56 protein-coding genes and 3 pseudogenes (2 of these 59 only partly in view) are annotated in these 57,671 nt (G+C 42.2%); 14 read left to right on the top strand and 45 right to left on the bottom strand.

The genetic code is table 11. The features are described from left to right. Window positions 1-365, top strand: the 3' portion of a protein-coding gene (locus tag AB4027_RS03490; RefSeq protein WP_091488942.1) for a LysR family transcriptional regulator. The gene continues 523 nt to the left of window position 1, outside the view; the window shows 365 of its 888 coding nt (coding positions 524-888); its start codon lies beyond the left edge, outside the window; the stop codon is at window positions 363-365. Window positions 366-404: 39 nt separating this feature from the next. On the opposite strand, the gene AB4027_RS03485 is transcribed toward AB4027_RS03490, so the two are convergent. Genes AB4027_RS03485 through AB4027_RS03460 form a run of 6 tightly spaced genes read right to left on the bottom strand, consistent with a single transcriptional unit; the run spans window position 405 to window position 7,204 of the window. Next, window positions 405-1,802, bottom strand: a complete 1,398-nt coding sequence (locus AB4027_RS03485; RefSeq protein WP_368645986.1) for a dihydrolipoamide acetyltransferase family protein — start codon at window positions 1,800-1,802, stop codon at window positions 405-407. Window positions 1,803-1,814: 12 nt separating this feature from the next. Then, window positions 1,815-2,801 (bottom strand): alpha-ketoacid dehydrogenase subunit beta, encoded by a 987-nt coding sequence (locus AB4027_RS03480; protein ID WP_368645985.1) that lies wholly within the window; start codon window positions 2,799-2,801, stop codon window positions 1,815-1,817. Between the two features lie 24 nt (window positions 2,802-2,825). Beyond that, the gene (locus tag AB4027_RS03475; protein WP_368645984.1) at window positions 2,826-3,815 is read right to left on the bottom strand and encodes a thiamine pyrophosphate-dependent dehydrogenase E1 component subunit alpha; all 990 of its coding nucleotides are present in this window, start codon (window positions 3,813-3,815) and stop codon (window positions 2,826-2,828) included. 20 nt (window positions 3,816-3,835) lie between these two features. Continuing rightward, the gene (gene lpdA / locus AB4027_RS03470) at window positions 3,836-5,251 is read right to left on the bottom strand and encodes a dihydrolipoyl dehydrogenase (RefSeq protein WP_368645983.1); all 1,416 of its coding nucleotides are present in this window, start codon (window positions 5,249-5,251) and stop codon (window positions 3,836-3,838) included. Window positions 5,252-5,271: 20 nt separating this feature from the next. Continuing rightward, window positions 5,272-6,351: a butyrate kinase gene (gene buk / locus AB4027_RS03465; RefSeq protein WP_368645982.1), complete on the bottom strand. Its 1,080-nt coding sequence runs from the start codon at window positions 6,349-6,351 to the stop codon at window positions 5,272-5,274. A 19-nt stretch (window positions 6,352-6,370) separates the two neighbouring features. Then, window positions 6,371-7,204: a phosphate acyltransferase gene (locus AB4027_RS03460; protein WP_368645981.1), complete on the bottom strand. Its 834-nt coding sequence runs from the start codon at window positions 7,202-7,204 to the stop codon at window positions 6,371-6,373. Window positions 7,205-7,712: 508 nt separating this feature from the next. On the opposite strand from AB4027_RS03460, the gene AB4027_RS03455 reads away from it, so the two are divergent. After that, window positions 7,713-8,156, top strand: coding sequence for an HTH domain-containing protein (locus AB4027_RS03455; protein ID WP_368644674.1), 444 nt, complete (start codon window positions 7,713-7,715; stop codon window positions 8,154-8,156). 17 nt (window positions 8,157-8,173) lie between these two features. Next, entirely contained in the window at window positions 8,174-9,094 is a 921-nt protein-coding gene (locus AB4027_RS03450) for an IS3 family transposase (protein WP_091482215.1), read from the top strand. On the opposite strand, the gene AB4027_RS03445 is transcribed toward AB4027_RS03450, so the two are convergent. The 3 genes from AB4027_RS03445 to AB4027_RS03435 form a co-directional block, all read right to left on the bottom strand. After that, the gene (locus tag AB4027_RS03445) at window positions 9,009-9,431 is read right to left on the bottom strand and encodes a hypothetical protein (protein WP_143059437.1); all 423 of its coding nucleotides are present in this window, start codon (window positions 9,429-9,431) and stop codon (window positions 9,009-9,011) included. The genes AB4027_RS03450 and AB4027_RS03445 overlap by 86 nt on opposite strands. Before the next feature lie 236 nt (window positions 9,432-9,667). Next, window positions 9,668-10,849 (bottom strand): SDR family oxidoreductase, encoded by a 1,182-nt coding sequence (locus AB4027_RS03440; RefSeq protein WP_368645980.1) that lies wholly within the window; start codon window positions 10,847-10,849, stop codon window positions 9,668-9,670. A 208-nt stretch (window positions 10,850-11,057) separates the two neighbouring features. After that, window positions 11,058-12,041 (bottom strand): ring-cleaving dioxygenase, encoded by a 984-nt coding sequence (locus AB4027_RS03435; protein WP_368645979.1) that lies wholly within the window; start codon window positions 12,039-12,041, stop codon window positions 11,058-11,060. Between the two features lie 269 nt (window positions 12,042-12,310). Between AB4027_RS03435 and AB4027_RS03430 the strand changes: the two genes are divergently transcribed. Then, on the top strand, window positions 12,311-12,844 hold the full coding sequence (locus AB4027_RS03430; protein WP_368645978.1) for a hypothetical protein: 534 nt from the start codon (window positions 12,311-12,313) through the stop codon (window positions 12,842-12,844). Window positions 12,845-12,994: 150 nt separating this feature from the next. On the opposite strand, the gene AB4027_RS03425 is transcribed toward AB4027_RS03430, so the two are convergent. Together AB4027_RS03425 and AB4027_RS03420 are read right to left on the bottom strand one after the other, a co-directional pair. After that, window positions 12,995-13,798, bottom strand: a complete 804-nt coding sequence (locus tag AB4027_RS03425; RefSeq protein ID WP_368645977.1) for an MBL fold metallo-hydrolase — start codon at window positions 13,796-13,798, stop codon at window positions 12,995-12,997. 286 nt (window positions 13,799-14,084) lie between these two features. Next, a complete protein-coding gene (locus AB4027_RS03420) occupies window positions 14,085-15,509 on the bottom strand; it encodes a sodium/glutamate symporter (protein ID WP_368645976.1) in 1,425 nt (474 codons plus the stop codon). 639 nt (window positions 15,510-16,148) lie between these two features. Here AB4027_RS03420 and AB4027_RS03415 point away from each other — a divergent pair. Further along, window positions 16,149-16,769, top strand: coding sequence for a TetR/AcrR family transcriptional regulator (locus AB4027_RS03415; RefSeq protein ID WP_368645975.1), 621 nt, complete (start codon window positions 16,149-16,151; stop codon window positions 16,767-16,769). A 45-nt stretch (window positions 16,770-16,814) separates the two neighbouring features. Here AB4027_RS03415 and AB4027_RS03410 read toward each other — a convergent pair. The 4 genes and pseudogenes from AB4027_RS03410 to AB4027_RS03395 all read right to left on the bottom strand — a co-directional run bounded on the left by AB4027_RS03410 (window position 16,815) and on the right by AB4027_RS03395 (window position 21,994). Beyond that, window positions 16,815-18,385 (bottom strand): annotated as a pseudogene (locus AB4027_RS03410) (IS3 family transposase). A gap of 105 nt (window positions 18,386-18,490) precedes the next feature. Next, window positions 18,491-19,177, bottom strand: coding sequence for an ABC transporter ATP-binding protein (locus AB4027_RS03405; RefSeq protein ID WP_091488967.1), 687 nt, complete (start codon window positions 19,175-19,177; stop codon window positions 18,491-18,493). Continuing rightward, on the bottom strand, window positions 19,177-20,301 hold the full coding sequence (locus tag AB4027_RS03400) for an ABC transporter permease (protein ID WP_091488969.1): 1,125 nt from the start codon (window positions 20,299-20,301) through the stop codon (window positions 19,177-19,179). The genes AB4027_RS03405 and AB4027_RS03400 overlap by 1 nt, the downstream gene beginning before the upstream one ends. A 457-nt stretch (window positions 20,302-20,758) precedes the next feature. After that, window positions 20,759-21,994, bottom strand: a complete 1,236-nt coding sequence (locus AB4027_RS03395; RefSeq protein ID WP_368645974.1) for a LysM peptidoglycan-binding domain-containing protein — start codon at window positions 21,992-21,994, stop codon at window positions 20,759-20,761. A gap of 434 nt (window positions 21,995-22,428) precedes the next feature. Between AB4027_RS03395 and AB4027_RS03390 the strand changes: the two genes are divergently transcribed. Then, the gene (locus AB4027_RS03390) at window positions 22,429-22,605 is read left to right on the top strand and encodes a hypothetical protein (protein WP_368645973.1); all 177 of its coding nucleotides are present in this window, start codon (window positions 22,429-22,431) and stop codon (window positions 22,603-22,605) included. Window positions 22,606-22,642: 37 nt separating this feature from the next. Here AB4027_RS03390 and AB4027_RS03385 read toward each other — a convergent pair whose 3' ends face one another. After that, window positions 22,643-22,777 carry a hypothetical protein gene (locus AB4027_RS03385; protein ID WP_368645972.1) on the bottom strand — a complete coding sequence of 45 codons (135 nt, stop codon included), beginning with the start codon at window positions 22,775-22,777 and terminating at the stop codon, window positions 22,643-22,645. Window positions 22,778-22,820: 43 nt separating this feature from the next. On the opposite strand from AB4027_RS03385, the gene AB4027_RS03380 reads away from it, so the two are divergent. Further along, on the top strand, window positions 22,821-23,549 hold the full coding sequence (locus AB4027_RS03380; protein WP_368645971.1) for a hypothetical protein: 729 nt from the start codon (window positions 22,821-22,823) through the stop codon (window positions 23,547-23,549). A gap of 86 nt (window positions 23,550-23,635) precedes the next feature. Here the strand turns inward: AB4027_RS03380 and pdxT are convergent, their stop codons facing one another. Further along, window positions 23,636-24,238 carry a pyridoxal 5'-phosphate synthase glutaminase subunit PdxT gene (pdxT, locus tag AB4027_RS03375; protein WP_368645970.1) on the bottom strand — a complete coding sequence of 201 codons (603 nt, stop codon included), beginning with the start codon at window positions 24,236-24,238 and terminating at the stop codon, window positions 23,636-23,638. After that, a complete protein-coding gene (gene pdxS, locus AB4027_RS03370; RefSeq protein WP_368645969.1) occupies window positions 24,232-25,122 on the bottom strand; it encodes a pyridoxal 5'-phosphate synthase lyase subunit PdxS in 891 nt (296 codons plus the stop codon). The genes pdxT and pdxS overlap by 7 nt, the downstream gene beginning before the upstream one ends. A 147-nt stretch (window positions 25,123-25,269) precedes the next feature. Between pdxS and AB4027_RS03365 the strand changes: the two genes are divergently transcribed. Together AB4027_RS03365 and AB4027_RS03360 are read left to right on the top strand one after the other, a co-directional pair. After that, on the top strand, window positions 25,270-26,685 hold the full coding sequence (locus AB4027_RS03365; RefSeq protein WP_368645968.1) for a PLP-dependent aminotransferase family protein: 1,416 nt from the start codon (window positions 25,270-25,272) through the stop codon (window positions 26,683-26,685). 142 nt (window positions 26,686-26,827) lie between these two features. Further along, on the top strand, window positions 26,828-27,742 hold the full coding sequence (locus tag AB4027_RS03360) for a nuclease-related domain-containing protein (RefSeq protein ID WP_368645967.1): 915 nt from the start codon (window positions 26,828-26,830) through the stop codon (window positions 27,740-27,742). Window positions 27,743-28,204: 462 nt separating this feature from the next. Here the strand turns inward: AB4027_RS03360 and AB4027_RS03355 are convergent, their stop codons facing one another. The 3 genes from AB4027_RS03355 to AB4027_RS03345 all read right to left on the bottom strand — a co-directional run bounded on the left by AB4027_RS03355 (window position 28,205) and on the right by AB4027_RS03345 (window position 30,594). Beyond that, window positions 28,205-28,858, bottom strand: a complete 654-nt coding sequence (locus AB4027_RS03355) for a YitT family protein (protein WP_368645966.1) — start codon at window positions 28,856-28,858, stop codon at window positions 28,205-28,207. A 217-nt stretch (window positions 28,859-29,075) separates the two neighbouring features. Then, on the bottom strand, window positions 29,076-29,876 hold the full coding sequence (locus tag AB4027_RS03350) for an SDR family NAD(P)-dependent oxidoreductase (protein ID WP_091486437.1): 801 nt from the start codon (window positions 29,874-29,876) through the stop codon (window positions 29,076-29,078). A 64-nt stretch (window positions 29,877-29,940) separates the two neighbouring features. Continuing rightward, window positions 29,941-30,594, bottom strand: a complete 654-nt coding sequence (locus tag AB4027_RS03345) for a YitT family protein (protein WP_091486439.1) — start codon at window positions 30,592-30,594, stop codon at window positions 29,941-29,943. 233 nt (window positions 30,595-30,827) lie between these two features. Here AB4027_RS03345 and AB4027_RS03340 point away from each other — a divergent pair, with 233 nt between their 5' ends. Both AB4027_RS03340 and yghU read left to right on the top strand, forming a co-directional pair. After that, entirely contained in the window at window positions 30,828-31,346 is a 519-nt protein-coding gene (locus tag AB4027_RS03340) for a GNAT family N-acetyltransferase (RefSeq protein WP_368645965.1), read from the top strand. 105 nt (window positions 31,347-31,451) lie between these two features. Beyond that, on the top strand, window positions 31,452-32,237 hold the full coding sequence (yghU, locus tag AB4027_RS03335; protein ID WP_368645964.1) for a glutathione-dependent disulfide-bond oxidoreductase: 786 nt from the start codon (window positions 31,452-31,454) through the stop codon (window positions 32,235-32,237). Between the two features lie 231 nt (window positions 32,238-32,468). On the opposite strand, the gene AB4027_RS03330 is transcribed toward yghU, so the two are convergent. Continuing rightward, window positions 32,469-33,380, bottom strand: coding sequence for an EamA family transporter (locus AB4027_RS03330; RefSeq protein ID WP_368645963.1), 912 nt, complete (start codon window positions 33,378-33,380; stop codon window positions 32,469-32,471). 236 nt (window positions 33,381-33,616) lie between these two features. On the opposite strand from AB4027_RS03330, the gene AB4027_RS03325 reads away from it, so the two are divergent. Continuing rightward, window positions 33,617-34,357: a gamma-glutamyl-gamma-aminobutyrate hydrolase family protein gene (locus AB4027_RS03325; RefSeq protein ID WP_368645962.1), complete on the top strand. Its 741-nt coding sequence runs from the start codon at window positions 33,617-33,619 to the stop codon at window positions 34,355-34,357. 90 nt (window positions 34,358-34,447) lie between these two features. After that, on the top strand, window positions 34,448-35,926 hold the full coding sequence (locus AB4027_RS03320; protein ID WP_368645961.1) for a hypothetical protein: 1,479 nt from the start codon (window positions 34,448-34,450) through the stop codon (window positions 35,924-35,926). 233 nt (window positions 35,927-36,159) lie between these two features. Here the strand turns inward: AB4027_RS03320 and AB4027_RS03315 are convergent, their stop codons facing one another. From AB4027_RS03315 to AB4027_RS03210, 22 genes and pseudogenes are all read right to left on the bottom strand, one after another. Continuing rightward, complete coding sequence (locus tag AB4027_RS03315; RefSeq protein WP_368646397.1) at window positions 36,160-36,402, bottom strand: type II toxin-antitoxin system RelE/ParE family toxin; 243 nt, start codon at window positions 36,400-36,402, stop codon at window positions 36,160-36,162. A gap of 58 nt (window positions 36,403-36,460) precedes the next feature. Further along, on the bottom strand, window positions 36,461-36,772 hold the full coding sequence (locus AB4027_RS03310) for a type II toxin-antitoxin system RelB/DinJ family antitoxin (RefSeq protein WP_368645960.1): 312 nt from the start codon (window positions 36,770-36,772) through the stop codon (window positions 36,461-36,463). Between the two features lie 107 nt (window positions 36,773-36,879). Beyond that, complete coding sequence (locus AB4027_RS03305) at window positions 36,880-37,104, bottom strand: AbrB family transcriptional regulator (RefSeq protein WP_368645959.1); 225 nt, start codon at window positions 37,102-37,104, stop codon at window positions 36,880-36,882. Window positions 37,105-37,228: 124 nt separating this feature from the next. Further along, window positions 37,229-37,429 (bottom strand): annotated as a pseudogene (locus tag AB4027_RS03300) (SufD family Fe-S cluster assembly protein); the annotation flags it as partial. Between the two features lie 17 nt (window positions 37,430-37,446). After that, window positions 37,447-38,916: a ribosomal protection-like ABC-F family protein gene (gene abc-f, locus AB4027_RS03295; protein ID WP_368645958.1), complete on the bottom strand. Its 1,470-nt coding sequence runs from the start codon at window positions 38,914-38,916 to the stop codon at window positions 37,447-37,449. A 925-nt stretch (window positions 38,917-39,841) separates the two neighbouring features. Then, window positions 39,842-40,189 (bottom strand): annotated as a pseudogene (locus tag AB4027_RS03290) (SufD family Fe-S cluster assembly protein); the annotation flags it as partial. A 131-nt stretch (window positions 40,190-40,320) separates the two neighbouring features. Continuing rightward, on the bottom strand, window positions 40,321-41,211 hold the full coding sequence (locus tag AB4027_RS03285) for a helix-turn-helix domain-containing protein (protein WP_368645957.1): 891 nt from the start codon (window positions 41,209-41,211) through the stop codon (window positions 40,321-40,323). A gap of 401 nt (window positions 41,212-41,612) precedes the next feature. Further along, complete coding sequence (locus tag AB4027_RS03280; protein ID WP_368645956.1) at window positions 41,613-42,023, bottom strand: hypothetical protein; 411 nt, start codon at window positions 42,021-42,023, stop codon at window positions 41,613-41,615. A 159-nt stretch (window positions 42,024-42,182) separates the two neighbouring features. Further along, a complete protein-coding gene (locus tag AB4027_RS03275; RefSeq protein ID WP_368645955.1) occupies window positions 42,183-42,596 on the bottom strand; it encodes a hypothetical protein in 414 nt (137 codons plus the stop codon). 20 nt (window positions 42,597-42,616) lie between these two features. Beyond that, the gene (locus tag AB4027_RS03270) at window positions 42,617-42,982 is read right to left on the bottom strand and encodes a hypothetical protein (RefSeq protein ID WP_368645954.1); all 366 of its coding nucleotides are present in this window, start codon (window positions 42,980-42,982) and stop codon (window positions 42,617-42,619) included. 11 nt (window positions 42,983-42,993) lie between these two features. Continuing rightward, on the bottom strand, window positions 42,994-43,356 hold the full coding sequence (locus AB4027_RS03265) for a hypothetical protein (protein WP_368645953.1): 363 nt from the start codon (window positions 43,354-43,356) through the stop codon (window positions 42,994-42,996). A gap of 903 nt (window positions 43,357-44,259) precedes the next feature. Continuing rightward, window positions 44,260-45,657 carry a Fe-S cluster assembly protein SufB gene (sufB, locus tag AB4027_RS03260; protein WP_368645952.1) on the bottom strand — a complete coding sequence of 466 codons (1,398 nt, stop codon included), beginning with the start codon at window positions 45,655-45,657 and terminating at the stop codon, window positions 44,260-44,262. A gap of 103 nt (window positions 45,658-45,760) precedes the next feature. Further along, window positions 45,761-46,231, bottom strand: coding sequence for a Fe-S cluster assembly sulfur transfer protein SufU (gene sufU, locus AB4027_RS03255; protein WP_368645951.1), 471 nt, complete (start codon window positions 46,229-46,231; stop codon window positions 45,761-45,763). Next, the gene (locus AB4027_RS03250) at window positions 46,218-47,456 is read right to left on the bottom strand and encodes a cysteine desulfurase (protein ID WP_368645950.1); all 1,239 of its coding nucleotides are present in this window, start codon (window positions 47,454-47,456) and stop codon (window positions 46,218-46,220) included. The genes sufU and AB4027_RS03250 overlap by 14 nt, the downstream gene beginning before the upstream one ends. After that, window positions 47,453-48,751: a Fe-S cluster assembly protein SufD gene (sufD, locus tag AB4027_RS03245; protein ID WP_368645949.1), complete on the bottom strand. Its 1,299-nt coding sequence runs from the start codon at window positions 48,749-48,751 to the stop codon at window positions 47,453-47,455. Before sufD ends, AB4027_RS03250 begins: the two co-directional genes overlap by 4 nt. An 18-nt stretch (window positions 48,752-48,769) precedes the next feature. Next, window positions 48,770-49,543, bottom strand: coding sequence for a Fe-S cluster assembly ATPase SufC (gene sufC, locus AB4027_RS03240; protein ID WP_368645948.1), 774 nt, complete (start codon window positions 49,541-49,543; stop codon window positions 48,770-48,772). Between the two features lie 226 nt (window positions 49,544-49,769). Beyond that, window positions 49,770-51,215 (bottom strand): phospholipase D family protein, encoded by a 1,446-nt coding sequence (locus AB4027_RS03235; protein WP_368645947.1) that lies wholly within the window; start codon window positions 51,213-51,215, stop codon window positions 49,770-49,772. A 149-nt stretch (window positions 51,216-51,364) separates the two neighbouring features. Further along, window positions 51,365-52,066 carry an SDR family NAD(P)-dependent oxidoreductase gene (locus AB4027_RS03230; RefSeq protein ID WP_368645946.1) on the bottom strand — a complete coding sequence of 234 codons (702 nt, stop codon included), beginning with the start codon at window positions 52,064-52,066 and terminating at the stop codon, window positions 51,365-51,367. 660 nt (window positions 52,067-52,726) lie between these two features. Continuing rightward, entirely contained in the window at window positions 52,727-53,107 is a 381-nt protein-coding gene (locus AB4027_RS03225; protein WP_368645945.1) for a glycine cleavage system protein H, read from the bottom strand. Between the two features lie 13 nt (window positions 53,108-53,120). After that, window positions 53,121-53,474, bottom strand: coding sequence for an arsenate reductase family protein (locus AB4027_RS03220; protein ID WP_368645944.1), 354 nt, complete (start codon window positions 53,472-53,474; stop codon window positions 53,121-53,123). Window positions 53,475-53,576: 102 nt separating this feature from the next. Then, window positions 53,577-54,623, bottom strand: a complete 1,047-nt coding sequence (locus tag AB4027_RS03215) for a YihY/virulence factor BrkB family protein (protein WP_368645943.1) — start codon at window positions 54,621-54,623, stop codon at window positions 53,577-53,579. Between the two features lie 146 nt (window positions 54,624-54,769). Continuing rightward, entirely contained in the window at window positions 54,770-55,000 is a 231-nt protein-coding gene (locus AB4027_RS03210; protein WP_091486505.1) for a DUF2969 family protein, read from the bottom strand. 163 nt (window positions 55,001-55,163) lie between these two features. On the opposite strand from AB4027_RS03210, the gene AB4027_RS03205 reads away from it, so the two are divergent. After that, window positions 55,164-56,060, top strand: a complete 897-nt coding sequence (locus AB4027_RS03205; protein WP_368645942.1) for a fumarylacetoacetate hydrolase family protein — start codon at window positions 55,164-55,166, stop codon at window positions 56,058-56,060. 64 nt (window positions 56,061-56,124) lie between these two features. On the opposite strand, the gene AB4027_RS03200 is transcribed toward AB4027_RS03205, so the two are convergent. After that, window positions 56,125-57,671, bottom strand: the 3' portion of a protein-coding gene (locus tag AB4027_RS03200; RefSeq protein WP_368645941.1) for a Na/Pi cotransporter family protein. The gene runs 172 nt beyond the window's last position; only the last 1,547 of its 1,719 coding nucleotides appear in the window; the start codon falls outside the window, past its right edge — the gene reads right to left on this strand; it ends in the stop codon at window positions 56,125-56,127.

Raw genomic sequence — 57,671 nt, 5'->3', positions numbered from 1 at the left:
AAAGTAATCCTCTCTCTTCAAAAAAAGAATTAAAGTTTGAAGACTTGAAGGAGCAGCGCTTCTCGACTTTGAATGAAAACTTCATGCTCGGTCAGATGCTTCTGGACCGGAGTCGTCACTTAGGCTTTGAACCGAATATCGTCATGCAGCACGATGACCTCCAGGTTCTGCTCTACAGTTTAAAATCCCTCGACTCTATCTGTCTGCTTCCGATTGAATACAAAGCGATCGGCGCTCTGGACGGGTTGAAATGGATCCCGCTTCAGGATAAAAATGACTATTATGCCATCGGCGTCGCCTTGAAGAAAAGCAAGGCACCGACCAAAGCCATCAATGATCTGATCGATGAGATCAAAAAGAATTGAATCTAACGGACTGTTTCGCTTTTCAAGTGAAACGGTTTTTTAGTATAAATCAGATTCATTTGTGAACCTCTGCAGATTCTCTTTCACGTCTTTCAGAAAGCGTCCGGCCTGGAGTCCGTCGATGATGCGGTGATCGATCGATAAGCACAGGTTGATCATGTCGGCTGCTTTAAATCCGCCGTCTTCTGTCGGCACGAAGCGTTTGGTGATGCTTTCGACCTGCAGGATGGCTGCCTGCGGATGATTGATGATGCCCATGGACTGGACGGATCCAAAGCTGCCGGTATTGTTCACGGTCATCGTTCCGCCCTGAATGTCCTGACTGCTCAGCTTGCCGTCACGTGCAAGTCCTGCCAGTCGGCTGATTTCTTTGGATAAGCCGCTGATCGAATAGTTGTCGGTATTGTGGATCACAGGAACAAATAAATGCTCATCTGTCGCCACAGCTACGGATATGTTGATGTCTTTATGATAGACGATGTTCCCGTTATCCCAGGACGCATTCATGATCGGATGTTTTTTGAGTGCCTGAACCACAGCTTTGACAAAGAACGGGAAGTAAGACAATGTCACGCCTTCCTGTTTCTTGAATTGTTCTTTGGTTTTATTACGCAGCTTGACGATATTCGAGACGTCTGCCTCCACCATCAGCCATGCATGCGGGATCTCAGTGGAACTCTGCACCATTTTCTTGGCGATAGCTTTACGGATACCGTCTGCCGACACCACTTCGTCTCCACTTGATGTATAAGAGACCGGTACTTTTTTAGACCTACCTTCTTTTTCCGCTGTGTCTTTCTGAGCCTGAATAGAGGCTTCCGGAACGTCTGCTTTTGTTTCCGGTTTTGCTTCTTTTTGACTGGATACATCAAAGTTCTGGACATCTTTTCGCGTGATGCGACCGTGTTTTCCGGATCCTTCTACCTGGTTCAAGTCGATGCCGCGTTCCTGAGCAATACGGACCACAGCCGGCGAGTAACGCGTGTTTTTATCAGTCGAAGGAACTGATCGTGAAACAGCACTCTCCTGCTTGCTTGCTTTCGCGTTTCTTTCCATCGGTCGCTTGTCGGCTTCTTTATCGATTTCTTCGTTGATATGTTCAGTCATTTCTTCTTTCTTTTCTGTGTCGGCAGGAGATTCCGCCCCCACAGGCTGTTCGGACTTGTCTATATTTGTGCTGTCATCTTCACCGGCTTCTTCCGTTTCTATTTTGACGATCGGTGTCCCGATCTCAACGTCAGTATCCAGTTCGATCAGAAATTCCTTGACGATGCCCGAATAATTCGAGGGTATTTCAGTCGTCACCTTGTCCGATACAGCTTCGGCGATGGGATCATATTTCTCGATCCTGTCCCCTTCAGAAACCAGCCACACCGCGATCGATGCTTCCGTGACGCTTTCTCCCAAGTGAGGCATTTCGATTATCTTTGTACTCATTCACTTTCCTCCTTAAAACTCTGCAAGATCACGCATGGCATCTAGAACGTTTTCTTCACTGATCAGGAATTCCCGTTCCAGCGGCAGTGCATACGGCATGCTTGGTGAATCCGGACCGGCCAGGCGTCTGATCGGAGAATCCAGATCGAACAGGGCTTCTTCTGCAATGATCGCGGAGATCTCGCTCATGACACTGCCTTCCAGATTATCTTCCGTGACCAGCAGCACTTTCCCTGTCTTTTTCGCTGCTTTAACTAAGGTTTCTTTGTCTAAAGGATAAATGGAACGGACATCCACGACTTCCGCTTCATAGCCTTCTTTGCTCAAGGTCTCTGCGGCTTTCAGTGCGTGGTTCAAAACCATGCCGTAGCCGATGACCGTGATGTCGTCCCCTTCTCTGACCACATTGGCCTTATCGATCGGCACGACGTAATCATCTTCCGGTACATCCTCTTTCAGCAGGCGATATAAGCGCTTGTGTTCATAAAACACGACGGGATCGTCACAGCGGATCGCTGCTTTGATCAAGCCTTTTGCATCGCGTGGCGAAGACGGGGTCACGATCCGGAGTCCCGGCTGACCAAACAAAACTTTTTCTGTCGACTGTGAGTGGTATAGTCCCCCGCGGACACCGCCGCCATAAGGAGCACGGAACGTGATCGGTGCAGTCCAGTCGCCCTGCGTACGGTAACGCATACGACTCGCTTCTGAAATCAGCTGGTTCACAGCCGGAAGCAGATAATCCGCAAACTGAAATTCGCCGATCGCCCGGTAACCGACTGTGCCAAGTCCAACGGCCAGTCCGCCAATCAGTCCCTCTGTCAGCGGCGTGTTGAAGCAGCGGTCGTCTCCGAATTTCTCAGCCAGTCCCTTGGTCACACCAAAGACGCCGCCCTTCACACCTCCGACATCTTCGCCGAAAATCACGACGTTTTCATCACGTGCCATTTCTTCTTCGATTCCTTTATGAATGGCTTCTAAGTAAGTCATCATTGCCATAGGCCTTACGCATCCTTTCTTCGTTTAATTATCTGCATAGACTTCTTTGAGTATGTCTTCAGCTTTTGGATCAGGCATGGCTTCTGCTTCATCCGTGGCTTGATTGATTTCTTTTTTCAGTTCTGCATCGATCTCTTTCATCTGTTCACGAGTCAGATAGTCTTCATCGATCAGCTGTTTCTCAAACAGGAGCAGACCGTCATTTTTCTTCAGGTTCTCAATATCCTCTTTTGTTCGGTAAACTGAATGATCATCGTCTGCGGAATGCGAGGTCAGACGCGTGACCATCATTTCGATCAGTGCCGGTCCAAATCCTTTGCGGGCGTCTTCAACCACTTTTTTGAAGGCGAGGTAGGATTCGACAAAGTCGTTCCCATTGATTTGGATACCAGTCATGCCGAATGCCGGTCCGCGGTCGGACAGTTTCTCACTGGCATACTGTTCGTCTCTTCCAACAGAGATCGCATAGCCATTGTTTTCGATCACGAAAATCAGCGGCAGTTTTTTCACACCGGCAAAGTTCATCGCTTCCTGTACTTCGCCCTGATTGGCCGAGCCTTCACCAGTGGTCGCTAAGGTCACATAGTCTTTCTTCCCTAACAGGGCACCGTAGGCTACGCCCGTTGCCAGTGTGTACTGGGTGCTGACCGTTGAGGAATGCGAGATGATATTGTGTTCTTTTGAACCGTAGTGGTTTGGCATCTGGCGTCCGTGAGAAGAAGGATCATCCTCTTTCCCCAGGGACCCCAGCATGATATCTTTAGGCGTCATGCCCCAGACCAGACAGGGTGCCATATCGCGGTAATAAGGCAGGAAATAGTCTTTCTCATGTTCGAAAGCCATCGCCATCGCCACTTGGCCGACTTCATGTCCCTGTCCTGAGATATTGAAAGACGTCTTGCCGATACGCGTCAGCTGCCAGAGACGTTCGTCCAGACGCCGCCCCATCAAAACGTGACGATAAGCCTGGATGATTTCTTCGTTGCTCAATCCTGATTCTTTCAGTTTTTTCATCACTGTTCACACTCACTTTCTTATTTATGAACCGCTAATTTATAGACATCCAGAGACGCTTCCATGATCCCTTCAGATAAGGTCGGGTGCGGATGGATCGCTTCGCCGATCTCCAAAGGTGTGGCATTCATGTAGATGGCTGTGCTGGCTTCTGAGATCAGATCTGTTGCATGCGGGCCAATGATGGACATCCCAATCAGATCATCCGTTTCTTCATCTCTCAGCACTTCCACAAAACCTTCAGAGTTGCCGTGAATAAGTGCTTTGCCGTTCCCGTTAAAATTAAAGGTCCCTACTTTGACTTTCCTGCCTTCCGGAAGTGTTTCTTTCGTATAGCCGACACTTGCGATTTCAGGTGTCGTATAGGTACAGCGCGGGACATTCAGATAGTTGATCGGTTCGCTTGTTTCCCTGATCATATGCTCGACGGCCAATTCGCCTTCTTTCATGGCGACATGAGCCAGCTGCAGTGTGTTGATGCAGTCGCCGATTGCATAGATATGACTTTCTGTCGTCTGATAGTGGTCATTCACCTGTATGCCTTTGGCGTCGTATTTGACTGAGGTGTTTTGAAGGCCGATGCCCTCCACGTTCGGTTTTCTGCCGATCGCGACCATCACCTTATCAAAGTCCATCGGTGCATCTTTTCCTTTAACAGACAGTTTGACTCTTCCGTCTGTTTTATCGACGCCTTCAACGAGCTGGCTGAGTTCCACCTTGATCCCTCGTTTTTCAAACTGTTTCTTGAGCGCTTTTGAAACGGTCTTGCTTTCGTTGACAATCAGCCGGTCGAGAGCTTCAAAAACCGTCACCTCGACACCCAGACCGTGCAGCAGCGATGCCCATTCCACACCGATTACGCCACCGCCGATAATAGCGATGGATTCCGGCAGTTCTTCCAGCTGCAGCATGCCGGTGGAAGACAAAATCGTTTCTTCATCCAGGGGCAGATGCGGCAAGGTTGCCGGACTGGAGCCGGTCGCAATGATCAGTTTTTTTGAAACATAGATTTCTTCTTCTTTGTCTTCATCATCAAAGGTCACAGCGACTGCACCGGACACCGGCGAAAAGATCGACGGACCTAATACAGCCCCTTTGCCGTGGACGACTTTGATCTTGTTTTTCTTCATCAGTCCCTGTACGCCATCGTGCAGCTGGTCTACGATAGCCTGCTTCCGTTCATTGACCTTGGTAAAGTTGACTTGAACCGCATCACTGACGTCTATGCCAAAATCTCCAGCTTCTTTCAGGGTACCCATGACTTCTGCACTTCTAAGTAACGCTTTCGTTGGGATGCAGCCGCGGTGTAGACAGGTCCCACCAAGCTTGTCCTGTTCAATGAGCACAACATCCATACCCGCTTTCGCCGCCTGGATCGCCGCAACATAACCGCCTGTCCCTCCGCCTAATATCAGGAGTTCTGTTTCTATCGCCATCTTTTCCCCTCGTTTCCTCTCTAATTTATCTCGCTGTATCGCTTCGGTTCTTCTTCCTTATTCAGTACACGCATGACACCTTCATGCAGGGCATCCATTTCCATCTCACCCGGCATGACTTCCACCGGTGCGATCCATTCCACACGCTCTTTTGTATGGCTGACAATGAACTCACTATAACTGCCGCCACCTGTCAGAATGATCACATCGACCTTGCCCTTTAAGACCGTCGCCATTTCGCCAATGGCTTTAGCAAGCTGATAGGTCATCGCACGAAGGATGAGTTCGGCTTCCTTATCACCCTTATTGATCATATCAAGAACGTTTCTTATATCGATTTCGTTTAAGTACGATTTCATCCCGCCGTTACCGGCAAGTAGTTTCTTCACCTGATCCAGATCGAGCTGTTGCTCAAGTATCATTTTCGCAAAGTCATAAAGTGGTAATCCACCAGTCCGTTCGGGTGTGAACGGGCCTTCCCCGTCCAGTCCATTGACGACATCGATCATCTTGCCGTTTTGATGGGCACCGATACTAGCTCCACCGCCTAAATGAGCGACTATGACATTGCTGGTCTCGTATACTTTACTTTTCTGCTGCAGTATTTTTCTAGCTACAGCCTTCTGATTCAAGGCATGGACCACGCTTCTCCGCTCGATTCCTTTAAGACCAGAAATACGAGCGATGTCATCCAGCTCATCGACTACCACCGGATCGACGATATAAGCCTTGACACCGGCCAGTTCGGCTATTTCTTTGGCCAGGATAGCCCCTAAGTTTGAGGCATGCGTATTGTACTTTTCTTCCCGCAGATCCTTGAGCATCTCTTCTTCTACGATATACGTTCCACCAGGGATCGGTTTCAAAAGACCTCCCCGCCCTGCAACAGCTGTTAGATCTTGAGGCAGGTAACCTTCCTTTTCCATAAAGCCTATAATTAGTTTTTTCCGGAATTCCTTCTGATCGATCACCCCTTTAAATTGAGCGAGTTTATCGGTTCTGTGACGGATCGTATTTGTAGCCAGTACATCCAATTTATTATATAAAGAGACTTTCGTCGATGTTGACCCCGGATTGATGACTAGTATCAGTTGTTTCATGAATGACCTCCTGCTTACTCTAGTGTTCTGTTATTTGCATCAAAGCAAATTTCAATGCATATAGTTTACTCTGGACTTCATCACTGCGCGACGTCAGAACGATCGGTACTTTAGTTCCCACGATCGTTCCGCCCATGACCGCTTCCCCAAACAGCAGGAAGGATTTATAGAGGACGTTTCCGACATCGATATTAGGGACAACTAGGATATCCGCGTCACCTTGTATCGGCCCTTTAAACTGTTTATGTTCCACTGCTGTTTTAGACAAGGACAAATCAAGAGACAACGGTCCGTAAATTGTGGCCTCTTTATGGTCTTTGAAACGTTCTGTCAGTTCTTTCGCCAGGACTGAAGACGGCATTTTAGGATTATAGTTTTCTGCCGCACTGATCAGGGAAACTTTCGGATGCGTCAGACCAATGGCTTTCCCTACGTTCAGAACATTCTCTATGATCAGTTCCAGCTGTTCTTCCGTTGGTGTGATATTCATCCCTGCGTCAGTCAAAAGGATCTGTCTGTCTAGTGCCGGCAGTTCCACTAAGGCCACATGCGACAGCAGTTCCTGCGTCTTCAAATCATGCTCTTTTTTCAGTACTTCTTTCAGTAAAATATGTGTCTGGATGCCGCCTTTCAGCAGGATATCAGCTTCTTTATTGACGACAGATTCAACAGTCTGTCGGACCATTTCTTCTTCGTTACTGCACTGTATGTATTCCCAAGTGTCTTCATGATCGATGTCGGGCTCTGTATCGAATATTTTAAATTTCACACTGTCTTTGAATTCGATCTGGCTGAGTCTGGCCAATTCCAGGATTTCTTCCCTGGATCCTCCAGCTACCGCTACTGTTGGCATAATTTCCACTCCCTATTTTTTGTAAGCGCTTAATCAAAGTTTACCTGATATTACTGATTTAGCAAATACAATATATAAATAGAGGTATAAATTTTATTTATATAGTAACGTCTAGAATTTTCAACCTCTAATCATCGCTCATTGAAGGTCGAATAAGTATAAGCCGGATAGATAGACTAATTTTATTGTTCAACTATCTATCAAATATTTTTATTATTCACTCGACATGTTTCTAAAATAAACTCATGGAACATCGGGTATCATTCTTCCTGTTATATCTTCTATCCACTCTGAAACTGAAAGCTTTAAGTGAAGCATCTTGTCGTTTACTGCTCTGATTTCAATGATCGGCAATCGATATTTGCTCATTAAAAAGAGACACTGCACACACCTTAAACTGGACCCTATAGAATAGACACGGATAAAAAACCCTTATTCGTTCTCTATTTTATAGGGTTCTTTATTGTATAATGAACCCAACTATATGAGTTCAAAGGAGAGCGTTGACATGGGAAGAAATTATTTTACAGAGGAAGAGCGAAGAGAACTTGAAGAAAATCCTTTTGTAGAGAAAGCATCAACTAAAGCAGTAACTTACTCAGAGGCATTCAAAGACCATTTCGCTAAAGAAAAAGCTCTCGGAAAAGGACCTACGCAAATTTTTAGAGACGCAGACTTTGATGTGATAGCGTTAAGGAAAGACCGTATAAAGACTTTTTCCAGACGAATTAAAAATATGAGCCATCGCCCAGAAGGATTTATGGATTTACGTAGTGAATCCAGTGGAAGACCCCGTACTAAAGAAAGAACTCAAGAAGAAGAAATCGCACACTTGAAACATAAAGTCGCCCTTCAAAAACAACAGATAGATGCCCTAAAAAAAACAAATTTTATCCATCGGAAGGCCAAGAGGGCTTCACACAAGAAAAATTCCAACTCATTAAAGACCTAACAAAACGAGATCATAATTTGTTAAATATATCATGGCTATGTGAGATTGCTTTAGTTTCACGTTCGGGGTATTACAACTGGTTGAAATCTGAAGAGAGTCGAAAGAAAAAAGAAGAACAAGATCAGCACGATTTTAATTTGATACTTGAAGCCTATACACATCGCGGCTATGATAAAGGATCCAGAGGGATCCATATGCGACTGTTACACATGGAGATACTCATGAACCGGAAGAAAATCCAGCGCTTAATGAGAAAGTTTGGACTGTTCTGCCCTATAAGAAAACCGAATCCGTATAAGCGCATGGCAAAAGTACGCCAGGAACATGCGTTAAAACCTAATCTCGTTAACAGAGAATTTAGAGCCTACGGTCCACGAACGATCCTCTTAACAGATATCACCTATCTCTTTTACGGGCGAGGAAGGAAAGCTTATTTATCTGCCGTGATTGATGCATTCACGAACCAGGTCTTAGCGTATCAATTAAGTGAATCCTTAAGTATTGATTTTGTTTTAGAGATGATTGAAGACCTTTTGATCAACCATGACATTTCAAAACAACAGAAAACCCTGATCCATTCCGACCAGGGCATTCACTATACAAGTATAAAATTTCAAAAATTACTCGCGGATAAAGAACTGCGTCAATCTATGTCACGAAGAGGAAACTGTTGGGATAACGCTCCCCAAGAATCCTTCTTTGGACACATGAAAGACGAAATAGCTTATCTTGGTGATGTTGAGGCGTTCTCAGACCTTCACCCCATTATTGATGACTATATGGATTATCATAATACAGAACGCTATCAGTGGAAACTGGCGAAATTATCTCCTAATCAATATTATGATTATTTTAAAACGGGTGTGTATCCCCTGAGTCATTTGGTGAAAACGCCTGATTTTCCTGAGATTCAAGTACCGATAGAATATCCTCATTAAAGCGATCAAAATATTTTTCCTCTAATTGTGTCCATTTTTCGGGTTTGAAAACAGCAGGATAATAAAAATCTAAATCCAGTTTTGCATGAACATAGAGGTCGTATTCCATTTCGATAGCTGGATATTTTAAAATCCATTTCAACCGATCAATCAAATAATCTTCGGAATACATTTGATCAGTCACCTGGCGAAAGGAGTGGAAGTACACCCTCTGTTCGCTTTCAGTCAATGTTTCAAAATAACGTAACATCCAGTTTGGATAAACGCGTTCTGTATGCATGTCTCTAAAGATTGAGAAACCAAGGGTTTCTAGGCTATTAAAATCCTTCTTATTCATTTTTTTGTTGGATAATCCCCACCCAAAATCTAAGTATTGATCCAGGCTTAAACGTATTATCGCTCCTCCTATGACGTTATCATAGAAGGAGCGATAATAAATTATAAGGGGTTTTTATCAAACTGTCCTTGACATGGGGTCCAGTTTACCTGTAAGTGCGCCAGTGTCTCTTGCTCTGTTCAGTTGCCTACATGCTTAGACAGACAACAGTTGCTGTTCTATACGTTTTTTTTCTATCAATGGCTTAAATGTCTGATTTTTCGTTTCATTTTTCCATACTTCCATGCTTTTTTAGGATGTTTGAACATCATCTTGGTCTTTTTCATACGATAAGCTTCTTTTATTTTCTGTGCTTTGCTTTTTTTATTTCCGGAAAACAGCAGGAAGGACAAGCTTGTTACTCCTATGATCGTAATCGGAATCAAGAAAATCAATGGATGTTTTTTAGCTTTGACAAGCAAACTGCCCCTGCGCGTCCAGCCAATGTTATTCCCGCCTCTTTCTTTCAACTGCTCCCCTTCTCCATATAATGAACTTTGAAGCGGAGATTCAGCATCCTTAGATTCATCATAGTTTGTATCATAAATCGACTTTTCCAGATAGCGGTCGGTAAAGCGTGGCATCAAAGCCCCCATTAAACTTATCATCTTCGACTGACCACCGACATACATGTCTCTGACTGGATGTTCAGCAGTATAGAGAATAGATTCCGCCACGCTTTCCGGCGGGTACATCATGCCATCGTGTGAAGGCGCCTTATCTATATAGCTGGCTGCATGTTCTGCATAAGGGGTATCTATGCGTGCTGGATGGATTTGAGTCACAACGACCGGCAGATGTTCTTTTTCCGCTTCCATTCTTAAAGCATCCGTGAAACTGTGTACAGCGAATTTGGATGATGAGTAAGTTCCCTGGATCGGGAAGGTGCGATTACCGAGTACACTTCCCATATTGATCAGTGCACCAGCTGTTTCTTTTTCTCTGAAATGATCGATCGCTGCCAGTGAACCGTATACGGTGCCCCAGTAATTGATTTCAAACAGTTCACGAGCATCGACGATCGGTACATCGGTCAGATGTCCGTATATAGCCACTGCTGCATTATTGACCCAGGTATCGAAGCCACCAAAAGTTTCCACCGCTTTTTCTGCCAGCTGTTTTACTTCTTCCTCTTTTGATACATCCATTTCAAGATAGACGACTTCGGTTTTTTCGCTCAGTTCGTCTGTCAGTGTTTCCAGTGCTGCTCTTTCCCTGCCTCCCAATACCAGTTTGGCTCCTTTATCAGCAGCCATGCGTGCAGTGACCAGCCCGATCCCACTTGTCGCTCCTGTGATGACAATGACCTGATCTTTCAGTTTCTTCAATTTCAACGATAGACTGTCTAAAGGTTTTCTGTCTGTTAATTCGTGCTGCATCGTTTTTGTCCTCCTTGTAGATTATGAATAAACTCTTTTTGAATTCCTTACACTCTTAATTTTAGAGTATCCCCATTGATTTCCTCAAATCATACGGCTTACACGACGGCCTGCACAATAAGTCACTCTTCCTTGTCTTTAAACTAAAAAATCCCCTGATACAGTAAGTTGTATCAGGGGATTTTTTGGTTTTCAGTTGCTCAAATTGTTACTCGTACTCTTTCTCAAAAGTCTTTGTACTTCTGACCGTATCGATGTGACGGACTTCATTTTCGATGATGTCACGCTGAGGTTCGAGAAATGGTGGCAGAGACAGTTTTTCACCCAGTGTTTCATACGGTTCATCTTCCATAAATCCTGGTCCTTCAGTCGCCAGTTCGACCAAGATGCCGGCAGTCACTCGGGCATAAAGGGAGCCGAAGTAAAAGCGGTTCACGTAACCTGAATTAGGCAGCTTGACAGCCTGGTATTTCTCCTTCCAGTTTTCAAGGTCTTCTTTATCCTCTACACGAAACGCCACATGGTGAACAGTCCCATATCCCTGTTGATGGCGTGGAAGCTCTGTGTTGTGTTCCACAACTACTTCTGCACCATTACCGCCTTGGCCCATTTCAAACAGATACAAATCACCTTCCGCAGCGATCTGCGTCATATCATAGACTTGTTCCAGAACGGCTTTGATATAATCCAGATCCTGGTAGCGTAAAAACATGCGTCCCAGTCCAGTGACCGCAAACTCCAACGGGATCGGACCGTCCAGCCAGGGCGTTCCTGATTCTATGCCTGTATTTTTTTCGTCAGAAATCAGCTGGTAGTTCTGATCATCAAAGTCGACAAAAGGCAGAACTTTCTTGCCGAACTGTTCCTGAATGCCTTCATGCTTCACTTCCAGACGGTCAAACCGTTTGACCCAGTAATCGAGCGCATCATCTGTAGGCACGCGGAAACTTGTCCGAGCGATTTCGTCATTCCCGTGGACACCTTTTTGTATACCTGGAAAATCAAAGAAAGTCATGTCCGTTCCCGCACTCCCTGTGTCGTCCGCAAAAAATAAGTGATAGGTTTGAATGTCGTCCTGATTGACAGTCTTTTTGACCAGACGTATGCCAAGAACATGAGTGAAAAAGTCATAGATTTTTTCAGCGCTGCTAGTAATGGCTGTCACGTGATGGATCCCTTTGAGTTGGTTCATGTATAGTGTCCTCCTGTAAACTTAGTTGTTATAGTATCATTTATATTTCGAATTCGAGATAATTATAACGCATACCCTATATCAAGTCAAATTAACGGCATGACAAGTGTTTCCTTATGTCTAAAGCGAGTATCCTTGTCTTTCGTACATACTTAAGACTTTTAAAAATGCATCAAAATAAATATTATTTTTCAGGGATAATTGCTATACTTGAAGTAATCAATATGAGTCTTACTGTTGCGGTAGGATTCAACACGGGAGGGTAAATGATGAAGTTAATGAAGGTTGCTCCATTTTTAGTTGGAACGGCGTTACTTCTTGTTGCCTGCGGCGAGCAGGACAACACGACCTCTGAACCGGCAGGATCCATTGCCGAACAGAAGGAAGCTATCTATGAATCGGCCCAGTCCGATTCTGAACATTATCTCAAGCTGGTGGAAAGATCTGAACCTGTCTGGGCAGGTATATCCTATGCTTCGCTTTCGGGTTCAGTCAGTTCGGACTACATCGCAGAAATCGAGGATACAGAATCTCTGCAGTTTATTGTGGATGAAATGATCGAAGGATCAGAAAGACAACCGGGTATAGTAGATGTCACCCCGCCCTACTACGATATGAAAATAGACTATGCAGATGGCTCAGAAGAAGTGTTCCACCTCTGGGTCACTGAAGATGAATTGACCGGGACCATCATGGACAGCGAGAACACACATTTTATCTACACGTTTTCAGATGAGGTTTCAGAACAGTTTCTTTCTCTGATTCCTGATGATATGATTTTGGATGAACCTGTATCTGATTGATGAAGTCACTATATATAAAGATCAAAGCGCTGCTGGATGAAAATAGAATCATCCGGCAACGCTTTTATTGTCTGCATAAGTCAAAGATTCAGTTCTATAATGTTTCTTTTTAACGGATCTGATAGTAATTCATAAAATCATTCTTCATCTTCAGTATGATTGATTTTCTTGGACTCTGATCATATTCTCTTTATGACTGCTTTTCATCCCACCAAAGAATTCGAACATATTCTTCAGTTCTTCTTCCAGTGTGTTGTCCTCTTCTTTTAACCTCTTCAAATATTCCACTGAAAAATCGATCCGATCATGTATTTTCTTTTTGTTATCCGTAACGTTCCCGTGTCCAGGCACATGGACTTTGATATCGTGAGGGCCTGTCAGCCAACGTGCTTTATCCGCTGTTTTCACGTAGTCCTGATAGCTGCTCGTGATGAACGGGAATTCGACATCTGAAAAGTAGTCTCCCGATAGAAACAGACCTAATGGTTCGATGACTGTAAACAATCCATCATCCGTATGGCCTGGCGCTTTGTAAAAGGTCAAAGTGATATCACCAAGTACCAGCTTATCCCCGTCCTTTCTTATTACTCTATCAACAGTCGGATATTCCGGGACGTATTCCCGTTCGATGTAATACTCCTGATCAAAATCGCGGACTTCTTTTAGGATTTTTTTCTTCCTTGTATTCATCTGAAATTCTTCCGTGGCAATAACCGTAGCTTCCGGAAATGCTCCGGCACCGATGATATGGTCAAAATCGCTGTGGGTGTAGATAATGTAAAGCTGACGATTTCCTCTATGCTTATTTATGTACTGCTTGATCTCCTCGATTTCATGCGGCAGCCAAGTCGGATCGGTCATAATCACTGCTTCTTCTGATCGTATAACAGCGGACGTCGTTTTATATAGTGAACTTTGAAAGACAGTTACATTGTTTTTTTGAAAGTGCAGCATTAGTGTACTCCTTTTCTTGATCAATTGTCATATGCCGAATGAAAATTATTGCAACATAAAGAAAGCTAATTTATAGCTAATTTAAACAGCAAGGCATCCAGTTTCTTTATAAAGTAAAGCGGGTCGCATTAACAAAGACTGGATATAAACGTAAATTTTTGCTGTAGCCACGCTAAAGTAGTTCAAGTGTATCATGTTTCGCTGTCATGTTTATATTCTTATTTTTTAAAATTCAGTCTAGGGTCGCTTGCAAATAAAAACCTCCCCACAATGGAGAGGCTTTTATTTATGGTTTGTTTGGCAGTCTTTCCGGTTTGAATTTTATCAATCCGAAAATCAAGAAGAACAGAGTTACCACTGAAGTGATGATCAGGAAGGTCACCGGACCAAATTGATAAATCAATGGGAGCGAGGCTGAAGTCACCAGTCCCCCACCAACGAACGGTTCAAACATGATCTGCTTGTAGCCGAATCCTTCCAAGGCGGGTGTTCTGTTATCAGGGTCAGCGATCTTCATTAAGAGTAAACCCGTTGCTGCCATACCAGTCGACTGCCCGAAATCTCCGAGTCCTCGTTCAAACCAGTGATCGGGGATCATACGCGGTCCCAAGTACAGGAATGCAAACAGATTCCAGGCAATTCCTGATCCTGATATCAGCAGGAATGGGACGATATTGTCGCCGATGACGTCTAAGGACAAGGTAGCCAGTGCAGAGACAAGTAGAACGTCCAAGGCAAAACCTGATATCATACTGACTATATTTGGGTCGATATAATTACGCAAGTTCAGCTTGGCAAAAATCATCTGGACGATGATCCCTCCGATCATTGCCAGCGGGAACAGCGGCATATAGGTGAAGAGATAGACATCCGTCCATGCTCCCCACGTGTAGGCTTCGAGCAGGATCAGCGCCTGTTGGAAGATGTACCCAAACAGAATCGCCACAGCAATCAATGATAAGTGAAAGGCTAAGGGTTCGATGGCCTTGGCATGTTTGACATCTTGTTCAATATCGTAACCATAAGATTCAGCGATCTGTTCTTTTTCTTCATCAGAGAAGGTCGGTTTTTCGTCCAGCGGTTTGGCATACCCTTTGCGGAACCCGATATTAATAATGGCGATTCCGGAGACGACTCCTCCAAAAATCCCGACGGTAGCTAAACCTAAGGCCAAATCAGCACCTTCCGGATAGCCGAGCAAGGTAAACGTATCCGACAAACCTGCTGCCGTTCCGTGTCCGCCGACAAAGGCGATTTCGATCAAGGCCCCTGCAAGCGGGTCTGTTCCGAAGACCGGAGTTAATACAAACAAGACCAGCAGTAACCCCACCACGTATTGACCCCAGGCCACTGTATGGGCCATTACGATTTGGGGGCCGGCATTATTCCATATTTTCTTTATCCCCGGTACAGGCTTCGCTAATAATAAGGCCGCAAAGATAATGTTAATGAACAAGCCGGACAAGGGACGCCATACGTCTAATATAAATCCTGGAATCAGTCCGTTATAAAAGATCGAAGCTTCGTTTAAAAACTGAGAAGTCAAGCGCCCCAACACATCTGGGCCCAGGAACAAGGCTAGGAACCCTCCAATGATCGAACTGGGTAGAAATAAATTCTGTAACCACTTCGTCCGTGTACGTATTAACTTACCGGCAAGAAGAAACGCGCCGATGATCAAAAAACTAAACCCTATTCTATTGGGGGTCATGAAAAAGCTCCTTTCAAAAAACTACATGAGAATAATAAAGTTATTTTATTATTATACCCTTTTTTATTTATCATTGTAAATTTAAATCGGGGTCTTTTTGAGTCCTGAACCGCTTAATATTCATGCTGGAGAAGTCAACCTGAAAAAAAAGGACTGGGTGGAAAACATAATAAAGAAAAAAATACCGTCAATTCGAGGAAATTCACTCCTGGATGTGACAGTATGTCTATTGATTAATTTCACGTTACTGTTTAAACAGACTTCTGATTTCAGACCCTACTTTGATTTTTTCTGCAATACTGCTTGTCTGGGCAAGCATAGGTAATGACCGCTCAGTTATAATAGCGTCTCACTTGACATAAGAGTATTTGGTAATGCCCACTGCAGAAAAGACTAAGATTCTGCTATACTTTTTAAAATCGATTACTTTCTTTTCTCGAGTATCGGGAATACAGCTCTGTAAATTAATGAAGAGAATAGGATATGCTGCTCCAGACTAGTTCTTTCTTTTTCATATCAGCAGCATAAAGGTTTTATACTTTTATATTTCGTATATTTTGGTTTTTTGAACTGAAAAACGGCTGTGCAATTTTTTTTCAAATGGTACAATAGAAGAAACCATACGAAAGGATGCTCCGTATGACTCGTAAAAAGAAATTCACCCTGGAAGACCTGTACAGTCAAACCCATCATCTACTTATGGAAAAGGGGTATGACCAATTCTCTTTTGGCTTACTGGCCGATAACCTAGCCGTTTCTCGTACAGCTATTTATAAATATTATTCCAATAAAGATGATTTGATCAATGACTATCTCACTTTAGAAATGAACAAATTCCTGACTGAATTCGAAGAGATGAAATGGTCTGAAGATGTAGAAGAACACTTCAATCAAATGTTTCAACTGATCTTTAATTACAGTGATGTTCACCACTTGTCCATAATGTTCCTTCAAAAGCTTCAACTCCAGGGTAAACAGTTAAAAGATAAAGACAACGTTTCAAAGTACCTTCACAAAATCATGCTCGACCATATTCAAGCCTTTATTATGACCGGACAGGAAAAAGGTTATTTCAGGACCTCGGTACCTGCTTCTTTATTGATTTCTATGATTTTTCATAGTGTGATGATCGAAGACCGTTCCGGTTTATCGGCATCGGAACGCGCTCGACATATCCGGGAGATTCTTGCACACGGTATGTTTCAGAGAGACAAAAATATTCAAAACAGCAATCATAAAGAAAAGCCATTCAAAGGTTAATGTGAACTGCACCCTGTCAAGTAGACAGTGAAAAAATAAAAAACTCTATGCCGCAGCCTGATACCGATATTCCATTGGTGTCAGGCTGTTTCTTGTCTCCTGAAATCGTTCGTAGTTGTAAAACTTCATGTACTTCTGTATATCTCTTTCAAGTTCCTCATAGGTTGAATAGTGTTTCAGTTTGTAAGATTCACACTTGAAATGACCAAAAAAGCTCTCCATCGGTCCGTTGTCAATACATTTACCAACACGCGACATACTGCGTGTTATCCCAGCTTCTGTTGTAAGCTGACGATACGTTTTTGAGGTATACTGCGACCCTCGGTCGCTGTGTAAAAGCGGAGTGGCATTTGGATTAGTTTCTAATGCATCTTTTAATGTGGCCATGACCAGAGGATTATCATTATGTTTTCTGAGTTTATAGGCAATGATCGATCCGTCATACAGGTCTTTAATGGCACTAAGATAGGCTTTTTGGCCGTCACCATAATGGAGATGGGTGATGTCTGTGACCCACTTCTCGTTAGGTTTATCAGCTTCAAATTCACGGTTCAGATGATTCTCTTCGATATTTTTGTAGCTGGTTCGTGTGCAGTATCCGTTAGAACGTCGAATATAAGACTTTAATCCCATTTGAATCATGAGGCGACGTACACGTTTCTTATTGTACCGCTTGGTCTTCGAGGCACGATTTAAATCGATTGTGAGGCGACGATATCCAAAGATGCCGTTATAGTGATAAAAACGTTCTTTTATCCACGACATCAATCGTTCCGTTTCCTCTTCCCACCGAGAAGGAGTATGGTTCAACCATTTATAGTAGCCGGATCGAGAGACGTCTATGATGTTACAGAGCATAAGAATAGAAACATCCGTTTCTTTATTATATTCATAGATAGCCTGAAACTCGTTCAGGCAGGATCCTAACCGCGCCGATTCCTCCTTTCGATAACTTTTAACTTTTTTATCAAACCGTTCTCCGCTTCCAAATACTCATTTCTCTGTTTTAATCTTTTCACCTCAAGCTGAAGTTCTTCTTCTTCAGTCAACGTTTCCTTTGATTCTAAAGAACGCCCACGGCGGTCTTTAAGTGCTTCTGGTCCACCATTTTTGTACTTGCGTACCCATTGATAGACTTGTTGATACGAAACATTATATTCTGCTTCGGCTTTATGATAATTCTGATCATTTGCAATGGTGAATTGTGCAATCTCAATTCGTTCTTTCCATGTTGTTTTGCGCCCTGTATTCATTTTCTGACTTCCTCTACTAGTAGATTTAAATCCCTTTCCACTAGTATAAAGCTTAATCCATTTTCTTAAAACCGAACTGGACGAGATGTTGAACGTATCACAAGTCGATTCTAATCCCGCAGATGTATTTAGGTAGTGTTCAACTGCTTTTGTTTTCACTTCATCCGAATAGACTTTCCACCCTCTGGATTCTTTTAACCCTTCAATGCCGTTGGCATTATATTTCCTAATCCAGCTTTTAAGCGCCGATTTACTTATCCCTTCATTCTTTATTAGAGAATTAATTGAACATCTTTCTTCCAGTATCGCGATGACCATCTCATATCGTTCATTTAAATTATGTGATGTAGTTCTTTTTGACATGACAAAAACTCCCCTTATAGTGTCAGAGAATTTTTATTATTTCTCTGTCTACTATAAGGGGAGCATATCAAATGTTTGAATGGCTTTTCTTTTCAGTTTTCATGCTCAAGCTAGATGATTTTCTTCTGTCAGCTTCCCATCCACTATCCGGTAGACACGGTCACAATAGTCCAACATTCTTTCGTCATGCGTAACCATTATCGCTGCTTTTCCTCGCATTTTCACTTGTTCTGCCATTTGCTGAACCACTTCATGTCCACGTTTTGTATCCAGACTTGAGGTGGGTTCGTCTGCCAGAATAATATCCGGATCATTCATAAATGCCCGCGCTATTGCCACACGCTGTCGTTCCCCTCCGGAACATTCATTTGGAAATTTATTCTCTTTGTTTGCCAGCCCTAAATCTTTTAGTAACTCTAAGGCAAAGATCCTATCGGCTTTAGAAACTGACCCCTGCATTTTTTTGACAATCAGCAATTGATCCAGAACAGTAAGATAAGGGATCAAATTCGCTGTCTGAAGAATAAATCCAATTTGATTCAAACGCACAGAAGATAACTTTTTTTCATCAAAGTGAGTGATATCGTTACTATTGATCAATATTTGACCTTCAGTCGGTTTCAATAACGCACCGGCAATACTCAGAAAGGTACTTTTTCCTGATCCAGAAGGGCCGACTATAGCCACAAATTCACCCGCTTCAATGTTTACAGAAACATCTTCTAATGCTGTAATTTCAAACTGATTTTCTTTATAGCGTTTTGTAACATTTTTCAATTGAATACCTGTCATTATTCTGCCCTCCCTAAAGCTGTCAATGGATCTATTTTTGAAATTCTGGCTACTGAAAAGAGCGAACTCAAAATACTGATGCCCAGTAGAACGAGACTATATATACTGACCATTTCTGCCTCCAGCTGGAATGGCATCGTTTCAGGTAAAATCAGTACAGTCAGAGAGGTCAGACCAATACCGAGAAGAATACTGATTAGAGCCAGAAAAAAGACTTGAGAAATCACAGAACGTACGATGAATCCATTGCTTCCGCCTATGGCTTTCAACACGCCAAACTGATGGGTTTTCTGATTGGTCAGCACATAGAAAAACACGCCGAGAATAAAAGCTGAAATGATCATTAGGAACCAAAGCATCATTGTTATCGTCGCATTTTCAGCTACATAACCTGGTATCGCATTGATCGTTTCTTCTTTTGTTCCATATTCTATCCCGGATCCCGGTTCAGTTAGTGCTTGCATATCTATATCCTCACCCCGAACAGCTATTCCACTTACGACATTTTCTATGCCATTTGCAGATTCAGCATTAGGAAACCGTATATCTCGGAACTTATCCATCGATACATACAGTGATGATTGATGATATAAGGTCTGATCCTTAGTAAAGCCGACAATCGTCACTTCTTTATCTGTACCACTGAACGTAATCGAATCGCCGATGGCATACCCTTCGTTTTCTAGAGAAATATCTGCAATTACCTGATTCTCTTCACTCCCGTTCCATCTATTCCCTTCTACTAAATCAGGCTCCATAAAGGAATCTGGAGCAATGCCGATCAATACGATATCTGTAATCTTTTCGTTTGAGTTAGCTGTACCAGCTTTTCGAATAGACGTATTAAACGTACTGAGCGCTGCCGTATCCGACACGCCTTCCTGAGCTGAAACTTCTTCCGATAGTGAGCCAGAAATTTTGGATTTTGACAAACTGTATTCTGAGCCCTCTTCAAATACGATCCCTGTAAAATCCGCCTGACTAAGTACACCTGTTGACAAAGTTGACAGACCTGTGCCCAGACCGGACAGAATAAAGACCAGCCAGGAGATCAAGACAATGATCAACCCTATCATAATGAATCGCCCCTTTGAATAAAGGAGTTCTTTTAATGCTAATGTCATTAATATCCCTCTTTCTTATAAAAAATAACTTACACATGTAAGTGTACACTAAAGTTACACTTGTGTCACTTTATTTTTTGCTTTTTTGTAATTTCGAAAGAGTACCCTATTCACATCGCTTTTTTTATTTAACAGGACAATCAATGATCCATCGCGTTTTAAAGTCTCTGACATCTCTTACTGGGATATCCATTAATTTTGACATAGTTTCTATGATTACTCACAGAAATTAAGATAGCATGATCTCTCACTTACTAAAGCCAACTTTTCAGTATTGATTTTGGATTGGCACTGACATCCCTGACTTCTCTTCTGGAAAAACCTCAGAATCATGGTAGGACTTTGCCGGACACACGACTAAAAGAGGTGGTCCATTCATTAACGAATGGGCCACCTCTTCTACTTTATATCTTAACCTATCAATGTTTAAACTGACGATCCAGTTCTTATCCGACTATCAATACCTATAATCTGGATAAACCGCATCAAGGTATTCATCCAATGTCAGTCCGCTGTCATGAATGTTCTGAGCGTCTTGACGCCCAACGAATCGGTACTGCCATGGTTCAAACTGATAGCCGGTGATGTGTTCTTTATCTTCCGGATATCGAAGGATGAATCCATACTCATGGGCATTCTCCGCCAACCAGATGCCGGCAGGTCTATCTGCGAAAGCTTCAGACGTATAATAAGCCGGATCAGATCCGCCGATATCAAAGGCCAGTCCGGTCTGATGCTCACTGTGTCCAGGTCTGGCAGAATATTTGTCTGCGGCTGTCTGACCGTCTTCGGCTACATAATTATTGTACAGACTTTCCTGATAGTCAAAGCTTCGATAGGTCGAGAAGGCCGTTAAAGTTATGCCTTCAGCCGCAGCATCATCTTTCATCAGCTCGAATTCAGCTCTGGCATAGGAATTTTCACCTGGCGCATAGTCTTCCGGCAGTGGGATCCCTTTATTGACGATCAGGATGTCATCGATATAGGTCGGTGCCGAAACTTGACTCGGTGAGGTCGGGAATTGGGCTGTATCAGAATCACCGGAATCAGAGTCCCCACTGCTTGTCCCAGGAATCTCCAAGACTTGTCCGACATAGATCAGGTTCGGGTTTGAAATGTTATTTTCTGCAACCAGCGCATCAACTGAAGTGCCGTAGTCGCGTGCAATCACAGATAAGGTGTCACCTGACTGGACGGTATAGGTCGTGCCCGATGGTGTCTGGTCCGAACCAGAATCACCGTCACTTCCGCCATTGTCGCTGCCGCTGTTCGTTCCCGGTATTTCCAGTACCTGTCCGACATAGATCAGATCAGGATTCGAAATATTGTTGGCAGAAACAAGAGCATCCACTGTTGTGCCATAGTCACGTGCAATTACGGATAACGTGTCCCCTGACTGGACGGTATAGCTGCTGGAAGACGTGTCTTCACTGCCGTCACTGTCACTTTCGCCATTCGTCCCCGGTATCGTTAAAGTCTGTCCTATGACAATATAATTGGGATTTGAAATGTTGTTAGCGGAAGCTAAGCTGTCAACGGTTGTCCCGTAGTCCCGAGCGATCTCAGACAAGGTATCACCTGACTGAACGGTATAGGTTTCAGCTGCAGCAACAGGTGTTGCGACAGACAGCATTCCGGCGATCGCTGCGGAAGTTACCACTGTATAAAGCTTACTTTTTGTATTTATCTTCATTGTTCGCCTCGCTTTCTAAAAGTCTGGGTCAATGGTCAATGATCAAAACGGTCCTATACTGTTATCCTCACCTCTTTTTTCCAAAGCTACTTCTTATCAACCAAAATCGATTGATACATTCCTAGCTTTTTCATTTCCTATTCGTTAATTTCATATTAACAAAACCCCTTTTAATGTCACAAGTGATATGGGCGGAAAGCGCCATAAAAGAAGGCTTACTTTTTACAATCCCCTTTAAATGTGAGAAGATTAAACTATAAGTTTCCTAACTTAGTTACTTTCAACAGACACCAACGACAGTCCATTCGCTTACATCCCTACTAACTGCACGCTTACAAGTCACCTGCTACCGATATCCTCTTGATCCTTTACTATGGAAAACCAGCACTTTTTCAATCATCCTTTATTTACATAATAAAAAAGGAGGGATCCCCTTGAAAAAAACAGTTCTAGGTCTATTTATGGTAAGTACCTTGCTGCTTGGGGCTTGTGATACTGAACGGGAAACGCCTGTTCCAGATACCTACGGAGAGGGTGATGGTGAAACAAACGTCGTGATAGAGATAGAGGCAGATAAAAATGGATTAACGGAGGAAGACTGGCGTAACTGAAAATCAAGCTGAAGACACCGTGAAAACAGGCAGCGATTCAGACTGAGAGGAACCGAATCAGGAAAATGACGGACCAATCATGATCGATCCCCTTCTCCTGTGCCTGACCATTATGCGTTGCCTCAATACTGAACATGATCACGTCATTCTGAACATACAGCAATACATCCATTCCGTTTTCACCTATTTTTTTTTAATCAGGGGAGGTATATATCATGCGCAAACGATTGGGACTAATGATTGCAGGCACTCTGCTGCTCAGTGCATGTGGCGGTGCGGACGATGAGACCACCGATCCGGCGACAGAAGAAGTAACCGATATGGACGAAGAGATCGAAACGGAGACTGAAGATACGGCAAAAGAAATGGAAACAGACACTGAAGAAACTGAAGGTGATTCAGAAACGACAGATAATGAGATGGACTCAGACAATGCTGAAGACGATATGGAAACCGAGACAGATGCTGCTGAGGAAGACACGGAAATGAGCAGCGAGCCGACCGAAGACGAAGCGAATACAGATGAGGCTGTGGATTTGAGCGCCATCATGGATCAGGATTTTGAAGAAATAAACTGGGACGATGTCCATTTGACTCGAAGCGAGTTTGACGCCAGTCTTACTGAACTGCAGCGCAGCTTCAACGAAGATTATGAAGAAGAGGAGGACATGGATGTCAGGATCAATAATGTCGACTTTTCAGGTGACACACTCGAGATCACTCTAACCAATGATGATGATTCAGAGTATGCTGATATGACCACTAATTTTCTTGCTGCTTTTCTGGACAGCTTCTATCGACAACTTTACCTTCGTTCGGATTATTCGGACGGAGACACTCACCCGCGTATCATTATTCAAACCAGTGACGGGGAAGTCATTACTGACCAGAAAGATTTCATAGAATATGATATCCAGGAAGAGATAATGGACTCTATGGACTAAGTATTTTGGTCCATTCCAAAAAAAAAGTCTTAGAAACGTTGAGATTTACGTTTCTAAGACTTTTTACTATCTTATTTATTTTTATATTATTCGTTAAATTCCGATTCATCTACAAACTTATCCAGGAAATATATCAGGACTGCATAGTCTTCAGTCAGTTCAGGATGATGCGCTGTCACGAGGACATTCTCGTGTTCGGCGGCGACGATCTTGTCATCGACAGCAGCCAAAACTTTTACCCCGGGTCCGACAGACTGAATATAAGGAGCGCGGATAAAGACGGCTTCCACTTCCTGATCGATGCCTTCAAATTTGAGCGGCATTTCAAAGCTGGCGACTTGTCTGCCGAAGCCGTTCCGTTTCACTTCCATATCGATAAAGCCAAGCCGCAGATCGTTCGTTTTGTGACTGTCATCCGTACTGCAGAGGATCAGGCCTGCACAGGTCCCGAAAATCCCCTTCCCTTCGTTATGAAAAGCACGCAGACGGTCTTCCAGTCCCTGCTCTCGGATCAGTCGGCCGATGGCTGTGGATTCGCCACCGGGGATGATCAATCCATCCAGTCCATTAAAATCTTCTGGGCGTTTGACTGAGACGGCCTTGATTCCCAAAGTTTTCAAAGCCAGAAGGTGTTCTCGGACTGCGCCCTGGACATCGAGGACACCCACTGTTTTTTCTATTCTTACCATCCGCGTTCCTGCATTCGTTCTTTTTCACCTATATGACTGATCTCGATCCCTTTCATTGGTTCGCCCAGATCTTTGGACAGTTCAGCCAATAATTCATAGTCTTCATAGTTTGTTGTCGCGCGGACGATGGCACGGGCAAATTTTTCCGGAGAATCTGATTTGAAGATTCCTGAACCGACGAACACACCGTCTGCACCCAGGCTCATCATCAGGGCTGCATCGGCTGGTGTAGCTACGCCCCCTGCCGCAAAGTTGACGACCGGCAATTTGCCGAGCTCTTTCACTTCTTTCACTAATTCGTATGGCGCGCCGAGGTCTCTGGCAAAGGTCATCAGTTCATCGTTAGACATGGATGACAACTTAGCGATCTGGCCATTCACTTTACGGATATGACGCACGGCTTCAACGATATTTCCGGTCCCCGGCTCACCTTTGGTACGGAGCATCGATGCCCCTTCGCCTATTCTTCGCAAGGCTTCACCTAGATCACGGCAGCCGCAGACAAATGGCACGACGTATTCTGATTTCAGTAAATGAAACTCTTCATCCGCCGGTGTAAGGACTTCACTTTCATCGATATAGTCTACGTTCATCGCTTCCAGTATGCGTGCTTCGGAGATATGGCCGATACGGGCTTTAGCCATGACCGGGATACTGACGGCATTCATGACTTCTTCGATGATTTTAGGGTTGGCCATGCGTGCGACGCCCCCGGCTTGACGGATATCAGATGGGACGCGCTCCAAAGCCATGACCGCAACGGCGCCTGCCGCTTCTGCGATTTTAGCCTGTTCGGCATTGACCACATCCATGATGACGCCGCCTTTTTGCATTTCTGCCATGCCGCGCTTGACTCTATCGCTTCCTACTTTTCTATTACTCATATTTAATTCCTCCTAAATGTGTGTATTACTCTTACTGGTTATAAGTATACAAAAGAAAGATTCTGTGCCCTACAACCAATTGGACTATATCCCACCCATCCAATTTCGTGGTACACTAATGAAAAGATTTAAAGGAGAGATTTTATCATGGATAAGTGGGTTATCAGTCAGGATGGTTCCCTGCCTTTGTATCAGGAGATCATGCTTTTAACAGAAGAAAAAATCAAGGCGGGTGAACTCGGGCCCGGAACCCGTCTACCTTCTGAGCGGAAACTGGCTGAGGCACTGGATGTGAACCGGTCGACTGTCATCCGGGCCATGGAGGAACTGACGGCTCAAGGCGTGCTCATTAGAAAAAAAGGCAGCGGGACCTATGTGAATCCGGATAAATGGGGCCTGCAGACAAAGCCACTGATCAACTGGGGAACTTCGTTGACTAATGGCAATATAAAAAGGAAGAGTGCATACGAGAAGGCAGCTGATGAACGTCGTGAACAGAGACTGGATAAGGTTCTAGACCTGTCTCGAGGTGTCCTGCCGGCTGACTTGCTGCCGGAACTGAAGGCGCCTCAGTTGTCCTGGAAAGAACTGGTCCAGCAGGAAAAAGAACAAACGCCACGAAATACCGGTATTTATTTTTTAAGGGAAAGTGTACAGTCGTATTTGAAAAAAACATATCAGATGGCCGTACCGCTGGAAGAGATCATGATCACTTCAGGGACGCAGAATGCCCTGTTTCTTATTTCTCAAGGACTGTTGAAACCGGGGGATGCTGTTGGAATCGAAGCGCCGTCCTACTTTTATTCACTCAGACTCTTTCAGGCAGCGGGGCTTCGTATTATTCCTATTCGAGTGGATACAGAAGGCATGACTGTACAGGGATTAAAGGAAGCATCCGTCAATCATCCACTAAAAATGATTATACTGAATCCGATTTTCCAGAACCCGACCGGATTGGTTATGAGTCCTAAGAGGAAAGCGGAGATTCTCGACTACTGCCTTCTGAAACGCATCCCCATCGTTGAAGATGATGCCTATGGCGGTCTAACCTTTGATGCGTCCGTCGACAACAGTCCATTGAAAAAGATGGATCGGCAGCAACAGGTCATTTATCTGGGCACCTTGTCAAAACTAGCCGGTCATCATCTGCGTATCGGCTGGATGATTGGTCCCCCAACTATACTGAAAGAACTGGCAGATATCCGCCTGCAGACCGACTCAGAACTCAGCTTCCTGCCGCAGTTCATGGCTGACCACTTCCTGCGTACTGAGATGGATGAACATCAGAATAAAATCACAACCGAATTACAAAAAAGAGCCCGCAGCATGGAGACATGGCTGCGAGTAGAATTTGGAGATGCTATCGATTTTCAACCGGCAAAAGGCGGCTTTCATCTGTACTGCCGGTTCCCGGATAAAACGAAAGAAGAAGTGGATGCGATACTGATGGCGCTGCTGGAAAAGAACATCATCGTATCGGAAGGACAGAAGTTCGGCGACCAGACGAATGGGTTCCGATTGAGTTTTATGAATTTTAGAGATGAATTTGTGGTTTGTACTTAAAGTAAGTATATTCTATTCCAGCTTTTTAGCTTATTATTGATCTCACCTTCCTAGTTATAATATTCTTGAATCTAATTTTTCTCCATCTTTTTTAGTGAGAAAACTAAGGAAAAGACAATATTATAATTACGGAGGTGCTTAAATGGAACTATTAAAAGCAAGAGAAAGACCAGAACTGCTGACAGTTTTAGAGCTGCTAAATAAGCGGATGACTCTCCCTTATTTAGAAAAACAGCATTTGACTATTATGTCAAAAGGTTTTGATGGAGAAGTTTTACTTGATTCTCTCATGGAGAGATCTATCTCCACGACCATCATAGTTATCAATGACCTATCATTGATATTAGGAAGTACGCCTTTTCAAATTGATTCAATTCTGCTGACTTCAGATGCGCTTTATTTATATGAAGTAAAAAATTATCAAGGCAATTTCACAAACCAAAACAGTCATTTCCTTACTGCTTCCGGTCAGGATATCGATAATCCTGTTAATCAGTTGAATCGGACAGCTATGCTTTTATCAAAAGTTCTTAAAAAGTGGAATGTTAACTTGCCAATTAAATCTTTTGTCGTATTTATTCACCCCAGTTTTATTCTTTACGAGGCGAAGAACTCGGACCCTTTTATCTTCCCTTCACAGATTGAATATCACTTTACTACAATGAGCCGTCAGTCAGGAACCTTAACGGATAGAATATATAGTATTGCACAGGAATTGATCAAAGAGTGTCAACAAGAACTGCCTTATCAAAGGCAGTTTCCTAGCTATAGTTTCGAAGAGTTAAAGAAAGGATTGCTGTGCAGTCGCTGCGGATCTTTTGATTTGGTTGTTACGACTAAAAAAGGAGATTGTCGAGCGTGCGGTACCTCAACACCCATAAACGAGTTATTTCTGTCTCAGGTCGAGGCATTTAAAATCTTATTTTCTGATAAACTCATCACAAGTAAAAAGATGTATGAGTGGTGCGGCGAGATGCTGACAAAGAGAAGAATAGCAGCGCTCTTAAATGCGACATATGAGAAAACCAGTTACGCCAAGTCTACTCATTACCGTTAAATAACCTAAAAAGGAAAAGACTTATCGCGATAAGTCCTTTTTCATTATTTAAATCTTTATGTTTTATTAAACTATCTGTTGTTTGTTAAATTTACTGTCTTAGCGACAAGTTTCTGTGGATTTCCTATCAGAAGTGGCGCTAATCTTCATATTGCGACAACTTCTATCCCAATTTCTGCATTTTACTTGTTACAATATCGTTATTAGAACATGTTTTCGAAGGAAACTCATAATAAACATGTTCTTATATGATTATTGGAACACCTTTATGGAGATAACTGAAGATAAAGATGTTCTTATATGGTTATTAGAACATGTTTCTAAACGAGATATACGAAAAACCTGTTCCAATAACACTTTTGGAACAGGTTCTTACACTAAATAGATCAAAAACTTGCGCCTATAATCCTTTATCAGCGTTTTTCCTTGGAACAGTAGACTAATAACATGAAAGAAATACGTCTAAGCTCTAACTTTCTCGACTACTCCGGTCTTTTTCAATATCGGCTGTGCTTTATTAATGAAGAAGCCCATCAGAGGACCGAAGATCAGCATACCGATCACTGTTCCTTCTCTTATCGATGGCGCTAAACCGTAAATCAAAGTCAAAACTACTGAGAGGACGACACTTAAGACATCGAACAGCTGTCTCAGGGTGCCGAATTTGAATGGAATGATCTCAGCCAGCGACATGCATAAGCTTTCTATGGGAAACGTTACTAAATCGATGGCCATGACGATACCTGTAGAAAAGGAAACTAAGACTAAGGCCACGACATACATGATCAATGACAGGATATAACTTTCAACAGCGAGCGTACCGAAGAAATCATAGTAGAAAAAGTTGACCATCGTCCCCAGCAAGATACTGAGTGGTATTTGCAGCATGTGTCTAAACCCAAAATCCTTCTTCAAGATGATCCATTGCCCTGCAACAAAACTCAGGTTCAAGATCATGGCAATCGTTCCTATCCTTATCCCGGTAACGAGTGATAATGATTGTGTCGCGGCGTCAAATGCACCGACCCCTACAGCTGCTTTAAGCATCAGCGCAATGCCTGAAGCTGCCAGAGTAATAAAGAGTGCCATCAGCGCCAGACTTTTATAAATTCTCATTCCATTCATCTCCACTTATTTATTTAAGGTTTCCATTATAATCAGATGATTCAGGCTTTAAATTTAGCCGTGTCTCTTGATTATACGACATGGAGATATTATTTCAACAGGCCTCTATCCTTTTCCTTAAAATTAGAGAGGGTTAGTCACTTTAACATGGAAAAAACACGTGCTCATCTTTGGCATTAAAGACGAACACGTGCTTTTAAGTGATTCATTAGCGCATAACAGAGCCGCCTGAAATCTTGACAGCTTCTCCAACGATGTTTTCTGCAGCGTCTGACAGTAAGAAGGCGATCGTATTCGCCACTTCTTTTGGCGTAGATATACGTCCAGAAGGCAAGTTCTTGCTTTCGATATCAAACTGTTCTTCAAAGCTATGGTTTTCACGTTCACCTTTTGAACGGATACCTGATCTTCCCATCTCGGTGTCGACATATCCTGGACAGACTGCATTCACTCGGACATTGTGTTCAATAGCTTCTAATGCAAAGGACTGGGTAAAGCCGTTGAGCGCGAACTTCGATCCGACATAAGCAGTTCCGGCATAGGTCCCTCTAAGTCCAGACAGAGAGGAGACGTTTACGATGGCCCCTTCGTTATGTTCTTTCATCGTTTTGTAAATTTGCTGAGATAAAAGGATGGGGACCGTGTAGTTGAGATGCATGATGCGCTCCAGCACGTCCTGAGTCAGCTCTTCTACTACACTGCCTCCCGAAATACCGGCTGAATTTACTAATAAGGTGATCGGTCCCAGTTTTTCCTGTGCCGTCTGCACCAGTTTATCTCTGTCATCTGCTTCGGCCAAGTCAGCAACGACCAGCTCGACTTTCGCATACGGCTGCTCGCTCTGAATCTCTTCTTTAAGCTGATTTAATACCTCTTCTTTTCTCCCGGTGATCGTTATATCCGCACCCATAGCGGCCAGTACTTTCGCCGTTTCGTAACCGATCCCGCCGGTCGCTCCGGTGACCAGCGCATGCTTACCCGTGAAAACGTTAGATGAAAATAAAGACATAGTATTCCTCCTTAGTTATTTTAAAATGGATCCAAAATCTTTACATACATTAACCTACTACTGACTACGTGCCAACTTCTTCAATGATCCCGTTCTTCGATAAGACGGGATGTACTTTGCTGATGAAAAACCCCATCATGGGACTGAAAATCAGCATGCCGATGACCGTCCCTTCGCGAACTGCTGGAGTTAAATCAAACATAAAGGTCAAGGATAAAGAAACAGCGATAAACAGGATATCAGCGATTTGCCTGATTACTGCGAACTTTAACGGCACTTTTTTCGTCAAGACCAGGCAGAAACTTTCGATTGGAAAAGTCACGAGGTCCAGCGTCATGACCATACTGACAGAAAAACTTGCCAGCACCAATGCCAGGATATAGACCAGCATAGCCACTATATAGTTACTGATCTGAACAAAGCCAAACAGATCATAATAGAAAAAATTGACTAGGATCCCGATCAGGATGCTTAAAGGGATCTGGAGAAACCGGGCAAAACCGAAATCTCTTTTCAGAACGACCAACTGCCCGAGCACAAAAGAAAGGTTCAATATCATTGCAATGGTCCCGATCTTAATGCCAGACAGTAACGATAAAGACTGGGTAGCGGCATCAAAAGCCCCGACACCTACCGCAGCTTTCAGCATAAACGTGATGGCCAAAGCCACAGTAGCCGAAAAAACTGACAACAGTGCATAGCCTTTGTAATTTTTCATTGTTTTCATCTCCAAATATTTTTAAGAAACTAAATTTATTTTTTATAGCTGTTCACCGTCAGTTTAGCACATCTGTCTCTCTAGTTCACACTCGGTGTTCGATAAATTCAATTTTACTGAGATGTTGTTCCAGAAACTTTTCACGAAATCAGAAAACTTGAAATAAATAAGAAGGTCGGATACTATTAATACACTTATGTTCAGTTTTAAAAAAAGATTTAGAGGAGATTATTATGGTTCAAAACGTTTATTTAAAACCTACAGAAAAAGAAGATATTGACTACCTGCTTACACTGATGAAAAATCCTGAAATTATGGATTACTGGTTCAGTGAACCGTATACCAACAAAGAAAAATTCACTGCTTCTTTCGATGAACGGCAAAAAGACGATTCCCTTAGACAATTCATCGCCTATGCGGATGATGAAAATATCGGCTACACCAGTCTCTTTCATATCAATCCGCGTCACCGGACAGCTGTTTTTGCGATCATGCTGGATCAGAACAGTCAGGGAAAGGGTTACGCTGAAGAAGTTGTTAGAAGCGTTGTCGATTACGGTTTCTATCAGCTGAACCTGAATAAGATCACACTTGATGTGGTGGATTTCAACGAAAAAGCTGTTCATATCTATCAAAAAGTCGGCTTCGAAGTCGAAGGCGAAAAAAGACAGCAGTATTTCATCAAAGGAACCTATCATAACAGTTTATCGATGGCCTTGCTGAGAGAGAAGTATGAAAGTATTTCAGCTTAGATAAAATCTATGCCCTCTCTCCAGAAAGTATCAAGCTGGCGGTTTTCTTGTTATAAAATCGGTTAATCAGTATACTTAATATATATCACATAAGGAGCGGATACTATGTCAGACTACGAAATACCGAAAGCTTGGGAATGGAACGAAGACGAAAAGAATCAGTTCGGTAACCAGCCGGTCGCAGGCAGCCGATTCGAACAGACCCTTCCAGTCGGTGAACATCCACTGCAGGTCTATTCATTAGGCACACCGAACGGGCAGAAAGTCGCCATCATGCTCGAAGAGCTGAACGAAGCCGGCGTCAAGGAAGCACAGTATGACTTATTTAAAATCCACATTGGTGAAGGCGATCAGTTCGGAAGTGACTTTGTCAAAATCAACCCTAACTCGAAGATCCCGGCCATGATGGATCATTCAACCGATGAACCGATCCGTGTCTTTGAGTCAGCTAATATCCTGTTATACTTGGCAGAAAAGTTCGACCAGTTCATTCCGACTTCTCTAGCTGAGAAAACAGAAATGATGAACTGGCTGTTCTGGCAGATCGGGGCGGCGCCTTATGTTGGCGGCGGGTTCGGCCACTTCTACAGCTATGCCCCGACGAAGCAGGAGTATCCGATCAACCGGTTCACAATGGAAACCAAGCGCCAGCTGGATCTGCTTGATATACACTTAGCTGATAAAGACTACATCAATGGTGACAAGTATACGATTGCGGACATGGCGATCTGGCCTTGGTACGGCCGTCTGGTTCAAGGGGATTTATACGGTGATGCCGCAACATTCTTGAAAGCTGACGAATACACGAACTTAAAAGAATGGGCTGACCGCATCAGTGAAAGACCTGCTGTGAAACGTGCACTGGAAATAGAATACAAAGCTATCAAATAGAAGCCGAATTAAATCACTAAAAACCTCGAAGTGTCCAAGTGACATGTCGAGGTTTTTATAGTGTAGAAAAGTATAAGCTTTTCTGCTTTCGATAATATTGTCTAGCAGAACGAACCTGTCTCCGTGCGAAAAAAGAGGAATGTACCCATTGCGCGCAAGCTGCTCATTCAGGGCACATTCCCTATTTTTCGCAGGAGCCAAGGCAGGTTCGTTCTGCTTTTCTTATCAGCTTTAAATATTGATTAGAATAAGTGCAATGATAGTCATAGCAATGGCCAGCTGGTTCTTAGGAGCCGGTCTTTCTCTGTAAATGAGCAGACCGCCTATATTGATCAAAACGATACTGCCCGCACTGTAAATCGGAAAAGCCACTGAGGTCTTCAGTGTATCGAGTGACAAGATCAGAAAGTAAGATGAAAACAGGTTCGGAATCCCCACGGCAAAACCTGTCAGGATATCACTCAACTTGACCTTCGCCTTTTTATTCACGGTATACGAGACACTGATCAAAAAAGCGACGAAAAATATCGTGAAAAGAAAAAAGTCTTTATAGTCATTCAAGGCATACTTCTGATAGATCTTGTTGGAAAATTCTGCCATGCCCCCAAAGATAAACAGAAGCAGCACGGTCGGTTTGAAATCGAATGTCTTGATCGACTTTTTAGACAGGTTGATCACAACGATCGATACTAAGGATAGTAGGATCCCTACCCACTGAACAGACGTCGGAAATTCTCTCCAGATGAGTATCGAGAAAATCATTGGTATAAGTATCCCTAACTTTGCGACCGTCCCGGATATCCCTACCCCATTGTCTCTGACACTTTTCTGATAGTAGACGAACGAGAGGAAAAAGAATATGCCGGCCACTGCGCCGATCAGGATCCCCCAGATGATACTGGAATACGGGGACAAGATGTGCTGATCGTTTTCCATAAACAATGCGACATCATCTATAAAAGGCATCTCACGGACTACGCCGTCCAATAGTCTCCTATATACGATCATGATCAAACTGGTGACAAAGGCGATAAAGTAATTGGCACTTGTAATCACATAACGATTTGTATCTGTATTTTCTGTGTATTTAAAAATAAGCGCGATCGACGCACTGCATAAAATGGCAAGAAATAAATAAAACATAGGCCCTCCTGGAATATCATCTTTTTCATCTGGATTTAGATAATCGGTTTTAAGTATACCATTTATTCGAAGCTAAGGAATCATTGATATGATGTATGATGAAAACTGAGCACGATTCTCCATTCAAGTATAACTTCAAACGTAAAATTCAAAAACATTTTTTTAAATGACTGAAACTATGATACGATAGAGATTAAAGAATCTGAACATTCAAGCGCTCGAAAGGATGACTTCACATGAAACCCGTAATAGGAATACCCGGAAATATTTTGACGAACTTTAGTCCTCGGTATACTAGTCTACCGATCACCTATAGGCCTCACGGATTTATCGAAGGTCTTCAGACGGCTGGTGCACTGCCTGTCGTTTTTCCTATTTCCAAAGAAGAGGATGCCAAACACTATGTTGAAAGTGTCGATGCCGTCCTTTTAGCGGGTGGACAAGACGTCTCACCTTTAACTTACGGTGAAGAACCTCATATTAAATTACAGGATACTAGTCTTATACGTGACCAGTTTGAAATAGCCGTCATTAAAGAAGCCTGGACTCAGAACAAACCGGTCCTCGCTATCTGTCGCGGCCTGCAAATTTTTAATGTCGCTTTTGGCGGGACCCTATATCAGGATGTCTCTCTTATTCCTGACTTAAACTTACAGCACGTACAAGAGTCTACTCCAGAAACGGCAGCTCATTCGATCACGATCGAAAACGATTCATGGCTGGGACAGTTATACGGAGCCAAAGCGCTTGTCAATTCCTACCACCATCAAGCAATCAAACAGCTGGCGACGAATCTTCGTCCTGTTGCCTGGTCAAATGATGGATTGATCGAGGCTTTTGAAAGCAAGGACGATCAGCATATTACGCTTGGTGTCCAGTGGCACCCAGAACTGATGATCCACAACAGTGAGGCAGCACAAGGTCTTTTCAATGCTTATGTAAAAACAGTCCGTGACTGGAAAAATAACCAGGATTGATTTTTTTATCAAATAAAATGCTCAATAGAATCTTTTAGAGTCTTTTTTATTTTATCATTTTATATCCACTCTAGACGAAAGGAGAAATCATTGAAAAACAATTTTAGTGCAAAAGCGCTCGTGCTCAATCCGATTATTGTGATTCTTTATATCATCTTCTGCTCTATCCTTCTGAACTTTTTTGAATATGGCGGCACAGCTAGACGGGTACCCGTTCTTATTGTCATTGCCGGAAGCTTACTTGTCTGGTTCCTTTTGTGTTTGTTCTTCAGAAAGAGAATCAGAAAGCGAGCCCTTGACCAGTCAGATACTTTCAGAAAAATGAGTGCTTACTGGTTCTGGTTTGCAGTTGTTTCACTTATCGGAATGACTGTCTATACAGGCTTTCAGACGTATCAGATCTCACAATGGTGGGGAACGCCACTTCACCGAAAAATTCGTGAATGGCAAACAGAGACGACGATAGATCTTGAAGAAACAGATATTATCAGTCAGGGTCTAGACGGTCTCTTAGCTGAAATCGATGCCGAAATCGATTTGCCGGAAAAACTTTATGCTTATTCAACCGTCGAATTGGAATTCAACCGAAATGGAGACATTGAATCCCTTTATATGCCAGTAGTAGGGGAAAACGAGGAAGGACTATTCGAAAGTTTTCTTATTACGTCTACTTCCAACACCAATCAGCTCACCGTACTGAGAAATGAACCACAAGACACTTATGACACGGACGAGGATTGGCTCCTTTCTCCCCTTGTTGACACGGTAGACCAGTTACCTATTAGCGAGCTGATAAAAGAATGGCCTGAAGAAGAAATTTTTGGTATTTATTATGCGGGTTATAGAACATGGGGGTACAATACAGAGGGCATTTACTATGTGGAAGACAATGGTCCTGTAGCACTTGAGACAGCCAACGATGAGATCATTGGCTATACCGTTTCCTTATTCCTGCCGGGAAGAACAAACGACACGACACCAATGCGCTTTATTGATCGCTCATTGAGTGGTCCAGCAGAGAGTCAGGCACGTGAAACTGAACGTGAGGTATCTCTGGGCTATCAATTGGACGACCGTCAACAGGAGGTATATTTCCTGACTAAGGAACTGGGATACCGCCTGACGGTCACTGATGCGGCTACTGGAAGCCGTTGGTACGGATTAGACCGGACCGCTGACGGAGGGATGATTTGGGAAACTGTGAATCCTGATCCATTTGACGGACGATCTGGCGAAAGCTCAGGCATAGTCTTTTTTGATGAAGCCTTAGGTTTTTTCATCTTGTCTATGAGAAGCCAGTCTGAAGCAATTCTTTTCCGTACAGACGATGCTGGAGAAGTGGTATCTGCAGTCGAGTTTCCGGATCCGGATGTGTCCATGAATGATAGTGAAGAAGATGTCTCTTCGCCAATACCTCAACTCCCTTATGAAGAGAACGGTTCGCTGTTCGTTCGGCTTTATCCAAACCCCACTTCAGAATACATGCATGACACCTATTATCTATACCAGTCTGATGATGCCGGGACAACTTGGAACTTTGTAGAAGTCATTGAGGGCAGTGAGGATTGATCTTAAACTAATAAGAAGTTCATACTCGTTATCTCGACGCAATAAAGCCAGAAACAGATTTTACACTGTTTCTGGCTTTTATATATCTTATTAACCTACTGATCCATGCCTCTTGTCACTGATGAGACACAACAGCATATTCCACTTTGCATTCTTTAGTGAAAGCTTTAACGGATCCCATGACGCTTAGTTCTCTTCTTGCAAGTCACAATCTTGTTATTTAAATACCTTTATTAGTCCTTTATTAGTCGATTATAAATCGTTACTACTTGAACTACTTTCTGACTCTCTTCCACATAATAGAGAATCAAGTAATTATCGACTATAAGCTTGCGAATGTCTTTCTCTGGAATGAGATCATATTCTTCAGAAAATTTCGGTGCACGATAAGGATTTTCTTTCAGAGACAGAGCTGCCTCTGTCAACTTGATTTCTAAATTGACAGCAGCAACGGGACTACCTAATTCATCAGAAATGTAAGCCTAAATATTTTCTAAGTCTTTCAAAGAACGTTGAGTGAGGAAGACTCTATAGTTATTCATTTTCTAGTGTTTCCTTTTTCTTATTCAATTGCTTCAAATACGATTCTGCGTCTACTCCTCTATTTGATTCAGCATCAGCTATCCCCTCAAATACTCTAGCTCTAATTTCCTTTATTTCTTTCTCTTCAGCCGTTTCATTCGTAATTTCGAAAGGGAGCTTGTTTTGTTTAACGACTTGATCCAAAAACAAATTAAAGGCAGTGGTCAAATCCAGCTGCATATCAGATAATACTTTCGTCGCCTCTTCCTTCAATTTTGCATCTGTCCGGAAAGACACTCTCGACTTCTCTTCAGTTTGGGACATATATAGCCCTCCTTTCGATCTGTGTGTCTATTGTACACCAAACAGCCACACAAATCCATAACGTAGTCTCGTTGGTCACCGGGTAACCATTAATATCATGCCCCAATTCAGACTTCTTCTCTTCCCATTAACCGTGCATCGTCTTCAAACTCATCTTCGAATCGTAAATCTCCGTTATTATCCACTGCTTCTCTAAATATATTCTTCATTTTAGGAACATACGTGAGGCTACCCATCTCACCTTTAATAGCCACATACTCTTGGTCAGATTTAATGTTGAACTTACTAGGAACTGGCAATAAGATCGCATTATCTAATTTCCTCGTTTTCATATCAGCTCACCCTTTCTTCTAATTTATTTTTATTATATCGTATACCAAAAGTTATTATTGCTCAATAACTTTAGGACGCAAAAAAGAAGCGAAGACTTATACATCTTCGCTTCTTTTAAAATTTTTAACCCACTGATCCTTCCATCTCAAAACTGGTGAGACGGTTGAGTTCAACGGCGTATTCCATTGGAAGTTCTTTGGTGAACGGTTCAACGAAGCCCATAACGATCATTTCTGTCGCGATTTCTTCGTCGAGTCCTCTACTCATGAGATAGTAAAGTTGTTCTTCTGAAATTTTAGATACTTTCGCTTCGTGTTCAAGTGACTGCAATGTTAGTATTTCTAATATTCTTTTAGTATCAATTTATTATCCTCTATCTCCCAAACTTCATCAGCGACTTTTTTCATAAAATAATTGTCATGTGAGGTGAAGATGACAGTTCCTTTATATGCGTTTAATAATTTTTCCAATGCCTCTATAGTCTCAACATCTATAAAATTAGTTGGCTCGTCAAGAATCAAGACATTGCTTGGATCCGTAAACAACTTAGCTATAACTAAACGAGTTTTTTCTCCGCCACTTAAGTCCATAGTGCATTTATTAATAGCGTTTTGATCAAATCCTAAGTTATTTAATATAGCTCGAATAAAGGATTCCTGATATTCTGTCTCGTTCATTAAATAATCTATCACTGATTTCTTTTCTATACATTTATAATCCATCTGATTATAAGTAGAAAATTTTACTTTTGGAGATAAAGTAATTCCCTCATTATTTTCGATAATATGTTGTAATAAACTTGTTTTACCTGACCCATTAGGTCCGGAGATTCCGATTCGCTTCCCTAGTTTAAACTGGAAGTCCACATTATCCAAGATAACCTGGTTTCCTTTTTCAATGATAACTGCCTCTCCCATTATTGGAAAGGGATTGTGAATGTCAATTGTTTTGGTATCTGGGAAATGAATCTTTTGTACCTTGGTAATCTTTTCAATCTCGTCCAAATTATCAATTCTCTTCTCGATGGCTTTAGCTGTTTTTTGTGCTGCTTTTTGAACAGTACCTTTTTCCTTTGAAGAAGCAAGGCGTCCAGGATTTATATTTTTATTTTTCTTCTTTTGACTTACTTTACTCATTTTCAGAGCCTGTCTCTGTTTTTTTAAAACTGAGTCTTTCAAACGCAATTTTTCCTTTTGAAACTTTTCGTATTCACGCTCTTGCTCAAGTACATCGTGTTCTTTTTGTTTCAAATAACTGCTGTAATTGCCATTATAAACATTAACAGACCCGTTTTTGACTTCCCAAATGGTGTGAACAACATTATCCAGAAAACTCCTATCATGACTAACAACAAGCAATGTTCCATAATAGTAGGTTAATTCATTGATTAAATACTGTACACCTTCAGAATCTAGGTGTGTGGTGGGCTCATCCATCAACATTCCAGTCGTATAATTAGAAAATATCTCAGCCAGTCTTGCACGTGTGTCTTCGCCACCACTGTATTTCGATGCTGTATAATCAGGAACTTTAAGTCTAGATATTAATTCCGGATCCACTTTTTCAAAATTTGTATCACTAAAATGATCGATTTGCTTAAAATACTGAAAATCAGAAATTACATACACCTGTCCCTTGTCTGGCTGAGTTGATTGATTGATAATATTTAACAATGTACTTTTACCTTGTCCATTCTCCCCTACGATACCAATCTTTTCGTTTTGATAGACTCTCAAATGATCAATGGTCAATATTGTTTTACCATTATAGCTCTTTTCGATATCCTTTATATCAATTGCTAATTCTTGCATAGTTGAACACTCCTTTGAAAAAGGCCGTGTTCTATACTTCAGAGGGAGCATTCCTACTAATTTTGCGTAACAAAAAAAGAGATAGACCTGCTATCTCTTTCGACAAATAGACTTTCTCTGTTGAGAAATGAAAAATGGATAAATTGCTCCCTTGTATCTGTCATATAAACAGGACCTTGAATAGTTATTAAATTAACGATTCAAAGTCTCAAGTCGCAATCTCATTTTACATTCCTCCTTAAATTTATTACCTTAAATATATCATGTATTAATTTAATTCGCAAAGTATTGACTATATAAATTCACAAAATCTTTCAAAAATCTGATCTCGTATTGGCGTTTATCCTTACAACATTTCCTTGTTTAGGCTTATGACCAATAGTTTTATATTCCGTTTTAGACCTCCTCACTTCCAATTTAATGAGTATCTACTTCAAAACTAGCTACTCACCATATATCTTCAAAACTATCAAGTGCATCTACAAAAACATTCCATATAAATTAATACCATCGTCAGTCTACGAACACATTTATATTGTCTTCGTTTTCTTCTGCATACCATTGTAAGTCTATAATTTCATGAATGGGATAGTCAGTTTCGTCAAAAATAGTTAGGTCAAAACGCAGAGCTTACTCTGATAAATAAGGAATTTGACTTTATGTTAAGGGTTTATTCCAATTGACATTAAACTATATTTCCTCATCAAGTTTACCATCTGAAAAAGAGTCGATTATCACCGGATCAGCAGAACCGCTTCTTTCAGTTTTACTAGATCCACTAGTCTCAAAACTATTTTCGAGACCACTTCGTACGACTACTCGTTATGAACGAGTCCCTAAAAAGACTGACCAGTCTTTTTTTCCTTATTAAAGCTCTTAAATATAGGAAAAAGCCTCGCATCGCTGCGAGGCTTCCGGTTTTTTATTAACCTACTGATCCTTCCATCTCATAACTGATGAGACGGTTCAGTTCAACGGCGTATTCCATTGGGAGTTCTTTGGTGAATGGTTCAACGAATCCCATGACTATCATTTCCGTCGCGGTTTCTTCGTCGAGTCCTCTACTCATTAGATAGTAAAGTTGTTCTTCTGAAATTTTAGATACTTTCGCTTCGTGTTCGAGTGACACGTTGGAGTTGTGGATCTCATTGAATGGAATGGTGTCGGATTTCGACAGGTCATCCATGATAATGGTGTCACACTCGATATGTGAAATAGATCCAGCTGAATCTCTGCCGAAAGTGACTTGACCACTATAATTAACGGTACCTCCTGCTACTTTAAAAATAAGCTATCCCAGATATTGAACTCGTTTGCTCCACTGGCGGAAGGTTCCCACCAAAAGGCTTCACACTAATTAATAACATAGACATCATCAATAAAGCGCACATTGTTTTTAATATCTTAATCATCAGAATCTCTCCTTTCTTTAATCTCTAAATTAATTTCATTGATTTCAATTTGAGTAAGATTTTTAAATTGTTCATTATTCTGTACGACAAACAAACTAAAAGCTATTTTGTAATACTCTTTTGCTTCTGAGTAATCTTGCATTTCCCTAAATATTCTTCCTTTTTGATAGTAAAAATCTCCTAATAGGTATATAGAAGAGTTCTCAACTAACAACTCAATTCCTTCATTAATCATATTTAAGGCTTTTTTTATATTTCCAACTTCTAATGCTGCCAAAGAATAATTAAATAACAGTTTAGACTTAATAAAATAATTATTGTTATTCAACTCGAATAAATGTTGCAACCCTTTAGTAAAGGCTTCTATCGCATTATCATATTCTTCTCTCAAATAATACAATCTTCCTATTGCGTTTAAAATTTGTATAGAGATTTCGACATCACTCTCAAACAAAGGAAGATTATTTAACATTGCTAATGCTCTATCACTATCTTTTGTTTTGTGATGATATAACGTCGCCTCAATCCATTTAAAAAACAGAATATTACTTTGGTTTTCTAATTTTTCAATATTAAATTTATTAGCTTCTATCAAATATTCAATAGATCTATAATCACGTTTCTCAAGGTATTTTTTTATTATATCAATAGTCATATCAATCTTTACTTCTTCATGTTCAATTTCAGAATAATTGCTTTTTGAGAAAAAATCTCTTGATAGATTTAATTTTTTTGCTATTTTTTCAAGTTTTTCACTACTAGGAATTACCTCATTATTTTCAATTCTACTTATTAATGCCTGGACACATATTCCTTCAGCAAGATCTTTTTGCGTCATAGAAAGTTCTTTCCTTTTTTCTTTAACAATTGTTCCTATTTTCAATCTTCAAATACTCCCTTATAAAAAAATGATTATACTTTGATATACACCACTGCAAATATTTTAAGTATTGTACTGTGTTGATTTTCTTATTCAACATTTCCATTTCTATTGAATCAAACCCAAATTAAGACTGTTAAGATATTCGATTTAATAATAATTCATGAAATAGTTCATGAAAATCCCCTTTATAGCTGTATGAGAAATTTTGAACTCTCTGTTTACTATAAAGGGACTATATCTATAGGTGCTGAAGTTGGTTTTAGAAATAAAAATTTTTATCAACAGTGACAGTTTTTATGTTTATTCTGCTTTTCGAAACCACTTCATCATCTTTTTGAAATGTGAGATCACTGTATCATCTATTCAAAAATTATCTCTTACTGCATCTAAACGAGGTGAAATCAATTGAACTCAATTGATTCATCCAACAGATAGACTTTAGTATTCAATTCTATATCACTTTCCTCATCTAAAAAAAGTCTAGGCCCTATAATACTCAACTCGTAAACTGTATCATCCGCTTCGATTCGGAGTAAATCTTCTGTGTGCGTTAATTCGTACTCTTCATATAATTGATCTGGTTCAAAAGGAAACGGGTATCCGTCGGGAAGTTTTGGTATGGATTCTCTGTTAAGTATCTTCATTCCTTCTTCGCTAAATGTGATTAATGGAAGTTCATTCATATCGAAACTAAATACTTCTTCTTCCTCCAGAATGGGTTTCACTTCTACATTTTCTTCAGATGTACAGCCAGTCAAAAATGAGAGACTGAGTAAAGTAAAACCAATAAATAGTTTTATCAATCGATTCATTTGCTTAAACCCTCCATGTTTTATCCTGAATAATTCATAGCTCTACATTTGAATTTGTTTTCCTAAATGATTAATCATTTTCTGAGAATTTTTAATCACTTTGCATTAAATGATCCGTTTTAAGACTGTTTTCTCTCTTAGTGACTGTCCAAAAATTCCTTACTCGTCTATAAATGCTCTAGTAGACATCAAGTTCAAACTGTTTTCTTCATCCCAAAAAACTCTAGGTCCTAGCATTTCCAGTTCATAAACGCCCTCTTCTATCGTAACAGAGAATATATCAGTTTCTTCATCAAACGCAACAGTGTAGTCTTGATATTCAGTGTAGTCCTGATCTTCCTCTGTTTGCTCAAATGGTATTTCGTAGTTATCAATGTATTCATTTATCCCGTAGTATACCATCCCCGATGGATAAAAGCTAAGTAATAGTCCACCATTTTCTACGGTTAATTGAACTGGCTCTTCTTCAATCGAGGCCTTAAATTCTTCATCAAACGTAATTTCATCTTCTGAATTACAAGCAGTCATCAATAAAAGAGAAAGAAAAAAAATACCGAGAACTCTTTTTTTCATTTTAAAAACCCCACGCTTTCCTATTTGTCTTCTATTACCCTAGCAGGCATTGGTAAATTTCCTCCAGAATAATTTGGGTGATAAACCCATCCCTCATATAATGCACCATATCTACCATCAGTCCTATTGGTCATAGTAAGATATCCTCTATATAGTACTCCAAAAGCTGAATAGGTTACTAATTTGGTCCTTTCTGGAAATGAAGCACTAGTTAATAAAAATTCACTTCGCCAAATCCTATAAGGCTGATCACGTGGTACTGAAGCCTGTTCTATAGTGTCAACCTCTAGAGGATCAAGCGTTTCGGCACTAACATCATTTGAAAAAATCGCTAAAGTTAGGACAGCAACTAATAATACGAATATTTTCCTTGGCATTTCACTCATTTTATTGCCTCCTAAAATTTATCATCTAAAAGAAGTGGCACACTAGGTCCGCTTCTTTTTTGAAGTAATCCTACATATGTAGCTCTGTAAAAACTTTTATCTTGATAAAATTCTTGGAGAGTAACGTACCCAACATAACCGTCTATAATCTTATATATTCTAGTAGGGAAGGGTCTATACACATAGCCATTTGTTCTATCCATATTGTAAACACTTAAACTATAATTCTCATATATGGTGAACGCTTTTGTTATTGTTTCAGAATTGGTGCCTACTAAATCACTAGCTTCTAAGTTTTCTTCAGCAATAGCAATTTGATTATTGTGAAAATTAAAATAGCTAAATACTGCTATTAGAATTAATAATTTTTTCATAAAATCCTCCAATTAAAACCTATTTACTTTTATCTAATTTATTAAGTATTAGATTCATTCCTGAATAATTCATATCTCTACATTTTAACCCTTTTTCTTAAAAGACTAATTGTTTCTTGATTAATTTTGACCATTATCAATTAAAAGCTTCTTTTTAAGATTGTTTTCTTCCTTGGTAAACCTCCAAGAAAAGTATGAATTATTCAGGTTTATTATACTTCATTAAGGAACTCATTTTTTCAGACATATTATTACCCCCTCAAGCTTAAGATACTCATAGCATATCATTAATATTAATTAAAATCAATAAAATATTAATATTTTGATATTTATATTGATTAATATTGATATTTTAATATCATTTATGGTTTTAAATTATTAATAAAAAAATTAAAGATACTATTTCTTCTATATGAATTTTATTTGTTTTATTCAACGCCTAGCTTTAGTTTATAGTTTTCAAAAGTCAAAAATAGCTAATTCTATCTTGTTGGTCTTAGCTTCTTAGCATTCAATAACTTTTTTAATCAACAGTATGATATAAATTCTCATAAATATAAAGAAATCGGCACTAAACAAGATAACTTATTGTTTTAAATCAATTTCTAGTGCTTCCTGACTTTTATAAAGATTGTCTAATGTCAATGCATAGTAAAATATTTATAACAATTAATACCTAGCAGTTTAGTACTGGCATAAACGAATCAGTAATATTAAAGGCCTCATTAGCTTCTTCGTGCTGATTTTTAAGGTAGTTTATTCTACATTTTCATTCAATCTTCTGTATTCAAGTCTATGAAAATATTACCCAGATTAATTTTATTGCAATTTTTTTACATAAAAGCATAGAAAAAGTCTCGAAACGCTTGTAATTCAACGCTTCGAGACTTTCAATTTTTATTATTAACCCACTGATCCTTCCATCTCATAACTGATGAGGCGGTTGAGTTCAACGGCGTATTCCATTGGGAGTTCTTTGGTGAACGGTTCAACGAATCCCATGACGATCATTTCTGTGGCGGTTTCTTCGTCAAGCCCTCTACTCATTAGATAGTAGAGTTGTTCTTCTGAAATTTTTGATACTTTCGCTTCGTGCTCGAGTGACACGTTGGAGTTGTGGATCTCATTGAATGGAATGGTGTCGGATTTCGACAGGTCATCCATGATAATGGTGTCACACTCGATATGTGAAATCGATCCGGCTGAATCTCTGCCGAAGGTGACTTGTCCACGGTAGTTCACGGCTCCGCCATCTTTAGCGATCGATTTAGACACGATCGAGCTGGACGTGTTCGGTGCGTTGTGGATCATTTTCGCTCCAGTGTCCTGAACTTGTCCTTCACCGGCCATCGCGATCGACATGGTCGTTCCGCGTGCACCGCGGCCGTTCAAGTGGATACTTGGGTATTTCATGGTCGTTTTCGCACCAAGGTTGCCGTCGACCCATTCAACGGTTGCGCCTTCTGCGGCATGTGCACGTTTTGTGACCAGGTTGTACACATTATCGGACCAGTTCTGGATGGTGGTGTAACGGCAGTAGGCATCTTTTTTAACGATGATCTCAACCACTGCGGCATGCAGTGAGCTGGATGAGAACGTCGGTGCGGTACAGCCTTCAACGTAGTGTACACTTGCGCCTTCGTCTACAACAATCAGGGTACGTTCAAACTGTCCCATCATTTCGTTGTTGATACGGAAGTACATCTGCAGTGGCACGTCACACTTAACGCCTTTAGGGACGTAGATAAACGTTCCACCAGACCATACGGATGAATTCAGTGCAGCCAGCTTGTTATCTGTAGGAGGTACCACTGTGCCAAAGTGCTCTTTAAAGATTTCAGGATATTCTTTCAATGCGGTATCCGTATCAGTAAAGACGATACCCAACTTTTCAAATTCCTCTTTCATGTTGTGGTAAACCACTTCGGATTCGTACTGAGCACCTGATCCGGCAAGGAAATTTCGTTCTGCTTCCGGCACACCTAAGCGGTCAAACGTTTCCTTGATTTTCTCAGGTACATCGTCCCAGCTGCGTTCCGGCTTGTCGCTGGCTTTTCGGTAGTAAGTATAGTTGTCAAAGTCGACGTCTGACAGATCTGCGCCCCACTCCGGCATCGGACGGGATTTATAATGTTCATAAGATTTCAAACGGTAGTCAAGCATCCACTCCGGTTCTTCCTTACGAGCAGAAATGTCACGAATAATGTCTTCGTTCAAGCCTTTACCTGTGTCGTATACTGCTTCGACACCTTCGTCATGAAAGCCGTATTGGTATTCATTTTTCTCTGGTACTTGAGCCATGTGTTTTCCCCTTTCATGCATGACACTCGGCAGCGAAGCTGTTTATGCGCAAACTTCGCTATCGAGAGTATTTCAGTCTCTGTTTTCAAACAACCAATTAAATTTAGTCGTCGTGTTTCAATTGTCCGTCGACACCGGTCTGGTCTTTATCAGCCAAGGCTTTTTCCAGAGCTTTCCAGGACAAGGTCGCACACTTGATGCGTGCGGGAAACTTGGCTACGCCTGAAAGCATCATGGCGTCGCCCAAGTCATCTTCGTGTTCAGGATCTTCCCCTTGAACAAGTCCTGAAAATTCCTTGGATAACATCAACACTTCATCCAGTGACTTGCCTAAGATGGCATCTGTCATCATGCTCGCGCTTGCCATTGATATGGTACAACCGCTACCGTCGAAACGGACATCTTTGATTATGTTGTTTTCTAATTCAAGTTGGACCTGGATCACATCCCCACAGGTCGGGTTTTTGAGTTCGATCTGTGTGGTGGCTTTATCCAGCTCGCCGCGTCTGCGCGGGTTCTGTGAGTGGTCAAGAATGACTGCTCGGTATAATTGATCTAGTTTAGTTAAGGCCATATGAGAAAAACTCCTTTGTGGCTATGAGTGCTTCAACGAACTTATCTGCATCGGCAAGCGTATTGTACAAGTAAAAGCTTGCACGTGCCGTTGCCGGCTGAGATAAACAGTTCATCAAAGGCTGCGCACAGTGGTGACCGGCTCTGACGGCGACTCCTTCCATGTCCATAGCGGTCGCTACGTCATGCGGGTGTACACCGTCGATGTTAAAGGCGATCACACCGGTACGGTCTTTAGGATCTTTCGGTCCAAAGATGGTCAGTCCTTCGATTTGTTCCAGTTTTGGCATCACATAGTCTACGATTTCTTGTTCATGGTCCATTATCTCACGCATGCCAATGCTTTCCAAGTAGTCGATGGCTTTCGCCAGACCAATGGCACCGGCCATGTTCGGCGTGCCTGCCTCAAATTTCCACGGGAGTTCTTTCCATGTACTGTCTTCTAGTCCCACAAAGTCGATCATTTCTCCGCCAAATTCAACGGGTTCGATTCGCTCGAGCCATTCACGCTTGCCGTACAAGACGCCGATCCCTGTCGGAGCGAGCATCTTATGACCGCTGAACGCGTAAAAGTCTGCATCCAAAGCTTGGACGTCAACAGGCATGTGGGGCGCGGCTTGAGCACCGTCAACCACCATCACGCCGCCCTTGTCATGAACGAGTGCTGCGAGTTCCTTGATCGGATTCACCACACCCAAAACATTTGAGACATGCGTCAGCGACACGATTTTTGTTTTATCGGTTATCTGTTTACGGGCATCATCCATATCGAGCTGACCGTCTTCAGTCAGTTCGATGTACTTCAGCCTCGCCTGCTTGCGCTTGGCCAGCTGCTGCCATGGAATGATGTTGGAGTGATGTTCCATATAAGAGATCACGATCTCATCACCCGGTTCAATAACGGCTTCACCCAGGCTTTGAGACAGCCAGTTCAGTCCGGTCGTTGTGCCGCGTGTAAATAGAACCTCTGCCGTTTCCTTCGCATTAATAAAATGTCTGACTGTTTCACGAGCATTTTCATACTGAGTCGTTGCGCGTTCAGCCAGTGTATGCACACCGCGGTGAACATTCGCATTCGACGTGCGGTAGTATGCTTCCAATGCATCTAAAACAGCGGTCGGTTTCTGTGACGTTGCCGCATTGTCCAAATAGACTAAGGGTTCATCGTTGATGACTTGATGGAGGATCGGAAAATCCGCTCTCCACTTTTCGCTTTGGATGGTCATCTAGAAGTCAGTCTCCTTTCGATCGTTTCGACTAGTTCATCGCGAACGCCTTTCAGTGGAATAGCTTGGATCACTTTACCTAAAAAACCACGGATAACTAAGCGTTCTGCTTCTTCTTTTTCGATCCCGCGACTCATAAGGTAGTACATTTCTTCCGGATCGACACGTCCCACACTGGCTGCGTGTCCAGCGGTTACCTCGTTTTCATCGATCAATAGGATCGGGTTGGCATCTCCGCGTGCTTTGTCAGAAAGCATCAGCACACGAGATTCCTGCTGGGCATCTGCCCCTTTGGCCCCTTTCAGGATATGACCGATACCGTTAAAGGTCAGTGTTGCACGATCCAAAATAACGCCGTGCTGGAAGATATTGCCTTCCGTATGGTTGCCGTAGTTTTCTACTTTGGAATCGATGACCTGAACTTGACGTCCGCTGCTGATGCCAACAGCTTTCAGGTCAGTCGTTGATCCTTCGCCGACTAAGTCTGTATCAAAGTCAGCTACCACATTCCCGCCGTTCATGACACCAAGCGCCCAGTCGATATGCGAGTCACGGTACGTGTAGCCTTTACGGGTAAAGTAAACCGTTGAGTTCTCACCCAGCTGGTCTACCGCACTGTATTTCACTTGTGCGCCTGGTTTGGTGATCACTTCGACGATGATGTTCGCAGCATTTTTCTTGTCGCCTTTAGTCAGGAACTTTTCAACGTAGTTAAACCTTGAATTGCTGTCCGCATACACTAATACGTGCTTAACAAAGGCATCTTCCACCAGACTGTTCTGGATAAAGACGGCTTCAAACGGCTCGTCGATCTCCAGGTTTTTAGGTACGTATAAGAAGAGTCCCGAGTTCATGAATGCGGCATGGAAGGCGGCGATTTTGTGTCTGTCAGGTTTCACTGCTGTCGTCATGTACGCTTCTTTCACCAGCTCAGGATGTTCTCTCAAAGCAGTATGAAGATCCGTAAAGATGACGCCTTTTTCTTTCAAAGATTCCGGCAGTGTTTCGATCACCGTGTCGTTGCCTGTTTGAATCACACGATTCGCATCCGCTTTGTCTTCGATGAATTCAAATGGATCGATATCTTTTGCTGATGGTGCGCCAGTCAAATTCGGTACTTGCCAAAGCGGCCAGCGGTTGTAACGCAGACGCTCGATAACAGGCGGTTCCAGTTCGTCGATTTTATCTAACGCATCCAGACGCATTTCCAGCATCCACTCCGGTTCCTGTAAGCCGTGAGAGAAGGCTGTTAAAGCATCTTTATGCGCTGCATATTCACTTACTTTTGTTTCCATGTTATGCCTCCTCCACACTTATTCTTCGTCAAGTTCGATGTCTAGTCCTAATTCTTCCATTAGACCTTTATATCCTTCTGCTTCAAGCTGCTGAGCCAGTTCTGCACCCGCAGTTTTCACGACACGTCCGTCCATCATGATGTGAACGACGTCAGGTGTAATGTAGTTCAAGAGACGCTGGTAGTGAGTGATGATCAATGAGCCGAAGCCTTCGCCGCGCATTTCATTGACGCCTTTTGATACGACTTGCAAGGCATCGATATCCAGTCCGGAGTCGATTTCATCCAGGATCGCAAAAGTAGGTTCGATCATCATCAACTGAAGGATCTCGTTACGTTTTTTCTCTCCGCCAGAGAAGCCTTCGTTCAAGTAACGTTCAGCCATTTCTTCCGGCATATCTAATAGAGCCATTTTTTCGTCCAGTTTTTTCAGGAATTCCATAACGCCCATTTTGTTGTCTTCGTCACGACGTGAGTTGATCGCCGCACGCATGAATTCAGCATTGGAGATACCAGCAATTTCACTTGGGTATTGTACAGCTAAAAATAGACCGGCACGTGCACGTTCGTCTACTTCCATTTCCAGGATATTTTCGCCGTCTAAAAGAACTTCGCCTTCAGTGACTTCATAGCTTGGGTGGCCCATGATCGCTGCTGAAAGGGTCGATTTACCTGTTCCGTTTGGTCCCATGATCGCGTGGATTTCGCCTGTCTGCATCTTCAGGTTCACGCCTTTTAAGATTTCTTTGTCTTCAATGGATACATGTAGGTTCTTGATTTCTAAAACTGCCATTATGACTCTTCCTTTTCTAAGAGATTTTTTATTTTCTTTTGTTATTTTAGTGTAATTGAGAATGTTATTCAAGTTACCGTTGCCGTCATCCTTACTGTTGACCAGAGTGATGTTCCGACATCTATCCCCGTTTATAAGAATTACTAATTGGAGAATGGAAGTTTCTATAAAAAGCAACTGGATCTATTTTAAAATCATCCGTTGCTTTTCTGTTTCACCTCGTCAGTTAAATCAAATCTTCAAGCAGCCAGGCCAGGGGTCGAAGCAAAGGAGTCAGGAGGCGTTGTGCCAAACTGGCCGTTTTACCATTCGTTTCTTCTCCATTAGACGATGACCCATCAGCATGTATCTGCCTGCTTTTTTCAATGAAACTCTCTTCTGCTTCAGTTAGAAGTTGTTCGGCTAAGGCTTCACTTTTCAAAATAACCATCGATTCAGTGCTCAAGTAGGTACTTCTTGCATCAAAGTTATAAGACCCTATCGCACTGACCTCCTTGTCGAATACCCAGGTTTTTGTGTGCAGTGAAGATTCTGTCGGCTGGTACTCATAGTAATCTAAAAATGAATCGATAAATAAGGATTTTCTATTTTCAGTTCCAAGCTGACCGATCGGATTATTGTTCGTCGACATGCCGTTCGTCAGCATCAATCCTTCTGACGTCTTAAAATCTGTTTCTCTGAACTCTTCCCGCATTCGGCTGTTGGGGATCACCCAGGGACTTTGTATAAAAAGATGACTGTCTGCCCGACTGGACAGTTCCAGCAGATGACTCCAGACATATGGCTGCTTGAAACCACGGGTAAGTTCATTGTGAACGTGATATCCACTCTCAATGGGCATCGTACGGCTTGTCCAGGTTTCCAGTGAGGTCAAGGCGCCCCGCTCTTTAACTTCTTTTCGATGATCCGCATAAACCTGCTTTAGTTCAGCTGTTTTAAGGCGTGCTTTTTCCCCGCTCCAGTCAAAGAATGACCGGGCATCAAGATCGACCGCATACTCACTATCGAACAAGTCACCATAATAGGCACTCAACTGATCAATGATCCCCGTCTCCTCTGTCTGGGTCTTCATCAGAAAAATATCCCGATCATGGGAATACGCGACATCCTGGCTTGTACGCTCATAGTACAAGTCACTGATATTGCGTCCGCCGTTGACAGAATACTTATTATCAACGAGGAGCAGTTTATCATGCATCCGGTTATTGATACGCCAGGGAGCAAGCAGGACTGAAGGGATCGGTTCATGCAGTTTGAATTCGATGTTCGGGTGGTCATTGAAGGCATAAATGACGTCTCTTTCATCACCTCTGACCCCATGAGAAATACCATCCAGCAGATACCTGACCTTCACTCCTCTATCTGCTGCAGCTAACATGTAAGCATGGAAGAGATCCACACTTTTTCCTTTTTTGGCGTAATAGTAAGCCACATCGATCGTTTCCTCAGCTGAATCGATCAGATCCAGGCGGGCACCAAAGGCCTCAATACCATATTCCAGCAGGGCTACTTCTTCAGACGTCTCTACAAAGGCAGGTTCAACGTCTACATGTTCAGGTGCGGGCATCAGTACTGGCCAAATGATTGCTGTAACGACCACATAAACTAAATAGACCGCCAGAATCTTCCCAAGTGTCTTTAAAATTTTTATAAGCGCTTCTTTATGTTTCATCACATATCCTCGATTCCAGTCTTTTTCTTCTATTAGTGTAACGGATATGAGGTAAAATAACATCATTTTTTATGATAACCAAAGCCCCGATATATCCATACGGGGATATATCGGGGCTCTTTTTTTAATCAATCAATTAATGTGCCGTCTTAATTTTTAAGTTTTTCAGCGATGATCGCGGCCGCTTTTTTTGGCATGAGCCGGGACAGGCGGTCCATCATTTTCGCATCACTGCCGACCATAACGCGATACTGGTTGGCTTCGATGGCATCGATAATGATCGTCGCCGCATCCGAGGCGCTTGTCAACTTATACTCTTTTCCTGAATCCCCGGCTTTTGATTCGCGTACCACTTTAGAGTTTTCCATGATATTCGTTTTGATCGCACCCGGAAAGGCCACTGTCACTCCGACATTCGTATCCAGCAGTTCAGAATGGAGACCTTCTGTCATCAACTTGACAGCTGCTTTTGAGGCCCCGTATATCGACTGGCCTGGAACAGGAAGAAAGCCCCCCATACTGGAGACATTCAAGATATGACCTTCTGGACGCTTCAGCAATTCAGGCAGAAAACTTTTAACTATGTAAAGTGTCCCGTAGAAGTTGATGTTCATGACCTGCTCGATTTTGTCGTATCCCAAATCATTGACATCGATAAACGGCTGGATCACACCTGCATTGTTGATGATGCCATCCACACTGCCATGGATCTGTTTGACTTCACTGACTAAATTTTCAATTGCCGGTCTATCTGTAACGTCAACAATATGTGTAGAAAATTGTTCTCTATGGTCAGGAGCCAAACGGGCTGTTTCCAGTATAGCTTCCTCGTTGATATCAAGAGCAGCCACGCGTGCACCTTATATGTACTCATGCTCATTATACTACAGGTTATTGAGAGATAACAGTTATCGTGTAAAGGTTTACATTTCGTTTCAGAAGCATATTATCACAGGTTCAGCTTTTCTGCTTTAAGCAGATCATCTCTCAAGGGTGCTGCATAGGCGACTGTGCCTATGCAGTCATATCGACTAATACCAATGAGAGGTTAAAAGGTCTTACTGGCTGTGAAAATGATTTGAGCTGTAGCAATCAGGCCTTGAATAGGGTTACCCACCGCTTGTTTTTCTTGGGCAATGCCAATGAGGGTCTCATTCGGCGTACTCCATCATTTTTAGTCTGCAGCACGGCTAATATTGAGCTCATTGGCATCAGTCATCGACCGCGTTGATTTGAGTAAGGGTATTTCGTGGTTCATTAGCACTATTCAAGAAAATCTATTCTGGAGTGATGCCAATGCCCGCCGCATTCGACTTACTCAGTCACTCCAGGGCCGCAGTAAACCTAATCATGAGCGTATTGGCATCACCCAATTTATTATCCCATTGGAGCGCGCGGAATGACTCGCTTATTCACCCTGCTGAAAGAGCAGACGAGCGCGGGCAATACCTATATGACCGTGAGAAGTAAAAAGAGCAGATGTCTCTGCTCTTTTCCTCTTATTCTTTCTGCTAACGTTCTTCTGTATCGTCTTCTTTATCGAAAACCAGTTCAGTATCCAGTGTTTCCCAGACTCCGGGAGCTATATCTGTAACAGCAAGAATCCAGTTCTTGTCTCTGTCTTCTTTGTTCAGAAGATCCGGCTCATCTTCCAGTTCCGTGTGTTTTTCAATGACTTTAGCTGCAAAAGGCAATGTCAACTCAGTCACTGCTTTGGCCCCTTCCACATTGATGATAGCATCGCCTTTGTTCAAGTTGCCATTGTTTTCAGACACTTCTGCAAACATGACTTCTCCGACATCGTCCTGCCCTTTTTCTGATAAACCGATACGGTAATCCGTGTCATTTGTTTTTTCGATCCAGATCCCGTTCTGATGATATTTGACTGTCATTTTCATTACTCCTTTATTTTGCCCATACGTCAGCATAGGTTTCTTCTTTGAATCCGACGGTGAGTTTGTCCTCATTCAGTGCTAATGGACGCTTAACGACCATCCCGTTGGAAGACAGCCATTCAGCGGCTTCTTCGATACTCATCTCCGGAACTTTCTCTTTTAAATTATTTTCACGGTAAACATTGCCGCTCGTATTAAAAAAAGATTTCACTGGACGGCCCGATTCCGATAAAAGCTTTATCCAAGTTTCTTTGGATGGGGATGTTTCCAGTAAATTTATGAATGTATAGGGAATCTCCCGTTTTTCCAGCCACTTCTGGGCCTTTTTGCATGTACTGCATCGTGGATGACAATAAAAGTCCACTGCTATTCCTCCCTGTAGTCCATTTCTTTATCTTTCTTATTATAGCTTATTTATGAGTAAAAATAAAAGAGCGAGACATCTCTGCCCTCGCTCTAAAATCTATTATTCCTCATTATCATTGATATAAGGATTTTTCTTCTCAAATTCTTTGACTTCGCCTTCTTTAAGCTTACCGACCTTATACAGTTTGCGTTTCAGCAGGGTAGTCTCTGCTTCACTTGGGTAACCTGTCCAGTCCGAATCTTGAAGTCGTTTTTCATTCCGTTTCTTGGCTTCATATTCGGGAACGGACATATAGTTTTGCCATTCAAAAATCATGGCATTGATCAGTGCTCCTAAAAGCAGGATCAGGCTGGACAGATACAGAAAGATCATCAGGGCAATGAAGGCACCGAATGTGGCATTAGCCACGGCATCTCCACCGGCAAAGCTTAAGTAAACTGAAAATCCTTGTGTCAGCAGGACCCAGCCTATTGTCGCAAAAATCGCACCTTGGTATGAATACTTCATGTTCAAGTGGTGATTTGGCACGACCCTATAGACGATCAGAAAAACCAGGAAGAGAATAACGACTAATATGACCCATCGGAGCAGCAGAAACTGCTGGATGAACGGGATGGTCATCCCGATCGTTTCTTCAATAAACATCAGGATCTGTTCACCAAACACAAAAGCAAAAATAACTGCACCAATAACCAGCACGATACCGATCATTGTGATCAGCGAAACGATTCGACCAATGATAAAATTGCTTGTGGGAACAGAGCCATAGACTTCATCCAGAACTCGCCTCAAAATGCTGATGACACGGCTGGCCGACCATAATGCAGCTAATAACCCGAAGGAGATCGCCCCACCACTGCCGCTTTCCAAATAGTTTCTGATTATTGGCTCGATGACATTGTATATATCCTGTGGGACAAAATCTGATGTCATATTCAGTACCTCACCAGGATCTATCGGCAGCAGGGGAATGATATTAGCCAGAACCAGCAATAATGGAAATAATGACAAGAGTAAAAAATAAGCCATCTCTGCGGCACTCTGATTAACGGTCGCTCTTTGCCAGTTTGACTGTGCAATTTTTATAAACCGAACGAGTTTATCTTTGCGTGGGATTTTATCTTCAACTTGTTCTACTTTATCCACATGTACACATCCTCTCTTATACATCTACTTGATTTAATCATAGCATAATTGAGGGGTCCATCCCTATCGAGAAGCACTGTTGAGAAAAAAACCGCTTATCCTTGGAAACAAAGAATAAGCGGTCGGATTCTATTTATTTAAATAAACTACTCGTCATGCAGGTTATGTTCTTCGATGAGCATCTGTACACCTTCATCTATTGAACGGGCTGTGCGCTTCTTGCCGGATTTAAATTCGACATTCACTAAACCGTCGCCTTCCTGCTGCAGTTTACCAATGACTTTTTTTCTAACAACGAGTTCGAATTCTGTAAACGACTCTGTATTATTTTTAGTTTCGTTGATTTCTACTTCAATGTGCTTATTTCTTTTTCCCATATGAATTCCTCCAGTTTCTCCTGTTTCATAAGTGTACTAAAAACCAGACAGTTGAGCAAGACTCAATCACTTAAAGCAGAAAAATCACAAGCGTTATTTTTGTTATCGTCTTCACGTCTATCTATAATTTTAAGTGAAGTAATATTAAAAAGGGGACTATATTATGAGACTCGTTCGATACAAAATAAAGGCAATGGCAGAAGAACAACTTGGAATTGAAATGGCAGATGATATTCTGGATATTCTTCGCCTGTCCCGACATCTGAGCACTTCTGTTCCGCGTACCATGGAAGAGCTGCTGGAGGACAATGCTATTGGATTAAATAACCTTCGAGAAACTTTAGTAGAAGCTGAGAAATCAGGTGTTAAATTTGATGATTATCTCATTCCTGCTTCTGAAGTGACTTATTTACCTTTGATAAAGAATCCGGAGAAAATCCTCTGTGTCGGCATGAATTATGTGGAACACATCAAGGCTACGGGTGGAGAAGTCCCGACCGCTCCAGTCTTTTTCAATAAGTTCTCAAATGCACTGGCTGCACATCAACAGACTATCCCGCTTCAGGCCAATGCACAGCATGTCGACTACGAAGCGGAACTGGTCATTGTCATAGGTGAACAGATCGACAATGTCTGTGAAAAGCATGCGGAGAAGGCCATTCTTGGTTACACTGTAGGCAATGATCTCTCTGAACGGGCATTTCAGTTCCAGTCATCACAATGGCTGATCGGCAAGACGATGGACCACTTCGCACCTGTTGGACCGGCGCTAGTTACTAAAGATGAAATCACGGCAGTCCAGGATTTAACTATCGAGACTAGACGAAATGGGGATCTGGTTCAGGACAGTTCCACCAGCGATATGTTATTTACCGTCAACAAGATCGTAAGCGAGGCTTCTCAATATATGTCATTGAAGCCCGGGGATCTGATTTTCACCGGCACCCCAAGAGGTGTGATCTTAGAGCAGACAAAAGACCAGCAGGAATGGCTGAAAGCAGGCGACCAGATCGACATCACGATCGAATCACTGGGAACATTGAGCAACACATTCATCTAGTCCTTCTGAATAAAACAGCAAAAAGAGGAACCGATCGCTTATTATCGGCTCCTCTTTTTTGTTGTTATTTCGTTTCAGTTACTTCTTCTATTTTACGTGCGTGACGCGGTCGTTTTGAATCCTGCTGGAATGGATAACGGATACCTAATGAATGTTTGGCGATTTTAACTGAGTGATCGGACATTCTTTCAAGGTTAGATACGATATCAACAAATAAAATCCCATCGGACGGAAGACCAGTGCCTCTGTTTAGACGTTCGATATATTTCTTACGAATATCTTCTTCTAAACGATTGACTTCTTTTTCACGCTTGATTACTTTACCGGCTAAGGAATAGCTGTCTTGTGTAAAGGAGGTGATCGAATCAGCAATGTTCTGTTCAACTAGATTGAATAATGCGATCAAGTCTTCATCGTAGAAGATTTTTTCAGGTTCTTTGTTCGTTTTCTTAGCCAGTTTTTTCTGGGCACGTGCCGCTTCTTTTATATTATTCAAGATGTTTTCACTGTGGTCACCGATACGTTCAAGATACTTCGTTATATCCATCATCTGTGAGTGTTCAGTGGAACTTTTTACTGGCAAGTCTTCGACAGAGATGAGCATGAGGTATTCAGTCAGGCGCATATCGATATCGTTGACAACTTCTTCCAGCTGCAAGGTGTTGGATAAGCTTGTATCGTCCTGATTTTTGTAGTACTTGAACATTTCTTTGTACTCTTCCAGAACGAAATCACCCATCTGCTGGATCTCAAGTTTTGCCTGGTTCAAAGCGACAGATGGAACAGTTGTGATGATCGAGAAATCAAGATGAGAAGCATCGTATTCGATCAATGCATCGTCTCCTGGAACGATCTTCGTTACGATTTTCGCTAGATAATCAATGAACCACATCTGAATGAGAACGTTCGTGACATTGAATAACCCGTGAGCCACAGCAATCTGCATAGGCGGATTCAGATTAAAGATAGGTGTGATCGCTACGATCAGTGACGTAAAAGGTCCAATGACTAAGAGAACCGCAAAAGTCCCGACCAGATTGAAGATGATATGTGACGCTGCTGTTCGTTTAGCTGCCACACTTGCCCCAATGGCTGCTAAGACGGCTGTAATCGTTGTCCCGATGTTATTTCCGAACAAGACCGGCAAGGCACCATCGATAGCGATCTGTCCTTGAGAATAAAGTTCTTGTAAGATACCGATACTCCCACTGGAACTCTGCACGAGCCATGTGAAGACCGTTCCAACTCCTACCCCTAAGATAGGATTGTCGCCCATGTCGATCATCAGCTCTCTGAAGGCCGGAAAATCTCGTAAGGGATACATGCCTTCTCCCATTAATTCAAGGCCATAAAACAGTGCCCCAAAGCCGAAGATGATCTGCCCGATACTGTTGACGGTTATGTTTTTTGAGAAGAAAAGTAAAAAAGCCCCGACAGCCATAATTGGCAACGCATAAGCCCCGATATCGATACCGATGATAAAAGCGGTGATCGTTGTTCCTATGTTGGCACCCATGATGACACCAATAGCCTGTTTAAGTTTCATAAAGCCGGCACTTACAAGTCCAACGGCCAACACGGTCGTCCCGGAACTACTTTGAATCAGGACAG

The sequence above is a fragment of the Alkalibacterium putridalgicola genome (genome assembly GCF_040959045.1).
In the GTDB taxonomy this organism is placed as follows: domain Bacteria; phylum Bacillota; class Bacilli; order Lactobacillales; family Carnobacteriaceae_A; genus Alkalibacterium; species Alkalibacterium putridalgicola.
The sequence above is the reverse complement of the archived record's forward strand: the minus strand, read 5'-3'. Positions and strand labels throughout refer to the sequence as shown.

Excerpts from the sequence above, each read along its gene's own strand:
- AB4027_RS03280 (WP_368645956.1), bottom strand. The coding sequence starts at position 42,023 with ATGAATCGATTGATAAAACTATTTATTGGTTTTACTTTACTCAGTCTC.
- AB4027_RS03385 (WP_368645972.1), bottom strand. The coding sequence starts at position 22,777 with ATGGATGTATTGCTGTATGTTCAGAATGACGTGATCATGTTCAGTATT.
- AB4027_RS03485 (WP_368645986.1), bottom strand. The coding sequence starts at position 1,802 with ATGAGTACAAAGATAATCGAAATGCCTCACTTGGGAGAAAGCGTCACG.
- lpdA (WP_368645983.1), bottom strand. The coding sequence starts at position 5,251 with ATGGCGATAGAAACAGAACTCCTGATATTAGGCGGAGGGACAGGCGGT.
- AB4027_RS03325 (WP_368645962.1), top strand. The coding sequence starts at position 33,617 with ATGAAACCCGTAATAGGAATACCCGGAAATATTTTGACGAACTTTAGT.
- AB4027_RS03365 (WP_368645968.1), top strand. The coding sequence starts at position 25,270 with ATGGATAAGTGGGTTATCAGTCAGGATGGTTCCCTGCCTTTGTATCAG.
- AB4027_RS03400 (WP_091488969.1), bottom strand. The coding sequence starts at position 20,301 with ATGACATTAGCATTAAAAGAACTCCTTTATTCAAAGGGGCGATTCATT.
- sufU (WP_368645951.1), bottom strand. The coding sequence starts at position 46,231 with ATGGCCTTAACTAAACTAGATCAATTATACCGAGCAGTCATTCTTGAC.
- AB4027_RS03210 (WP_091486505.1), bottom strand. The coding sequence starts at position 55,000 with ATGGGAAAAAGAAATAAGCACATTGAAGTAGAAATCAACGAAACTAAA.
- sufB (WP_368645952.1), bottom strand. The coding sequence starts at position 45,657 with ATGGCTCAAGTACCAGAGAAAAATGAATACCAATACGGCTTTCATGAC.
- AB4027_RS03235 (WP_368645947.1), bottom strand. The coding sequence starts at position 51,215 with ATGAAACATAAAGAAGCGCTTATAAAAATTTTAAAGACACTTGGGAAG.
- AB4027_RS03420 (WP_368645976.1), bottom strand. The coding sequence starts at position 15,509 with ATGACCCCCAATAGAATAGGGTTTAGTTTTTTGATCATCGGCGCGTTT.
- sufD (WP_368645949.1), bottom strand. The coding sequence starts at position 48,751 with ATGGAAACAAAAGTAAGTGAATATGCAGCGCATAAAGATGCTTTAACA.
- AB4027_RS03480 (WP_368645985.1), bottom strand. The coding sequence starts at position 2,801 with ATGGCAATGATGACTTACTTAGAAGCCATTCATAAAGGAATCGAAGAA.
- AB4027_RS03305 (WP_368645959.1), bottom strand. The coding sequence starts at position 37,104 with ATGAAAACGAGGAAATTAGATAATGCGATCTTATTGCCAGTTCCTAGT.
- AB4027_RS03225 (WP_368645945.1), bottom strand. The coding sequence starts at position 53,107 with ATGACAGTCAAATATCATCAGAACGGGATCTGGATCGAAAAAACAAAT.
- AB4027_RS03415 (WP_368645975.1), top strand. The coding sequence starts at position 16,149 with ATGACTCGTAAAAAGAAATTCACCCTGGAAGACCTGTACAGTCAAACC.
- AB4027_RS03345 (WP_091486439.1), bottom strand. The coding sequence starts at position 30,594 with ATGAAAAATTACAAAGGCTATGCACTGTTGTCAGTTTTTTCGGCTACT.
- AB4027_RS03445 (WP_143059437.1), bottom strand. The coding sequence starts at position 9,431 with ATGAATAAGAAGGATTTTAATAGCCTAGAAACCCTTGGTTTCTCAATC.
- AB4027_RS03250 (WP_368645950.1), bottom strand. The coding sequence starts at position 47,456 with ATGACCATCCAAAGCGAAAAGTGGAGAGCGGATTTTCCGATCCTCCAT.
- AB4027_RS03395 (WP_368645974.1), bottom strand. The coding sequence starts at position 21,994 with ATGAAGATAAATACAAAAAGTAAGCTTTATACAGTGGTAACTTCCGCA.
- AB4027_RS03270 (WP_368645954.1), bottom strand. The coding sequence starts at position 42,982 with ATGAGTGAAATGCCAAGGAAAATATTCGTATTATTAGTTGCTGTCCTA.
- AB4027_RS03380 (WP_368645971.1), top strand. The coding sequence starts at position 22,821 with ATGCGCAAACGATTGGGACTAATGATTGCAGGCACTCTGCTGCTCAGT.
- AB4027_RS03455 (WP_368644674.1), top strand. The coding sequence starts at position 7,713 with ATGGGAAGAAATTATTTTACAGAGGAAGAGCGAAGAGAACTTGAAGAA.
- AB4027_RS03310 (WP_368645960.1), bottom strand. The coding sequence starts at position 36,772 with ATGTCCCAAACTGAAGAGAAGTCGAGAGTGTCTTTCCGGACAGATGCA.
- AB4027_RS03330 (WP_368645963.1), bottom strand. The coding sequence starts at position 33,380 with ATGTTTTATTTATTTCTTGCCATTTTATGCAGTGCGTCGATCGCGCTT.
- AB4027_RS03440 (WP_368645980.1), bottom strand. The coding sequence starts at position 10,849 with ATGCAGCACGAATTAACAGACAGAAAACCTTTAGACAGTCTATCGTTG.
- pdxS (WP_368645969.1), bottom strand. The coding sequence starts at position 25,122 with ATGAGTAATAGAAAAGTAGGAAGCGATAGAGTCAAGCGCGGCATGGCA.
- AB4027_RS03265 (WP_368645953.1), bottom strand. The coding sequence starts at position 43,356 with ATGAAAAAATTATTAATTCTAATAGCAGTATTTAGCTATTTTAATTTT.
- AB4027_RS03275 (WP_368645955.1), bottom strand. The coding sequence starts at position 42,596 with ATGAAAAAAAGAGTTCTCGGTATTTTTTTTCTTTCTCTTTTATTGATG.
- AB4027_RS03430 (WP_368645978.1), top strand. The coding sequence starts at position 12,311 with ATGAAGTTAATGAAGGTTGCTCCATTTTTAGTTGGAACGGCGTTACTT.
- AB4027_RS03435 (WP_368645979.1), bottom strand. The coding sequence starts at position 12,041 with ATGAACCAACTCAAAGGGATCCATCACGTGACAGCCATTACTAGCAGC.
- AB4027_RS03355 (WP_368645966.1), bottom strand. The coding sequence starts at position 28,858 with ATGAGAATTTATAAAAGTCTGGCGCTGATGGCACTCTTTATTACTCTG.
- AB4027_RS03475 (WP_368645984.1), bottom strand. The coding sequence starts at position 3,815 with ATGAAAAAACTGAAAGAATCAGGATTGAGCAACGAAGAAATCATCCAG.
- AB4027_RS03360 (WP_368645967.1), top strand. The coding sequence starts at position 26,828 with ATGGAACTATTAAAAGCAAGAGAAAGACCAGAACTGCTGACAGTTTTA.
- yghU (WP_368645964.1), top strand. The coding sequence starts at position 31,452 with ATGTCAGACTACGAAATACCGAAAGCTTGGGAATGGAACGAAGACGAA.
- AB4027_RS03205 (WP_368645942.1), top strand. The coding sequence starts at position 55,164 with ATGAGACTCGTTCGATACAAAATAAAGGCAATGGCAGAAGAACAACTT.
- AB4027_RS03350 (WP_091486437.1), bottom strand. The coding sequence starts at position 29,876 with ATGTCTTTATTTTCATCTAACGTTTTCACGGGTAAGCATGCGCTGGTC.
- buk (WP_368645982.1), bottom strand. The coding sequence starts at position 6,351 with ATGAAACAACTGATACTAGTCATCAATCCGGGGTCAACATCGACGAAA.
- AB4027_RS03425 (WP_368645977.1), bottom strand. The coding sequence starts at position 13,798 with ATGCTGCACTTTCAAAAAAACAATGTAACTGTCTTTCAAAGTTCACTA.
- AB4027_RS03340 (WP_368645965.1), top strand. The coding sequence starts at position 30,828 with ATGGTTCAAAACGTTTATTTAAAACCTACAGAAAAAGAAGATATTGAC.
- abc-f (WP_368645958.1), bottom strand. The coding sequence starts at position 38,916 with ATGCAAGAATTAGCAATTGATATAAAGGATATCGAAAAGAGCTATAAT.
- AB4027_RS03405 (WP_091488967.1), bottom strand. The coding sequence starts at position 19,177 with ATGACAGGTATTCAATTGAAAAATGTTACAAAACGCTATAAAGAAAAT.
- sufC (WP_368645948.1), bottom strand. The coding sequence starts at position 49,543 with ATGGCAGTTTTAGAAATCAAGAACCTACATGTATCCATTGAAGACAAA.
- AB4027_RS03460 (WP_368645981.1), bottom strand. The coding sequence starts at position 7,204 with ATGCCAACAGTAGCGGTAGCTGGAGGATCCAGGGAAGAAATCCTGGAA.
- pdxT (WP_368645970.1), bottom strand. The coding sequence starts at position 24,238 with ATGGTAAGAATAGAAAAAACAGTGGGTGTCCTCGATGTCCAGGGCGCA.